Raw genomic sequence first — 51,045 nt, forward strand, 5'->3', positions numbered from 1 at the left:
ACGATCACCGGACCGGACGGCGAGGAACAGCAGATCCTGCGGGACAACATGCCCTTCGGCAGCCCCGGCGGCGGCGAGTTCGGCACCTACTTCATCGGATACGCCCGGACGCCGGACGTCATCGAGCAGATGCTGGGCAACATGTTCCTCGGCACCGAGGACGCCACCCATGACCGGATCCTCGACTTCTCCACCGCGGTCACCGGCACACTCTTCTTCGTGCCGTCCGACGACTTCCTGGACGACCTGCCCGCGCTCCCTGGAGCCGGCGAGAGAGGACGGTGAGACCGATGTCCACGCATGTGATCGTGCTGCCGGGCGGCGGCTACGTGCAGTACGCCGAGCACGAGGCCGAGCCGGTGGCCGAGTGGCTCACCGGGCTGGGGCTGGGCATCGAGGCGAGCGTCTTCCGGTACCCCCTCGGGGTCCGGCATCCGGTCCCCCTCGAAGCGCTGCGCGCCGAGATCCGGCGCCTGCGCGCCGCAGGGGCCGACCGGATCGGGCTCGTGGGGTTCTCGGCGGGCGGGCATCTCGCGGGTCTGGCGGCCCTGGCCGAGGACCACGACGTCCGGACGTCGGTGCAGTTCGCCGTGCTCGGTTACGCGATCACCTCGATGGAGACCGAGACCTACCGGCCGTCCCGGATCGTCCTGCTGGGCGAGGACGCCTCGCCGGAGCTGCGCCGGGCCACCTCGCTCGACGCGCTGGTGACCCCGTCGGCGCCCCCGTTCTTCCTCTGGCACACGGCCGAGGACCCGTACGTGTGGCCCGAGCACACCTACCGCCTGGCCACCGCCCTGGCCGCCCACGACGTGCCCCACACCGTGCACGTCTACCCGCACGGCCCGCACAGCCTGGGCCTCGCCCACGGCGCGGGAGAGGCCTCGACCTGGCCCCGTTCGGCGGCGTCCTGGCTGGCCGAACAGACCGCCCCCGCCACCTCACTCGGACGGCACTGACATGACGACGAGCCCGCATCTGGTCACGCTCGACCTCGCCGGGGTCACCGACAAGGCCGGCCTCATGGACCGGACCGCCTCCGCCCTGGACCTGCCCGACTGGTTCGGGCGCAACTGGGACGCCCTCACCGACAGCCTGCGCGACCCCTCGGTGTGGCCACCGGAGGCCGTCGACCGCGGGCTCCTGATCGTCGTCACCGGCTGGCAGGGTTACGCGCGGAGCAGACCGGACGAGTGGGAGACCGCCCGGCAGGTGTTCACCGACGCGTCCGCCGACGAACCCGCACTGACCGTCGCCCTTGCCCTTCGGTGACCTCACCGGTGCCCCTGTAGGTTCGTCCAAACGGGCTCTGACCTGCCTGGACGTTCGTCCCGGGCATGACGTGCCGGTCGGCATGGGAGAATGAAGTACGTGCTTTTCCCTCTGGCCGGCCGGTCCGGGGGTCACCTCTGATCGACTGGGATGTGCGGCACGTGCGTTTCCTCAATGACATCCAGCCCGCGTACGACCTGACGTACGACGACGTCTTCATGGTGCCGAGCCGTTCCGCGGTCGGCTCGCGTCAGGGCGTGGACCTCGGCTCGCCGGACGGCACGGGCACCACCATCCCGCTGGTCGTCGCCAACATGACCGCGATCGCGGGCCGGCGGATGGCCGAGACGGTGGCCCGGCGGGGCGGACTCGTCGTGATCCCGCAGGACATCCCGATCGACGTGGTCACCGATGTCATCACCTGGGTCAAGAGCCGCCACCTGGTGCTCGACACCCCGATCGTGCTCGCCCCGCACCAGACCGTCGCCGACGCGCTGGCCCTGCTGCCGAAGCGGGCGCACAACGCCGGTGTCGTCGTCGACGAGGACGGCCGCCCGGTGGGCGTCGTCACCGACCGGGACCTCACCGGCGTCGACCGCTTCACCCAGCTCGCCGAGGTCATGTCCCGCGACCTGCTGCTCCTCGACGCGGACATCGACCCCCGCGAGGCCTTCAACAAGCTGGACGGCGCCAACCGCCGGTACGCCCCCGCGGTCGACCGGGACGGCAAGCTCGCCGGCATCCTCACCCGCAAGGGCGCCCTGCGCGCCACCCTGTACACCCCGGCGACCGACGCGCACGGCAGGCTGCGGATCGCCGCCGCCGTCGGCATCAACGGCGACTTCGCGGACAAGGCGAAGCAGCTGCTCGACGCGGGCGTCGACACGCTCGTCATCGACACCGCGCACGGCCACCAGGAGTCGATGCTCAGCGCGATCAAGCTGGTCCGCGGCCTGGACCCGCAGGTCCCGATCGCGGCCGGCAACATCGTCTCCGCCGAGGGCGTCAAGGACCTCGTCGACGCAGGCGCGGACATCATCAAGGTCGGTGTGGGCCCCGGCGCCATGTGCACCACCCGCATGATGACCGGCGTCGGCCGGCCGCAGTTCTCGGCGGTCCTGGAGTGCGCCGCCGAGGCGCGGAAGTACGGCAAGCACGTCTGGGCCGACGGCGGTGTCCGGCACCCCCGTGACGTCGCCATGGCGCTGGCCGCCGGTGCGGCCAACGTGATGGTCGGCTCCTGGTTCGCGGGCACGTACGAGTCGCCTGGCGACCTCCAGCAGGACGCCGACGGGCGGCTGTACAAGGAGTCGTTCGGCATGGCCTCCGCGCGGGCGGTGCGCAACCGCACGTCGGAGGAGTCGGCCTACGACCGGGCCCGCAAGGCGCTCTTCGAGGAGGGCATCTCCACGTCCCGGATGTTCCTCGACCCGGCCCGGCCCGGGGTGGAGGACCTGATCGACTCGATCATCGCGGGGGTGCGGTCGTCCTGCACCTATGCCGGTGCCGGGTCGCTGGAGGAGTTCGCCGAGAAGGCGATCGTGGGGATCCAGAGTGCGGCCGGGTATGCGGAGGGGAAGCCGCTGCACGCCAGCTGGAGCTAGGCGCTTCGCCGGCGGCGCCGTTTTCGGATGCGGGTGCGTTGTGGCCGTCACCTGGGTGGTCTTCGGAGTCCGGACGGCCGTCGGGCTCGTGTTCTACTTCGTGTACGGCTACCGCCGGTCCCGTCTTGCACCACCTGAGAGCTGAACGACCCCTTGCTGAACGATCTCGACGAACGCATCGTGCACGCCCTCGCCGAGGACGCCCGCCGCTCCTACGCGGACATCGGGCAACTGGTCGGCCTGTCCGCGCCTGCCGTCAAACGGCGTGTGGACCGGCTGCGCGCCACCGGAGCGATCACCGGATTCACCGTACGGGTCGACCCGGCGGCCCTCGGCTGGGAGACCGAGGGATTCGTCGAGATCTACTGCCGGCGCAACACGTCCCCGGAGACCATCCAGCGGGGCCTGGAGCGCTATCAGGAGGTGGTGGCCGCGTCGACGGTCACCGGTGAGGCCGACGCGGTCGTGCAGGTCTTCGCCTCCGACATGCGGCACTTCGAGAGGGTCCTGGAGCGGATCGCGGGGGAGCCGTTCGTGGAGCGGACCAAGTCGGTGCTGGTGCTGTCCCCGCTGCTGCGGCGGTTCTCCTCGGGGGCGCCCGGGTAGGCCGTCAGACGGCACCGCGGCCGATCGCGGCCAGCATGCGGCGCATGAGGGCCGCGTGGGCACCGCTGTCGATCACCAGCAACCGGTACAGCCTTCCGGCGGGACCCGGAAACACGGCCCGGGTCTCGGCGCTCACGCGCGTGCGGCCCGGGCTGTCCGGCTCCAGACGGAACGTCAGGGTGTACGCCGAGAAGCGGTGGCGTCCCGTGAGGACCAGCTCCCGCTCCGGATCCGCCGACGTCACACGGAAACCGCGGACCGCCGCGCCCACCGTCAGCGGACGCGGACCGGACGCCGTGCGGTCGGCGACACCGACGAGCCGGGCGTAGGCGGCCCCGGGGCGTCCGGCGAAGGACCGGCCCACGACGTCGCCGACCGACTGCCAGACGGCGTCCGCGCCGGCCGGGACGACGGTCGTGTGCGTGTCCACGTACGGCAGCGGCACGCTCCGGACGTCACCCATGCGATCCCCCTCGGGAGCTTCGGCGCGCGTCAGTCCGCCGTCTTGCGGGCCAGGGCGTTGTTCCCGATCGAATTGTGCACACTAAAACTCACCGCGTCCGAGCGATAGCGGTCGTCCGACCACTCCACCGGCCGGCCCTCCCGCGTGGTCGTCACGCGCCGCACCCGCAGCAGCGGGCTCGTGCGGCGGATGCCGAGCAGCTCGGCGTCCTGTGCCCCCGCCGCCACCGCGTCTATGACGTGCTCGCCGTACGCGAAGACCAACCCCTTGTCCTCGTACAGGCGTTGCGTGACCGATGGGCAGTCAGGCTCTATCGCCTCGACCGCCGCGGAGATCCAGTCCGCGTACACCGTGCGCTCCAGCAACACCGGCTCGCCGTCCAGACCGCGGACCCGGAGCACGTGCAACACGGGCGTACCGAAGGGCAGTTGGAGGCGAACGGCGTCCTCCTGGGTAGCCGGCCGGTGCTCCTGGGACACCACGTGTCCCGTCGCCTCGCGGCCCATCGCCTTCGCCCACTGGGCGAAGCTGCGCAGCTCCGCGAAGCTCTGGCTGCGGCGGCTGGCGAGGACCACCCGGCGGGCGCCCTGGCGGGAGCCGATCAGCCCCTCGGCGGTGAGCGCGGCGACCGCCTGGCGGACCGTGCCGCGGGAGACGCCGTACTCCGCGGCGAGCTCCGTCTCCGGGGGCAGTCGACTGCCGACGGTGTACTCCTCGCGGTCGATGGCGCGCCGCAGCTCGTCGGCGATCTCCTCGTGTCGCGCCGTCATACTTCCCCTCTGAGTAGGCCGCTGTGCACAGCGTGACCAGCCTAATCGACGTTCCCAGGTGATTCGTGTCAGCCATGACTGTGCAGGGAATCAGGGGCTGGTGTTCTGTCGTCGTTCATGAACAGGTCATTCGCGCCGGGCGTACTAGGGCCAACTTGTTCAGACAAGTTTGCCCGGCGCCGCCCACAGCGCCACCCACCCTCGTGCGTACTCCCTGGAGAGACCGTGACCGTGTCCCTGCCGAGAACCGCCCTCCTCGGCGGCTCCCTCGCCGCCGTAGCCGCGCTTGCCCTCAGCGCCTGCGGCGCCGCCCCCGACAACGCGTCGTCCACCACCTCCGACGGCAAGAACGCCGCCACCGCCACCTCCGCCGCCGACCTCGGCGGCATGGACAAGCTGATCGCCGCCGCCAAGAAGGAGGGCACGCTGCACATCATCGCCGTGCCCCGCGACTGGGCGAACTACGGCGCCATCATCGACGGCTTCCAGAAGAAGTACGGCATCAAGATCGAGGACGAGAGCCCCGACGGCTCCAGCCAGGACGAGATCAACGCCGTGACCTCGCGCAAGGGTCAGGACCGGGCGCCCGACGTCCTCGACCTCGGCTCGTCGTTCGCGCTCAGCGCCGCCCAGCAGGGCCTGCTCGCGCCGTACAAGGTGACCTCGTACTCCGACATCCCCACGGGCCAGGCGGACCCGCAGGCCCGCTGGTACAACGACTACGGCGGCTACATCTCCATCGGCTGCGACGCGAAGCGGGTCAAGACCTGCCCGACCACCTTCGCCGACCTGCTCAAGCCGCAGTACAAGGGCCAGGTCGCCCTCAACGGCAACCCGACCAAGTCCGGTTCGGCCTTCGGCGGCGTGTACGCGGCCGCGCTCGCCAACAAGGGCTCCTTCGACGACATCCAGCCCGGCCTCGACTTCTTCGCCAAGCTGAAGAAGAACGGCAACTACACGCCGGTCGAGTCCACCCCGGCCACCGTCGAGAAGGGCGAGACGCCCATCTCCATCGACTGGGACTACCTGAACGCCGGTTACGCCGACGAGTTCAAGTCCAAGGGCGTGGACTGGAAGGTGTCCATCCCGACCGACGGCCAGTACGCCCAGTACTACTCCCAGGCCATCAACAAGGACGCCCCGCACCCGGCGGCCGCCCGCCTGTGGCAGGAGTACCTGTACAGCACCGAGGGCCAGAACCTGTGGCTCAAGGGGTACGCGCGTCCGGTCCTGATGAGCTCCATGGACAAGGCCGGCACGCTGGACAAGACCGCCGCCGCGAAGCTGCCCGCGGTCACCGGCACGCCCACCTTCCCGACCGAGGCCCAGCAGGACAAGGCCAAGACGGTCCTGTCGACGGGCTGGTCGAAGGCCGTCTCCGGATGACGGCCACGCTCACGCGGGCCGACGTGGCGTCCGCCGCTTCCCAGAAGCGGCGGCGCCGCGCCCCCGGCTGGCTCGCCGTCGTCCCGCTCCTCGCCTTCACGGCCGTCGCCTTCGGGCTGCCGGCCGTGGCCATGCTGAACGGCGCCTTCACGGTCAAGGACCCGGCGAGCGGGGTGTCCTCGTACACCGCGAGCAATCTCAGCGACTCGCTCCAGGGGCCGTACCTCACCGCCCTCGTCGGCAGCGTGAAGCTGTCCGCGCTCTCCGCCGTCATCGCCGCCGTCCTCGGGCTGCCGCTCGCGCAGGCCGTCGTCAGCTCGCGCTCCCGGGCGCTGCGCGAGGCCGTGCTCACCGCCTCCGGCGTGCTCGCCAACTTCGGCGGTGTGCCGCTGGCGTTCGCGTTCGTCGCGACCCTCGGCAACGCCGGTGTGCTCACCGTGCACCTGCATCTCGCGGACCACGGCTGGAACCTGTACAGCTTCTGGGGGCTCGTACTGGTCTATCTGTACTTCCTGATCCCGCTGATGGTCCTCACCATCACCCCGGCCCTGGACGGACTGCGGGCCCAGTGGCGGGAGGCCGCGCTCAACAACGGCGCCACCGGGGTGCAGTACTGGCGGTTCGTGGCCTTGCCGGTGCTCGCGCCCTCGCTGCTCGGCGGGTTCGTGCTGCTCTTCGGCAGCGCCTTCGCGGCCTACGCCACCGCCGCCGCGATGGTCGGCAGCGCGGTCCCGCTGGTCACCCTCCAGATCGCCGACGCCCTCTCCGGCAACGTCCTGGTCGGCCAGGAGAACGTGGCCCTCGCGCTGAGCCTGGACATGGTGCTGGTGGCGGGCGTGGTGATGGCCGTGTACCTGCCCCTGCAACGACGGAGCGCCCGATGGCTCGACGCCTGACCCCCTGGCGCTGGGCCGTCCTCGGCCTCGCCGCCCTCTACTTCCTGGTCCCGCTGGGCGCCTCCGTCGTCTTCACGGTCGACGTGCCCGGCCAGGGCGTCACCTTCGACGCCTACTCCCAGATCCTGTCCGCCGACGGGTTCGCGTCCAGCCTGCTGCTCTCGCTGGAACTGGCCGTCGCCACCATCGCCGTCGTGCTGCTGCTGATGGTGCCGGCCGTGGTCGCCCTGCGGCTCAGCGCGCCCAGGCTGCGCCCGGTCGTCGAGATCGTCTGCTCGCTGCCGCTGGTGGTGCCGCCGATCGCGTTCGTCGCCGGCATCGCGAGTGTGCTCAAGTGGGGGCCGGACTACCTTTCCCGGACCCCGCTGTTCGAGACGTTCGTCGCCATCCAGAACCCGACCTTCCCGGTCGTCCTGGTCCTCGCCTACGTCGTGATGGCGCTCCCCTTCGTGTACCGGGCGCTGGACGCCGGGCTGCGCGCGATCGACGTGCGCACCCTCGTCGAGGCCGCCCGCAGCTGCGGGGCTTCGTGGCCGCAGGCGCTGGTCCGGGCCGTGCTGCCCAACCTGCGCGGGGCGCTGCTCAACGCGGCCTTCCTCACGCTGGCGCTGGTGCTCGGCGAGTTCACCGTCGCCCGGCTGCTCGGCTTCGAGCCGTTCGCCGTGTGGATCTACAACGTCGGCGGCTCCCAGGCCCAGATGTCCGTCGCCGTCTCCGTGCTCAGTCTCCTGGTGACCTGGGCCCTGCTCCTCGCGCTCGCCGGTGCCGGCGGCCGTGACCGAACCGCTTCCTCCCGGGGATGACACACCATGACCACCGCCACCCTTGAGAAGGCCGCGACCGTCGAATTCCGGTCGCTGCGGCGCGAGTTCGGCGCCACCGTCGCCCTCGACGGACTCGACCTGACCGTACAGCCGGGGGAGTTCCTGGCTCTGCTCGGCCCGTCCGGCTGCGGCAAGACCACCGCGCTGCGCATGCTCGCCGGGTTCGAACACCCCGACTCCGGCGCCGTCCTGGTGGACGGCGAGGACGTCACCCACGTCCCGGCCCATCGCCGTGACGCCGGGATGGTCTTCCAGTCGTACAGCCTCTTCCCGCATCTCAACGCCGTCGACAACGTGGCCTTCGGGCTGCGGATGCGCAAGGTGCGCACGAGCGAACGGCGGGCGCGGGCCGCCGAGTTGCTGGACCTTGTCGGGCTCGGCGACAAGGGGGAGCGGTTCCCGCACCAGCTCTCCGGCGGCCAGCAGCAGCGCATCGCGCTCGCCCGGGCCCTCGCCCTTCGCCCCCGCGTGCTTCTGCTGGACGAACCGCTGTCCGCCCTTGACGCCAAGGTCCGGCTCAGCCTCCGCGAGGAGATCCGCCGGCTCCAGCAGGAACTCGGCATCACCACCCTGTTCGTGACGCACGATCAGGAGGAGGCGCTCTCCGTCGCTGACCGGGTCGCCGTGATGCGCGCCGGGCGGCTCGAACAGTGCGCCGAACCCGCCGAGCTGTACGGCCGTCCGGCCACCGCCTTCGTCGCCGAGTTCGTCGGCACGATGAGCCGGATTCCGGGGACGGTCGAGGACGACACCGTCGAGGTGCTCGGGCAGCGGCTGCCGGTCGACGGACAGGCGCCGGGCGCGGGCGAGGTCGACGTGCTCGTGCGTCCCGAGGCGGTCCAGGTGCGCGTGGACGGCGCCGGTACGGCCACCGTCGTCGCCACCGCCTTCCTGGGGGCGGTCGTCCGGGTCACCGTACGGCTCGCCGACGGCACCGAGGCCAAGGCCGACCTGCCCGCCCACGAGGCCGCCGAGCTGGGTGCCGGATCCGCGGTGAGCGTGTCCCTGCCCGAGCGGCCGGTGCTCGTGGCGGAACGCGCCCGGAAGTAACGCATCCACACGTCAGTAGTGCACCCACAAGCCGGTAGTGCATTCACCAGCCATCAGTGAGGAATGACAACAACGTGACCCCCCACCCACGACTCCCGCTCCAGGCCGTCCTGTTCGACATGGACGGCACGCTCGTCGACACCGAGCGACTGTGGTGGGAGGCGGTGGAACAGGTCGCCGGGCGGCCGCTCACCGAGGCCGACGAGCCGGAGGTGCTCGGCCGGCCGGTGGAGCACACCGCCGGCTGGCTCGCCGCCGGGACGGGCCGGCCGGCCGCGGCGCTCGCGGCCGGGCTGCACCGGGAGTTCGCGGACCGTGTCCGCACCGGCATCGTGCCCCGCCCCGGCGCCCTCGACCTGCTGGACGCGCTGGCCGCGGCCGACGTCCCCACCGCCCTGGTCACCGCGTCCCCACGCGCGGTCGCCGACCTCGTCCTCGACGCCCTCGGCCCCGGCCGGTTCGCCGCCTCCGTCACCGCCGACGACACCGGCCGCACCAAGCCCGCCCCCGACCCCTACCTGGCCGCCTGCCGCGCCCTCGGCGTCGACCCGGCCGCCTGCGTGGCCGTCGAGGACACCGAGACGGGGGTCGCCTCCGCCGAGGCCGCCGGATGCGCCGTCCTGGCCGTGCCTTCGCTCGCCCCGATCGGCGGCGCGCCCGGCCGGACCGTCCGTGACACGCTGGTCGGGGTCACCCCGAAGGAGCTGAGCGACATGGCCGTACCGGAACTGCGGGTGATGTCCTGGAACCTGTGGCTCGGCGGCAGCCCGGTCGACGACCACCGGGCCAAGCAGGTCAAGGCGATCATGGACGCGGGCGCGGACGTCGTCGGCCTCCAGGAGACCGCCGGGACCGGCGCGCGGGAACTCGCCGAGGCCCTCGGCTGGCACCACCACACGGCGGGCGAGAACCTCGGGATCATCAGCCGCTTCCCGGTCACCGCCCGCCTCGGCGACCCGGACGTCGGCTTCTACGGCGCCGCCGGGGTGCGGATCGCGGTCCGCCCCGGCCGCGAGGTCGAGATCTGGACCGCGCACCTGCACTACACGCCGTACGGGCCCTACGAGTTCCACTTCGACGGGCTCGGCGCCGACCAGCTGATCGCCCACGAGGAGGTGCGGCTCGGGCAGATGGGGGAGGCCCTGCGGCGGATCGGGGACCCGGACGTACCCGTGGTGCTCGTGGGGGACTTCAACTGCCCGTCCCACCTGGACTGGCCGGCGGTCGGGTGGCCGGTGACCAGGGCCGCCGAGGACGCGGGGTTCCGCGACTCCTACCGCGAGGCGCACCCGGACCCGGCCGCCGCGCCCGGCCACACCTGGTCGCCGATCCACCCCGTCCACGAGGACGGCAGCGGGCGGCCCGAACCGCAGGACCGGATCGACTACGTGCTGCACAGGGGGCTGCGCGTACTCGACTCCAGGACCTGGATCACCGGCACCCCGGCGCCCTGGCCCGAAGTGGCGGGCAACGACTGGCCGTCCGACCACGCGGCCGTCGTCACCACGTTCGCCGTCGAGCCGTAACCAGGGGTTACCCGGGGCAACCATTGCGGTCGGGGTGACGATCCCGTAAGTTGTGCGGGCCTCCCCCCTTACTGACAGGTAACACCGGTAGGTAACCCATGCGCTGGCCCGGCCGACCCACCACTGTCCGCACGCGGATCGTGGCGCTCGCGCTTGCCCCGGTCGTCGCGCTGACGGCCCTGTGGAGCTTCGCCATGGTGTCCGTCACCGGCGAGCTACGCGCGCTGATCCGGCTCCAGGGGGTGTACGACGACTTCGGCACCCCCGTCGACACCGCCGTCGGGCAGATCCAGATCGAACGGCGGCTGTCGGCGGCCTACCTGGGCGCCCGCCCGGACCCGGCGACCGCCGCCGGCCTGCTCGCCCAGCAACGGCGCACCGACCGGGCGGTGGACGCCATGCGGGACGCGATCCGGGACGGCGACCGCGGGCGCCTCAGCGACCGGCAGCGCCAGGCACTCGACGCGATGGTCACCGCCACCGGCAGGCTGGAGCAGCTGCGCGGGCAGGTGCTGTCCCGGAAGATCTCCTGGGACGGCGCCGTCGCCGGCTACAGCGCCCTGGTGGAGCCCGGTTTCGACGTCGAGTCCACCCTCACCGCGCTCCAGGCCGGACAGCTGGCCCGGGAGTCCCAGGTCGTCGTCGAGCTGGTGCGGGTACGCGAGTTCGTCTCGCGCGAGGACGCCCTGGTCGCCGGGGCGCGGGCCGCCGGACGGCTCACCGACGGGCAGTACGACACCCTCACCTCGACCATCGAGGACCGGCGGGTCTTCCAGCGGACCTACGTCCCCGACCTGCCGTCGGACTCGCGGGCACTGTTCGAGACGTTCCAGCGCGGCGCGCTGTACCGCTCGCTGGTGCGCGGCGAGGACGCGCTGCTGCGGGCGGGCGCGGACCGGGCCGGTGCCGCCGTCGCCGCGGACACCTGGCGGTCGACCACCGACCGGGCCGTCAAGCAGTACATGCTGCTGTGCACGCACTCCGCCGAGAACTCCGCCGCCCGTGGCCGGGCCTTCGCCTACCGGGAGCTGGCCAAGGCGGCCGTCGTCGGCGCGGCCGGGCTCGCGGCGGTGGGCCTGTCGCTGTGGTTCGCGGTCCGCGGGGCACGCCGCATCTCGCGCCGCCTGGAGATCCTGCGGGACGCGGCCGACCTGCTGACCGCACGCCAACTGCCCGCCCTCATGGAGCGGCTGAGCGCCGGTGAGGACGTGGACGCCGTCACCGAGGCGCCGCCGCTGGCCGCCCGGGAGGCCGGGGACGACGAGATCGGGGACGTCGGCCGGTCGTTCAACCGGGCGCGGCTGGCCGCCGTCGAGGCCGCGATCAAGCAGGCCACGCTGCGCCGGGGCCTGTTCGCGGTGCTCCTCAACATCGCCCGCCGCAACCAGGCGCTCGTCCACCGCCAGCTGAAACTCGTCGACACACTGGAACGGCGCACCGACGACCCCGCCGTCCTGGGCGAGCTGTTCCGCATCGACCACCTCACCACCCGGATGCGCCGGCACGCGGAGAGCCTGATCATCCTCTCCGGCGCGACCCCCGGACGGCGCTGGCGGCGGCCCGTGCCGATCGCCGACGTGGTGTCCTCGGCGGTCGGCGAGATCGAGGACTACCCGCGGGTCGTGGTGCCGCCGATGCCCGAGGTGGGCGTGGCGGCGGACGCCGTCGCCGATGTCGTGCACCTGCTCGCCGAGCTCCTGGAGAACGCCACGGTGTTCTCGCCGCCGCACACCCAGGTCACCCTGCGCACCGGCCGGGTCGGCCACGGTTTCACCCTGGAGATCGACGACCGGGGCCTCGGCCTCGACGCGGACCAGCTCTCCGAGGCCCGCCGCACCCTCACCGACCCCGACGCCTTCGACCCGACCCGCCACGACCGCCTCGGTCTCTACGTCGTGGGCCGCCTGGCCGCCCGGCACGGCATCGGGGTGACCCTGCGGGAGTCGCCGTACGGCGGGACGACGGCGGTGGTACTGCTGCCGGGGACGGTGCTGGCCGAGGTGGAGCCGGAGGGCGGCCGACGGGACGGCGAGCGAGGAGGACGGCCGTCGTCCGCCGAGGAACGAGGACGATCGTCGTCGGCGGAGGACCACGGTCACCGGCCCGCGTCGGCGGTCGGTGTGCTGTCGCCGTCCGGGCCGGGGCGGTCCGAGACCTCCGCTCCCGGCACGGAACCGCCCCCGCCCCCGACCCTGCCCACCCGCACCCGCCAGGCGTCCCTCGCCCCCGAGCTGCGCACGGAGCGGGCTTCCGGCGAGGCGCGTGACCTGGACGCCGACGAGATGCGGGCGGTCTTCGGAGCCTTCCAGCGCGGCCTGGACCGGGGGCGCAGAGGACTGCCGACCGGCCCCGAGGAGCCGGACCACACCGAGAAAGGGACCCGTGCCGACGATGACCAGTGACGACCAGCCCCAGCCGCCCGGCACCAAGGCCGCCCCGGGCTCCGGTTCCGCGGCCGCCCCCGGCTCCGGTCCCACCCCGGCCGTCGGCGCCGGGCCGTCCGCCCGGCCCGGCAGCGACCTCGGCTGGCTTCTCGACGACCTCGTCGCCCGGACCGATCACGTCCGGCAGGCCGTGCTGCTCACCGCCGACGGGCTGCCGCTCAGCCACTCCGAGGGGATGCGGCGGCGGGACATCGAGCACCTCGCGGCCGTCTGCTCCGGCTTCCACAGCCTGGCCCGCTCGGCGGGGGACCGGTTCGGCGCCGGGGAGGTGCGGCAGACCATGGTGATGCTCGACGACGCCTACCTCTTCGTCATGCCGGCCGGACACGGCAGCCGGCTCGCCGTGCTCAGCGACGTCCGCACCGACGTCGGCCAGCTGGCCCACGAGATGGCCCTGCTCGTCCGCCGCCTCGGCCGGCACCTCGACGCCGCCGCACGCTCGGCCCCCTGACCCTCCGGTGAGCGACGAGCACTGGTACGAGGACGAGACCGGCTCCCTGGTCCGCCCCTACACCGTCACCCGAGGCCGTACCGAGCCGTCCGGCAAGCACACCATCGATCTGATGTCCCGGGTCACGGCCCTGGAGGCGGAAGCGGGCCGGCCGGAGGTCGACCACGCCCGCGCCGCGCTGCTCGCCCTGCTGCGCCGCGGGGCGCGCCCCGTCGTCGAGCTCGCCGCGGACGCCGACCTGCCGCTCACGGTCGTACGCGTGCTGCTCGCCGATCTCGCCGAGGCCGGCCTGGTCGGCATCGAGGAGCCGCGCCGGGTGGAGCCGACGGGGCCCGCCGCCGACCCCGAGCTGCTGAAGGTGATCGTGGAGCGGCTGCGGGAGCTGTGACCCCGCGCAACGAATCGCCACCGGACCCCGGTCTCACGCAACGAACCGCGCGGCCACGCGCAACGGCTCCTCCTTGTCCGGTCCGGCCCGCCGACCGTACGGTCTAAGTGACCCCCAGACCTCCTTCCGTACCCGGTGAGGACCCGCATGCGCACCGCCCTGCTCCAGAGCTCCGGCCGTCCCGGCTCCACCGTCGAGAACCTCAAGGTGCTCGACGAGGCCGCCGGCCGGGCCGCCGCCGCGGGCGCCGCGCTGCTCGTCGCCCCCGAGATGTTTCTCACCGGCTACGCGATCGGCGACGACATCGTCCGCCTCGCCGAGCCCGCCGACGGCGACAGCGCGGACGCCGTCGCCGAGCTGGCCCACCGGCACGGCCTGGCGATCACCTACGGCTACCCGGAGCGCGACGGCGACCGCGTCCACAACTCCGCCCAGCTGATCTCCGCCGACGGCACCCGGCTCGCGAACTACCGCAAGTCCCACCTCTTCGGCGGCTTCGAACGGGACCACTTCACCCCGGGCGACCAGCCGGTAGTCCAGGCGGAGCTGAACGGCCTCACCGTCGGGATCATGATCTGCTACGACGTGGAGTTCCCGGAGCTGGTCCGCGCCCACGCCCTGGCCGGCACCGACCTGCTGCTCGTCCCGACGGCGAACATGCACCCGTTCGAGATCGTCGCCGAGTCCCTGGTCCCGGTGCGGGCCTGGGAGAACCAGATGTACGTGGCCTATGCCAACCGCGTCGGCCAGGAAGGCGAGTTCGAGTTCTTCGGGCTCTCCGCGCTGGCCGGACCCGACGGGGTCGCCCGCGCCCGCGCCGGCCGCGCCGAGGAACTCGTCCTCGGCGACCTCGACCCCGCCCTCCTCGCCGCCTCCCGCGAGGCGAACCCGTACCTGAAGGACCGCCGCCCCGGCCTCTACGGGTCCCTGGCCTGACCTTCCCCCGCTCTTCCTCACACTTTTCGCGTTTCGCAAGGAGTCCGTACCCCATGACGTCCACGGTGCCCAACGCCGTCGAGCACGCCGACGAGCAGCAGCCGCCGATCACCATGTTCGGCCCGGACTTCCCCTACGCCTACGACGACTTCCTCGCCCACCCGGCGGGCCTCGGCCAGATCCCGGCGACCGAGCACGGCACCGAGGTCGCCGTCATCGGCGGCGGCCTGTCCGGCATCGTGGCCGCGTACGAGCTGATGAAGATGGGCCTGAAGCCGGTCGTCTACGAGGCCGACAAGATCGGTGGACGGCTGCGGACCGTCGGCTTCGAGGGCTGCGACCCCTCGCTGACCGCCGAGATGGGCGCGATGCGCTTCCCGCCCTCCTCCACCGCCCTCCAGCACTACATCGACCTGGTGGACCTGGAGACCCGCCCGTTCCCCAACCCCCTTGCGGAGGCGACCCCTTCGACCGTCGTCGACCTCAAGGGCGAGTCGCACTACGCCGAGACGGCCGCCGACCTCCCGCAGGTCTACCGGGACGTCGCCGCCGCCTGGAACAAGTGCCTCGAAGAGGGCGCCGACTTCTCCGACATGAACCGCGCGATGCGCGAGCGGGACGTGCCGCGCATCCGCGAGATCTGGGCGAAGCTCGTCGAGAAGCTCGACAACCAGACCTTCTACGGCTTCCTCTGCGACTCCGAGGCCTTCAGGTCCTTCCGGCACCGCGAGATCTTCGGCCAGGTCGGCTTCGGGACGGGCGGCTGGGACACCGACTTCCCCAACTCCATCCTGGAGATCCTCCGGGTCGTCTACACCGAGGCCGACGACCACCACCGCGGCATCGTCGGCGGCTCCCAGCAGCTGCCGCTGCGGCTCTGGGAGCGCGAGCCGGAGAAGATCGTGCACTGGGCGTACGGGACGTCGCTCGCGACGCTGCACGAGAACGGCGAGCCCCGGCCGGCCGTGACCCGGCTGCACCGCACCACCGGCAACCGGATCACGGTGACGGACGCCGACGGCGACATCCGCACCTACCAGGCGGCGATCTTCACCGCCCAGTCCTGGATGCTGCTCTCCAAGATCGCCTGCGACGACTCGCTCTTCCCGATCGACCACTGGACCGCGATCGAGCGCACCCACTACATGGAGTCCTCGAAGCTGTTCGTGCCGGTCGACCGGCCGTTCTGGCTCGACAAGGCCGTCGACGACAGGGGAAATCCGACCGGGCGGGACGTGATGTCGATGACGCTCACCGACCGTATGACGCGCGGGACTTACCTCCTCGACGACGGCCCGGACAAGCCCGCCGTGATCTGCCTCTCCTACACCTGGTGCGACGACAGCCTGAAGTGGCTGCCGCTGTCCGCGCACGAGCGGATGGAGGTCATGCTGAAGTCGCTCGGCGAGATCTACCCGAAGGTCGACATCAGGAAGCACATCATCGGCAACCCGGTGACCGTCTCCTGGGAGAACGAGCCCTACTTCATGGGCGCGTTCAAGGCCAACCTGCCCGGCCACTACCGCTACCAGCGGCGCCTGTTCACGCACTTCATGCAGGACCGGCTGCCCGCGGACAAGCGGGGCATCTTCCTCGCGGGCGACGACATCTCCTGGACCGCCGGCTGGGCCGAGGGCGCCGTCCAGACCGCGCTGAACGCGGTCTGGGGCGTCATGCACCACTTCGGCGGAGCGACCGACGCGGCCAACCCCGGCCCCGGCGACGTCTACGACGAGATCGCGCCGGTCGAGCTGCCCGAGGACTGAGCGAGCCGGTCAGAAACCGGCCGCGCGGGCCGCCGAGTACATCTCGGCGGCCGCGGACTTCAGTTCCTCCGCGTCCCGTGCGGCCCACGAGAGGTCGACCAGGAATTCGTCGAGACCGATCTCGGCGTACCCCATCAGATCGGTGACGATCTGCTCGACATCGCCCTGGAAGGGCCGGCGGTCCGGCCCCTCGAACCGCTTCGCGGTGTACTCGGGGTTCACGCGCACGACCGTCCGCAGCGGCCTGGTGCGGCCCCGCTCGGCGGCCAGATCCTGCAACCGGCGCCAGCTTTCGGCCACCTGTTCGGGACCGTCGGCGGACGGCAGCCAGCCGTCGGCGTGGTCGACGAGTCGGCGCATCGCCCGGGGGGTGTTGGCGGGCACCAGGATCGGGATCTGCCGGGCCGGCTTCGGCCCGACGACGGCCGAGGCGATCTTGGTGATCCGGCCCTCGTAGACCACCGGGTCCGGGCCCCACACCGCCCGGCACACCTCGAACACCTCGTCCATGACCTTGCCGCGCTCCTCGAACGGGCGGACCCCTTGGGCCGCGTACTCGTCCAGGGACCAGCCGCTGCCGAGGCCCGCGACCACCCGGCCGCCGCTCGCCGCGTCCAGCGTGGCCAGGGACTTGGCCAGCTGGAAGGGGATGTGCAGCGGGGCCACCAGTACGGCGGTCCCCAGCTCGGCCCGTTCGGTGGCGGCCGCCGCCAGGGTCAGCGTGACCAGCGGCTCGGCCACGCCCCGGTAGGCGTCGGGCCAGGGCAGGCCCGGGACGTCGTACAGGGGCTGGGTCTGGGGCTCCGGGAACAGGGCCCGTTCGTACACCCAGAGGCTGTCGTATCCGATGTCTTCGGCGGCCCGTGCCACGTCGGGCACGTCCTTGCCGAGGTCGTACTGCCGATTCTGCGGAAGACCGATTCCGAGCCGGGTCGTCATGGCATGGGCTCCTTGGTAATTGATTGCGCAATCAAATTAACGTCAGGTCGGTGGAGTGGGGAACGGCTCCGCCGAGGTTGGCCGGATCGGATCCCTCAGTCGCGCAGCGGCGTGAGCAGCAGCCGGCCCGCCAGACCCACGGCCGCGTCCAGCCGCTCGGTGAACTCCTCGGCCAGGTCCCCGGACCCGCGCAGCGCCCACAGCGCCCGCGCCGCCGCCCAGGTCGCGTCCCGGGCCCGCTCCAGGCTCCAGGAACCGAGCAGATGGGTCAGCGGATCGGCGATCTGGAGCAGGTCGGGACCCGGCATCAGGTCCTCGCGGACGCGTTCCTCCAGCGAGACGAGCAGGTCGCCCACGCGGTCGAACTCGTCCTCCAGATCGGCCGGTTCGCAGCCGAGCGTGCGGCAGGCGTCCACCACGGCCAGCGCCAGGTCGTGCCCGATGTGGGCGTTGATGCCGGCCACCGCGAACTGCAGCGGGCGGACCCCGGGATGGCGGCGGAACTGGAACAACGGCCGCCAGCAGGCCGGGGGTCGGCGGCCCTCCGCCTCCGCGTCCACGGCGGTCAGATAGCGCTCGGCGAACCGCACGTCGAGGGCGGCCGCGGCCCCGGGGTCCGTGAACCGGCCCGCGTCCAGGCGCCGTTCGACCTCCTCCGTGACGGTGAGGTACACACGGTTGAAGACCGCGATGCCGTCCCGCTCGGGCAGGGCCGCGTCCAGGGCGCGCATCCGGGCGACGACAGTGCCGACCGGAGCGGTGAGGTGGTGCAACTGCGCCATGGGGGAAGGGTCCCAGCTCCGGCCCGGCGCGCGTGCCGACGTGCCCGGCGCTTCCCCGGAACGGGGGAACGGACCCGCTGCCCGGGAGGGCGGGACCGTGTGCCTACGGCCGGGTGTCGTCGTAGGAGCTGGTGCCCTCGTCGAGGAGCGGTTCCCGGCCCTTGAGGTGGGCCGGGGCCATGGCGCGCAGGGCGTGGTAGCCGGTGATGACGACCAGGGTGCCGAGGGCGATGCCGCTGAGGGAGAAGGTGTCGGTGAACTTCATGCTGACGTTGCCGACGCCGATGATGATGCCGGCCGCCGCCGGGACCAGGTTCAGCGGATTGCGCAGATCGACCTTGGCGTGCAGCCAGATCTGGGCGCCGAGCAGGCCGATCATGCCGTAGAGGATGACCGTGATGCCGCCGAGGACCCCGCCCGGGATCGCGGCCACGATCGCGCCGAACTTGGGGCAGACGCCGAAGAGCAGCGCGAAGCCGGCGGCGGCCCAGTAGGCGGCGGTGGAGTAGACGCGGGTCGCGGCCATCACGCCGATGTTCTCGGAGTAGGTGGTGTTGGGCGGGCCGCCCACGGCGGTGGAGAGCATCGAGGCGACGCCGTCGGCGGAGATCGCCGTGCCCAGCTTGTCGTCGAGCGGGTCGCCGGTCATCTCGCCGACCGCCTTGACGTGCCCGGTGTTCTCGGCGACCAGGGCGATCACGACGGGCAGGGCGACGAGGATCGCCGACCACTGGAAGGACGGGCCGTGGAAGGACGGCAGCCCGATCCAGTCGGCCTTGCCGACGCCGGAGAGGTCCAGGCGCCAGTGGTCGGTGACCTTGCCGCTCGGGCTCACGGAGTGGATCCTGCCGAAGATCCGGTCGAGGACCCAGGAGAGGGCGTACCCGAAGACCAGGCCCAGGAAGATCGCGATGCGGGACCAGAAACCACGCAGACAGACGACGGCCAGACCGGTGAACGCCATCACCAGCAGGGCGGTCCACTGGTCCTGCGGCCAGTAGGTGGAGGCGGTGACCGGCGCGAGGTTGAAGCCGATCAGCATCACGACCGCGCCGGTGACGATCGGCGGCATCGTGGCGTGGATGATCCGGGCGCCGAAGCGCTGGACGGCCAGCCCGATCAGGAACAGCACGGCGCCGACCACGAAGACCGCGCCGGTCACGGTGGCGCTGGTGCCGCCCTGGGCGCGGATGACGGCGGTGACCCCGACGAAGGACAGCGAACAGCCCAGGTAGCTGGGCACCCGGCCGCGCGTCGCCAGCAGGAAGAGCACGGTCGCGACGCCGGACATCATGATCGCGAGGTTGGGGTTCAGGCCCATCAGGACGGGCGCCACGAAGGAGGCGCCGAACATGGCCACCACGTGCTGGGCGCCGAGCCCGACCGTCCGCGGCCAGGAGAGCCGTTCGTCGGGGCGTACCACCGCTCCGGGCGCGGGCGTGCGCCCGTCGCCGTGCAGTTTCCAGCGCACGCCGAGATCCATGGTGGGCTTCGCTTTCTTTGTACGTGAATACGGTCCGAACCATTGTCACGGCTACCTCGCGGTTCTACGCTCACACGGTCCTACTCATGAACTGGGTTCATATATCTGATTTCAGGTTGATCGGAGTACTCGATGAGTGGAAGATCCCGCGCGGCCGTGCTGCTGACGACCCTGGTGGCGTTCGGAGCGGTCCTCGTCCCCTCCGCCCACGCCGCGACCAGGGCCCCGGACACCGCCGTCCTCGACGGCGCCCGGCTCCAGCACACCAGGGCCGAACTGCGCGACGGCGACCCGCAACTCCGGCGCGCGCTGCGCGACCTGACCACCCGCGCCGACACCTGGCTGGACCAGGGCCCGTGGACCGTCGTCGACAAGCCCAAGCCCGCCCCGGGCGGCGACGTCCACGACTACCTCAGCCAGGCCCCCTACTGGTGGCCCACCACCGCCCCCACCGCCGACAACCCCTGGGGCTGCCCCTACGTCCAGCGCGACGGCCAGCGCAATCCCGAGGTCGACAGCGGCACCGACCGCCAGGACGTCGAGAAGGTCTTCGACTCGACGTACGACCTCTCCCTGGCCTGGTACTACACCGGCAAGCGGGAGTACGCCGAGAAGGCCGGACAGGTCCTGCGCACCTGGTTCCTCGACCCGGCGACCCGGATGAACCCGAACCTGAACCACGCCCAGTTCATCCCGTGCAAGTACGACGGCCGGGCCATCGGCATCATCGACTTCTCCCAGTCGTACACCAGCGTGGTCGACGCGCTGGCGATCCTCGGCACCGGGGCCCCCGGCTGGAGCGCCGACGACCGGGCGGGGATGCGGAGCTGGAACACCGACTTCCTCGGCTGGCTCAAGAACAGCGCCTTCGGCAAGGAGGAGGGGGCCGCCGCCAACAACCACGGCACCTTCTACGACATGCAGCTCGCCGCCCTCGCCTACGCGACCGGCGACAAGGCGCTGGCCAGGCAGACCGTGCTGGACGCGCGGGCGAAGCGGATAGACCCGCAGGTCTCGGGCGACGGCAGCCAGCCGCAGGAACTGGCCCGCACCAGGAGCTGGCACTACTCGACCTTCGACCTGGTCGCCTACACCCGGCTCGCGGCCATCGGCCGGCACGTCGGCGTGAACCTCTGGAGCTACCGGGGGCCGGACGGGCAGAGCCTGTTCAAGGCCGTGGACTACCTGCTGCCGGCCGCGACCGGAGCGGCCGCCTGGGCGTACCCGGAGCTGGAGTTCCACCGGTACGCGGCGAGCGACGTCGTGCACGCGGCGGCCGACGCCGGCGACAAGGCGGCCCAGAAGGCGGTGCGGCGGCTGGAGACACCGCCCGGCGGTGACCTCTGGGCGCTGCGGCCGGCCGCCGAGCAGCTGGACTCGATCGCGGGCTGACCGGCCCCACCCCGGCCGGGGCTCCTGAGCGTCCGCTTAGGATGGAGTGTCCCCACCGCTTCGTCCAGTGCTCAGGAGCCCCACCCGTGACCGCCGAAGCTCTGCCCGCCCCCGCCCTCTCCTACGGCCGGCTGCTGCCGGTCAGCGTCCACTTCGACGACCTCGACGCGCTCGGGATGCTGCACAACGCCCGCTACCCGCTGCTGGTCGAGCGCGCCTGGACCGAGCTGTGGCAGGAGCACGGCATCCGCTTCGACGGCGACTGGGCCGCCGCCGGGGACGCCTGCAACGTGGTCAGGGAACTGCTGATCAGCTACGAGGCGCCGGTCACCAGGTCGGGCACCTACGCGGTCCACCTCTGGCTGGAAAGGCTCGGCACCACCGGCCTGACCTACGGCTTCCGCTTCTGCTCGCCGGACGGTGCGACCACCTACGCGCGGGGCACCCGGGTGCTCGTCCGGCTGGACGCCGCCACCCTGCGCCCCGCCCCCTGGAGCGAGACGTTCAGGGCCGTGGGCCGGGAACTGCTGCGGTCTCGGGGCTGACCTCCGCGCGCGAGCCCCGCGTGCCGGCGCGCAGCACGCCCGCGAACGCCACCAACCCCAGCGCCAGTACCGTGACCAGGCAGAACGACACCACCAGACTGGTCGCCTGGGCGATTCCGCCGATCAGGCTGGGCGCGATCAGGCCCGAGGTGTAGGTGATCGTCGCCACGCCCGCGATGGCCTGACTCGGGTTCGGCCCGGCGTGTCCGGCCGCCGCGAAGCACAGCGGTACGACGACCGCGATGCCGAGGCCCATCAGCCCGAACCCGGTCATCGCCACCGCCGGCTGCCCGGCGAGGACCACCAGCAGCCCGCCGAGCGCGGCCAGCACACCCCCGGCGCGCACGGTACGGACCGCGCCGAAACGGTTCACCACCGCGTCCCCGCTGATCCGGGCCACCGCCATGGCCAGCATGAACCCGGTGGTGGTGGCCGCCGCGAGCCCGGCCGAACTGTCCATCCGGTCCCGCAGGAACACCGCCGACCAGTCCAGGCTCGCCCCCTCCGCGAACACCGCGCAGAAGCCCACCGTGCCGATGAGCAGTGCCGACCGGGGCGGCAGCGTGAACCGCGGCGGCGGCTCCTCGTCCTCGCCGGGCCTGACGTCCAGGACGAAGCCGGCCGCCAGCGCGCCGAGCACGGTGAGAACGGCCGAGGCCAGGGCGAAGTGCACGCGCGCGTCCGTGCCCAGATGCGCGGCCAGGGTGCCCGCCGCCGAGCCGAGCAGGGTGCCCGCGCTCCACATGCCGTGCAGCCCGGACATGATCGACCTGTCGAGCACCCGCTCGATCTCCACGCCGAGCGCGTTCATCACCACGTCCGCCATGCCGGCGCTCGCGCCGTACGCGAACATCGCCAGACACAGCAGATACAGGTTCGTGGCGAGCGACGGCAGGATCAGCGACAGCGTCCACATCGCGATCAGCCCGCGCAGCGCCGTACGGCTCCCGAAGCGGTGGCTGATCCGGCCGGCCAGCGGCATCGAGCACGAGGCGCCGAACGCCGTGAACGCGAGCGCGAAGCCCAACTGCCCGGCGCTGAGCGAGGCATGGTCCTGGACCCACGGCACTCGGGTCGCGAACGAGCCGGTGACGGCACCGTGCACGGTGAACACGGCCGCGACGGCGTACCGCGCCCGCTTCACCCCGTGCTGCTCGTAACCCACGTCTTTCATGGTCCTGCCCCTCCCCGGGTGGGTGCCGCCCGCTGTCCGCCGTAAACTATCAGGGACCCTGCCTGATAGATAGAGAGTTATGTGGCCGTCCTGGGCCATACGGATCTGGGAGGATGCCCGTCATGCCCGCATCACCGAGTACCGCCCGGGCCATCAACGACCGGCTCGCGCTGAGCCTGCTCCAGCAGGAAGGCCCGCTGACGGCAGGGCAGTTGAAGCAGCTGACCGGACTGTCCCGGCCGACCGTCGCCGACCTCGTCGAACGGCTCACCGCGTCCGGCCTGATCACGGTGGTCGGCGAGTCGGGCGAGCAGCGCCGGGGGCCCAATGCCCGGCTGTACGGCATCGTCGCCGACCGCGCGTACCTGGCCGCCCTCGACGTGCGCACCGAGAGCGTCTCGGTGCTGGTCTCCGACCTGGTGGGGCGGGTGCTGGCGGACGGGTCGGTGCCGGTGGCCCCGGAGGAGGGGGAGGCGGCGGCCGTCGAGCAGGCGGTGGAGCTGGTGGAGCGCTCGGTCAAGGAGGCGGGGGTGTCCGGGGACGGGGGACAGCTGCACACCGTGGGCATCGGGGCGCCCGGGCTCGTCGATCCGGCCACCGGTGAGCTCCGCGACTCGGCCGGCCTGCCCGCCTGGCACCGCCGGCTCGTCGCGGCCCTCCAGGAACGCTTCCCGCAGGCCCGGGTCGGCGTCGAGAACGAGACCAACCTGGCCGCCCTCGCCGAACAGCGGGAGGGCGTCGCCCGGGACCGTGACACCTTCGTCCTGCTCTGGCTGGGCAACAGCTGCGGCGCCGCCGTCGTGCTCGACGGCAGCCTGCGCCGGGGCGCCTCCGGCGGCACGGGCGAGATCGGCTTCCTGCCGGTGCCGGGCACGGCCGGACTGCCGACGGCGACGGACTGCTCCGGCGGCTACCACTCGCTGGTGGGCGCGGCGGCGATCGCGGAGCTGGCGCGGGAGTACGGCGTGGGGTCGGCGGACCTGTCCGCCGACCGCGTGGTCGAGGAGGTGGTACGCCTGGCGGCCGGCGGCGCCCCGGTCGCGCCCCAAAGGGGCGCGGGCCGTATCGATATGCGGCTCCGCCGCGTGGGCGCGACCGGCCAGGACGGCGCCGCGCCCGACCCCCGACCGGACCCGGCACCCCCCGCCGAGCGTGCCGCCCGTTTCCTGGACGCCCTCGCCGACCGCATCGCCGTCGGCGTCGCCGCCGTCGTCGCCATCCTGGACCCCGGCTGCGTGGTCCTCGGCGGCGAGATCGGCCCCGCCGGCGGCGCGGCGCTCGCCACGCGGGTCGAGGCGCGGCTCCGCCGCATGTCCCCGCTGGCCACCGAGGTGCGCGCCGGCACCCTGGGTGGCGCGGCCGTCCTGCGCGGCGCCCTGCTCACCGCACGCGAGCGCGCCCAGGACGAACTCTTCGCGGCGCCGGACCGCTGACCCCGCTCGGCGTACCGGGCCCGGGCCGCCCGGATTGGGCGGGCCCGGCGACGGGCAAGGGCCGTCGTCACCGCCACCGGGTCCGTCCGAACCCTAAAAGGACTAGACCAGTAGGGTCAATAGATGTGAATCGGAGTCAAGAGTCCTGGTCCGCACGCCCGTTGGGCACACGACGGTCCGTCCGGGAAGTCCAGCGGCACGGGCTGTGAGGCACCCCACACGGTTCCCCTGTATGGACCGCAACAGGGCGTGGCACACTGGCCATGTACCAGAAGCAGCGCACTCCGGGGTCGGTGAAACTCCGAACCGGCGGTTACAGTCCGCGACCCGTCCGCTTCCAGCGGCCGGTTGACCAGGTGAAATTCCTGGACCGACGGTTAAAGTCCGGATGGGAGGCAGTGCGCGGCGGGCGAGCATGTACGTGTGCGCGCCGCCGTATCTGGTCTCGTCCCTCGTGGGCGGGGCCTTTTCGGCGTCGCCCTCGGTGTGATCGTCCGTCCATTCTGTCGTCCGTCGACAGGCCCCGGAGTCCGTGCCCCGTTGAGGCAGGAGGACCCGGGAAGTGTTCACCGGAATCGTCGAAGAGCTGGGTGAGGTCACCGCCGTCGAGAACCTCGGCGATGCGTCCCGTTTCCGGCTCCGTGGCCCCGTAGTGACCGAGGGCGCGCAGCACGGCGACTCCATCGCCGTGAACGGCGTCTGTCTGACCGTCGTGGAGCACGAGGGCGACGAGTTCACCGCCGACGTGATGGCGGAGACCCTCAAGCGTTCCTCCCTCGGTGCCCTGGACGTCGGCTCCCGCGTCAACCTGGAGCGCCCCACCGCGGTCGGCTCCCGTCTCGGCGGCCACATCGTGCAGGGCCATGTCGACGGCACCGGCCAGGTCCTGGCCCGCACGCCCTCCGAGCACTGGGAGATCGTCAAGGTCTCCCTCCCGGCCGACCTCGCCCGCTACGTCGTCGAGAAGGGCTCGATCACGGTCGACGGCATCAGCCTCACCGTCGTCGAGGCCGGCTCCGACTACTTCACGGTCAGCCTGATCCCCACCACCCTCGACCTCACCACCCTCGGCCACAAGCAGCCCGGCGACCCGGTCAACCTGGAGGTCGACGTCGTCGCCAAGTACGTGGAGCGCCTGCTCGCGAACACGCAGGGAGCGGACCGGTGAACTGGCTGAACTCCGAGGCCTTCACCCTCCTCGGCCAGCACATCATCTGGTCCGACATGATCGGGAACATCCTCGGCCTGATCACCCTCGCCCTCGGCTGGCGCCGTTCGCTGCTCACCTGGCCGGTGCAGTTCCTCTCCGGCCTGGTCCTGTTCACCGCCTTCTACGGCCACCTCGCCGGCAGTGCCGGCAAGCAGGTCGTCGTCATGGTCGTCGCCCTGTACGGCTGGTGGCAGTGGAACCGCAACAAGGGCCGGACCGAGGACGGCGGTGACGGACACATCGTCCCGCGCTTCGCCACCTGGCAGGAGCGCGGCGCGATGGTCGCCGCCGCGGCCGTCGGCACGGTCGCCGTCGCCCTGCTCTTCAAGGCCTACCCGTCCCTGTCCTGGGACCCCTGGCCGGACGCGTACATCTTCGTCGGCACCGTCGTCGCCATGTACGCCCAGGCGCGCGGCATGGTCGAGTTCTGGATCGCCTGGCTCCTGGTCGACGCGGTCGGAGTCCCCCTCAACTTCACCAACGGCTACGCCTTCTCCGGCTTCGTCTACGTCATCTACGGCGCGCTCGTCCTGTGGGGCCTGCGCGACTGGTGGCTGCGCTCCCGCCAGGGCACGCGGCCCGCTCTGGAAGGAGCACCCGCATGACTGCGGCACCCATCCTCTACAGCACCGAAGGCGCCGAGGACCTCACCCTCGACCCGGTCGAGCAGGCCATCGCCGACATCGCGGCCGGCCGCCCGATCGTGGTCGTCGACGACGAGGACCGCGAGAACGAGGGCGACCTCGTCATCGCCGCCGAGAAGATCACCCCCGAGATCGTCGCCTTCATGATGAGCGAGTGCCGCGGCCTGATCTGCGCCCCGATGGAGGGCGAGGAGCTGGAGCGGCTCGACCTGCCGCAGATGGTCGGTGACAACACCGAGTCCATGAAGACCGCGTTCACCGTCTCCGTGGACGCGTCCGCCGCGCACGGCGTCACCACCGGCATCTCGGCCGCCGACCGCGCCACCACACTCAGGCTGCTGGCGAGCGGCGACGCCGAACCGACCGACCTCGTCCGCCCCGGCCACGTCTTCCCGCTGCGCGCCCGCCCCGGTGGCGTCCTGGTCCGCAACGGCCACACCGAGGCCGCCGTCGACCTCGCCCGCCTCGCGGGCCTGCGCCCGGTCGGCGCCATCGTGGAGATCGCCGGCGAGGACGGCCGGATGCTCCGCCTCCCCGAGCTGATCCCGTTCGCCCGCAAGCACGGCCTGACGATCATCTCCATCGCTGACCTGATCATCTACCGCCGGGCCGCCGAACCCACCGTGCGCCGCGAGGCCGAGGTCAACCTGCCCACCAAGCACGGCACTTTCACCGCCTACGGGTACCGCTCCACCACCGACGGCGTCGAGCACGTCGCCCTCGTCCACGGCGAGATCGGCGACGGCGAGGACGTCCTGGTCCGGGTCCACTCCGAGTGCCTCACCGGCGACGTCTTCGGCTCCGCCCGCTGCGACTGCGGACCCCAGCTCGACGCCGCCCTGGACCGCATCCAGGACGAGGGCCGGGGCATCGTCGTCTACCTGCGCGGCCACGAGGGGCGCGGCATCGGCCTGCTGTCCAAGCTGCGCGCGTACGAACTCCAGGAGCGCGGCCGCGACACCCTCGACGCCAACCTCGAACTCGGCCTGCCCGCCGACGCCCGCGACTACGGCGCCGGCGCCCAGATCCTGACCGACCTCGGGGTGCGCAGCGTCCGCCTGATGACCAACAACCCCGACAAGAGCGACGCGCTGCTGAGCCACGGCCTCAAGCTCAGCGGGCGCGAGCCGATGCCCGTACAGGCGGGCGAGCACAACCTCCGTTACCTGCGCACCAAGCGGGACCGGATGGGCCACGACCTGCCCTGGCTGGACACGCCCCCGGCGCTGTCCACCTGCGGCAACCAGTAAAGAAACAGCACTGAGGAGAGACGTGAGCGGCAAGGGTGCACCTGAACTGTCGGTACGCAATGTCAGCGACCTGCGGGTCGCGGTCATCGCGTCCCAGTGGCACGCGAAGGTGATGGACGGACTGGTGGACGGCGCCCTGCGCGCCCTGCGCGACCTGGGGATCGACGAGCCGACCCTGCTCCGGGTCCCCGGCACCTGGGAGCTTTCGGTCGCCGCCAAGGTCCTCGCCGGCCGTGGCTACGACGCGGTGGTCGCCCTCGGCGTCGTCATCCGCGGCGGTACCCCGCACTTCGAGTATGTGTGCCAGGGCGTCACCCAGGGCCTCACCCAGGTCACCGTCGAGACCGGCGTCCCCGTCGGTTTCGGCGTACTCACCTGCGACAACGAGGAGCAGGCTCTGGACCGCGCCGGCCTTGCGGGCTCCAACGAGGACAAGGGCCACGAGGCGGTGACGGCGGCGGTGGCGACGGCGGCCACCCTCCGCTCAGTATCTGAACCCTGGCACTGAGCGACGCGGCGATTGGCGTAGTCTGGCGCTCACCATGTCCAACAAGACTTTCGAGGAGCTCTTCACCGAGCTCCAGCACAAGGCCGCCCACGGCGACCCCGCCACCTCCCGCACCGCCGAGCTGGTCGGCAAGGGGGTCCATGCCATCGGCAAGAAGGTCGTCGAGGAGGCCGCCGAGGTCTGGATGGCCGCCGAGTACGAGGGCAAGGAAGCGGCCGCCGAGGAGATCTCGCAGCTGCTCTACCACGTCCAGGTGATGATGGTCGCCCGCGGTATCTCGCTGGACGACGTCTACGCCCACCTGTAGAACCTTTTCCGACAAACCCGCCTTTTCGAGCAAAGGAAGCCGACCTCATGCTGCGCATCGCCGTCCCCAACAAGGGTTCCCTGTCAGGACCTGCGGCGGACATGCTGCATGAGGCCGGCTACCGGCAGCGCCGGGAGTCCAAGGAACTCCGCATCGTCGACCCGGTCAACGACGTCGAGTTCTTCTACCTCCGCCCCCGCGACATCGCGATCTACGTCTCCTCCGGCCGCCTCGACATCGGCATCACCGGCCGCGACCTGCTCGTGGACTCCGGCGCCAACGCCGAGGAGATCCTGCCGCTCGGCTTCGCCCGCTCCACCTTCCGCTTCGCCGCCAAGCCCGGCGAGGCGAACGGCCTGGCGGACCTGAAGGGCAAGACGGTCGCCACCTCCTACGAGGGCATCGTCGCGGGGCACCTCGCCGACAACGGCGTCGACGCCTCCGTCGTCCACCTCGACGGCGCCGTCGAGACCGCCATCGAGCTGGGCGTCGCCGAGGTCATCGCCGACGTCGTCGAGACCGGCACCTCGCTGCGCAACGCCGGCCTGGAGGTCTTCGGCGAGCCGATCATGAAGTCCGAGGCGATCGTGATCCGCCGCACCGGCGCCGACGCCGAGGAGGCCGCTGAGCCGAAGGTCCAGCAGTTCCTGCGCCGTCTCCAGGGCGTCCTGGTCGCCCGGACGTACGTGATGATGGACTACGACTGCCGGGTCGAGCAGCTGGAGAAGGCCGTCGCCCTCACCCCCGGCCTGGAGTCGCCGACCGTCTCCCCGCTGCACAACGAGGGCTGGGTCGCCGTCCGCGCCATGGTCCCCACCAAGGACGCCCAGCGGATCATGGACGACCTGTACGACATCGGCGCCCGCGCCATCCTGACCACGGCCATCCACGCCTGCCGCCTCTGATCCGGGGGGCACGCGAGAGATGTCCGAGCTTCCCGCCCTTCCCGTCACCTTCCGGCCGGGCCTCACCCGCGTGATCCTGCTCACCGCGGGTGTCGCGATCTTCGCCACCATCTCCGGGGTCGCACTGCTCCTGGAGCAGCTCGGCCCGGGGGAGAAGCTCAGCTTCGTCGTCACCGGCGCGCTGATCTTCTGGGTGCTGGCCCAGCTGGCCAGGGTGAAGGTGGTCGCCGACGAGTCCGGGGTCACCGTCGTCAACATCGCCGGCAAGCGGCGCCTGGAGTGGGCGGAGATCGTCCAGGTGAACCTCCGCCCGGGTGACCCGTGGGTGTTCCTCAACCTCAGCGACGGCACCAGCCTGCCCGCGCTCGGCATCCAGCCGGGCATCGCCAAGCAGCGCGCCATCGCCGACGCCACGGCCCTGCGCGCTCTCGCCGAGGCCCACGCGAGCCACGACCCCGAACAGCATCAGGGCTGAAATCACGCAACTTCGGGGCCGTCTCCGGGCCGTCGCCCCTGCCGCACCGGCCCCTGTCTTGATTAATCTGTTGGCGGAGGCTTTTCACGTCCCGCCTCCACCCCTGTCGCGCGCCCCGCGCACAGGGGTTCCTGCTACCCGAGGAGTGACCCTCTCCGGCGATGGACGGATCGTCCTGTAGTACCTGCGCCGCCCCCTCCCGACATACCGCGGACCGCCTTCCCGCAGTCCGCGAGGCTTCGGAGGCGGCGGCATCATGACCACCCCCCTGCTGCTCCTGGCAACCGCGTTCCTGCTCATCCTCGCCAACGGCTTCTTCGTGGCCGCCGAGTTCGGCCTGGTGACCGTGGAGCGGCCCGAGGCCGAGAAGGCCGCCGCCGACGGCGACAAGCGCGCCCGTACGGTCGTCGAATCGCTGAAGGAGCTCTCCTTCCAGCTCTCCGGCACCCAGCTGGGCATCACCATCACCTCCCTCGTCGTCGGCATGCTCGCCGAACCGGCACTGGCCGAGCTGCTGCGCGGCCCGCTCACCGCGATCGGCCTGCCCGACGGCGCGGTCTCCGGTATCGCCGTCGTGGTGGGCATGCTGCTCGCCTCGGCGATCCAGATGGTGATCGGCGAACTCGTACCCAAGAACTGGGCAGTCTCCAAGCCCCTCCAGGTCGCACGCTTCGTCGCCGGCCCGCAGGCCCGCTTCTCCCGCCTGTTCCGCCCGGTCATCGCCGCGCTGAACACGGTCGCCAACCGGCTCGTCCGCGCCCTCGGCGTCGAGCCGACCGAGGAGCTGGCGTCCGCCCGCACCCCCGGCGAACTGGTCTCGCTGGCCCGGCACTCCGCCCAGGCCGGCGCGCTGGAACAGGACACGGCCGACCTGTTCGTCCGCACCCTCTCCCTGGGCGAGCTGACCGCCCAGCACGTCATGACCCCCCGGGTGAAGGTCAGCGCCCTCCAGGACACGGCGACCGCCGAGGACGTCGTCAACCTCACCCGGGCCACCGGCCTGTCCCGCTTCCCCGTCTACCGGGAGAAGATCGACGAGATCGTCGGCATGGCCCACCTCAAGGACGCCCTGGCCGTCTCGGTCCACGACCGGCTGCGCACCCCGGTCGGCCGCATCGCCCGCAAGGCCCTGCTGGTCCCCGAGACCCTCCCGGTCCAGCCCCTCCTCGCCCGGCTCCGCTCCGAGCAGCCCATCGCGGTCGTCGTCGACGAGTACGGCGGCACGGCCGGCGTGGTCACCCTGGAGGACATCGTCGAGGAGCTCGTCGGCGAGGTCCGCGACGAGCACGACAGCCCGGACGCACCCGAACTCGCCGCCGCCCCCGCCCAGGACGGCAAGCCCGCCTGGGACGTCGACGGCAGCGTCCGCGTCGACATCCTCCAGCGGATAGGCCTCGACGTGCCCGAGGGCCCGTACGAGACGGTCGCCGGCCTGGTCGCCGACCTGCTCGGCCGGATCCCGGCGCCCGGCGACCGTGCCGAGCTGCCCGGCTGGCGGCTGTCCGTCCGCCGCGTCGGCCACTACCGCGCGGAACGGGTCCGCCTGGTCCGCACCGCCCCCGCCGTCGCGGAGGCCGCCCGATGAGCGTCCTCCAACTGGTCTTCGCCGGCCTGCTGGTCCTGGCCAACGGCTTCTTCGTCGGCGCCGAGTTCGCCCTCGTCTCCGTCCGCCGCAGCCAGATCGAACCCCTGGGCACCGCCCGGGCCCGCCAGGTCCTCTACGGCCTGGAACGGCTCCCGCAGATGATGGCCGCCGCCCAGTTCGGCATCACCGTCTGCTCGCTGACGCTGGGCGCGGTGGCCGAACCGACGGTGGCCCACCTGCTGGAGCCGCTGTTCGAGGCGGTGCATCTGCCGGAGGGCGTGATCCACCCCCTGGGCTATGTGATCGCGCTCGCCGGAGTGGTCTTCTTCCACCTGGTCATCGGCGAGATGGTGCCCAAGAACCTGGCGATGGCGGCGCCGGAGAAGGCGGCGCTGTGGCTGAGCCCGGGCCTGGTCGCCTTCGCCCGCGTGTGCCGGCCGATCACCGTCGCCCTCGGCGCCTGCGCCCACGGCATCCTGAAGCTGTTCCGGGTCGAGCCGAAGGACGAGGTCGAGGCCGTCGTCACCAGCGAGCAGCTCAACCGGCTCCTGGAGGACTCCGGCCAGGCGGGCCTCCTCGACCCCGAGGAGCAGGAGCGGCTGGAGGACGCGCTGGAACTGGGCTCCCGCCCGGTGACGGACGTGCTCCTGCGGCGCGAGTCCCTGATCACGGTCCCGCCGTCGGTCACCCCGGGCCAGATCGTCGAGCTCACCGCCCGCACCGGCTACTCCCGCTTCCCGGTCGCGGCCGAGTCGGGGGCCTTCATGGGCTACGTGCACGTGAAGGACGTACTCGACCTGGAGGACTCCGACCGGGCGGTACCGCAGCAGATATGGCGCCCGATGACGACCCTGCGGGCCGAGCTGCCCCTCGACGACGCGCTGACGGTGATGCGCCGGGCAGCGACCCACCTGGCCCAGGTGGCCGACGCGAACGGCAGGGTCCTCGGCCTGGCGGCGCTGGAGGACGTCCTCGAGCTGCTGGTGGGCGAGGTGACCGACCCGGCCCACCGGGACCGGCCGGCCGCCCCGCCGCGCACTCCGGAGCCGAGAGTGAGCGGGGAGCCGGAGGAGGTCATGGCCGGGTGAGGCCGTAGTCCGGCTGCGGGCGCGTGGGGGCTGGTGGCGCAGTTCCTCCCCCAGCCTTCGGCCGGGGGTACCCCCAGCGCCCCTTACGGGGCGCTGCCCAGCCGCTCCTCCCACAGCTACCCAGCTGCGGGCAGGCGTGCCTCCCCCAGTGCCTTAAGGGCCTGGGAGGTGCCCCCAGGCGGCACGGGTGGGCGATGGGGGTCCCCCGCTCGAGCGAAGCCGAGAGTGGGGGAGGCACCCTGCAAGCGCCGGTAAGCGTCCCGCCCCGGCCCCAGCCCCCCCCGCACCTACATCCCGGCCGCCGGATCCTGCGGCCCCCGCCCCGACAGCACCTCTCCGTACGCCTGCATCAGGTCCGGCAACCGCAGCGTCGCCAGGTCGTCCCGCGACAGCACCCCCGGATACGCCGACAACCGCAGATCCCGGTACGCACAGCTCTTCTCGTACAGCGTCCGCAGGAACCGCCCGTTGCCCAGTTCGTCGATCCAGCCCTGGTCCACCACGTGCCCGGCGATCGACCGCAGCTCCTCCAGCGCCTCCTCGTCCCACGCGTCCCCGTTCTCGGCGGCCAGGACCCCGCCGATCGACGTCAGTTCGAGGGGGCGGTAGGAGGGGAAGTCCACGCGGGTCGTGAAGCGGGAGGACAGGCCGGGGTTCGCGGCCAGCAGGCGGTCCATGCCCTCCGGGTAGCCGGCCAGGATCACCACCAGGTGGTCGCGGTTGTCCTCGGCCCGCTTCAGCAGCACCTGCAGCGCCTCGTCGCCGTACGCGTCCCCCTTGCCGTAACCGGAGTTGGAGAGGGAGTAGGCCTCGTCGACGAAGAGCACGCCGCCGATCGCGGAGTCGATCAGTTCGTTCGCCTTCACGGCGGTCTGGCCGAGGTACTCGCCGACCAGGTCGGCCCGCTGCGCCTCCACGAGGTGGTCCCCGCCGAGCAGGCCCAGCGCGTAGAACACCCGGCCGAGGATGCGGGCGACGGTGGTCTTCCCGGTGCCGGACGGCCCGGAGAAGACGAAGTGGCGTTTCGGCGGCTGCACCGGCAGCCCCTGCCCGGCCCGCAACCGGGCCATGTTCAACTGCGCGGACAGCGCTTTGACCTGTCGTTTCACGGGTTCGAGCCCGACCATGCGCTCCAGCTCGGCGAGCGCCTCCTCAAGTAACGCGGGGTCGGTCGGCCCGGCCGGCAGCGGGGGCGACGGCACGACCTTCTCGCGCACCGCCGGGTCGATCACCGACGGCATCGCCCCGGTCGGCGGCTCCGGGTCCCCGAGCCGCAGATCGCGCCCCTCGGTGCCGAAGAGCGGGTCGAGCATGTCCGGCCCGTCCACGACGTCCTGCCCGGCACCGGTGAGGGTGATCGACGCGAAGTCGGCCGTGTCGTCGTACCCGTCGCCCTCGGCTATCGCGGCCAGCCGCGCCGAGGTGTCCATGAAGGCGGGGTCGACGCGGTGCACGGCCCGGTAGAGGGGGAGCGCGGCGGCGCTGCGGCCGGTGCCCTCGTGGGCCCGCGCCAGCCAGTAGCGCAGCTCCTTGCGCTGCGGCTGCTCGCTGCGGCAGCGCATCAGCGCGGCGGAGAGCAGGGGTTCGGCCTGGCCGTACATTTCGAGGCGGACCCGGGCCATGCCGCCGAACAGGCCCGCCTCGATGCCGAGCATGGGGTCGTCGACGAGCGGGTCGGTGTGCCGCACCAGCTGCTCCCAGTCCTTGACCAGGTAGGCCCGGCAGGCGTGCAGGAAGCGGACCTGGGGGTCGGCGTCCACCGGCGGCAGTCCGGCGAGGGCCCGGTCGAGCTCCGGGACGTGCCGGCCGTCCAGCCAGTGGGAAGCATGGGCAAGGAGGAGATCGCGCGGGCTCTCGAGCACCGGCTGCACCCACCAGCCCAACCAGTACCAGGAGTTCAGCGTGCGGCGATGTCGGCCGCGCTGTTCGCCGAAGCGGTCCCGGTGCCGGAACATCCGCAGCAGCGCGGTCGTCGTGTCGACGCGCAGCGCGTGCAGCCCGAGCCAGGCGTCGGCCATCCCCGGATCCATCCGTACCGCGGCCCGGAACTCCTCCTCCGCCTGCGGATAGGCGCCCATCGTGTAGGCGTCCACGCCTCGTAGCCAGGCGAGGTCGGCCGGGGCCTCGGGGCCCTGCGTGCCGAAATCCATCACGTCCCCCACAAACCGTGCCCCCGTGGTTGGCCCCCGGGCTCCCCCCGATGGCCGCCGTTGGTCGAACCGCTGTGCCGCGGACCGGAGTTGCAGGTGCGCGAAGCAGCCGTTCGAAGGTCGCACCGAGGGCATCGTACCTGCGGTTCCACCGCCTGCCGAAGGGTGCCGCACAGGCCGTTTGGCGAGGTGGGGGCAGACGGGGCGCACACGGGTCGGTGACCGAGGGTGAGCACGGGGACGCGCGCCGCGCACGCAAAAGGGGTAAAGGGCAGAACGAAGCCCCCGATCACGGGGGAACAACCGGGGGCTTCGCGTCTGCGGGGCGGCCTGGAACGGCCGCTCATTGAGAACGTAAGTCCTGTACGACCCCCGGGTCAAGCCGAGTTGAGGTACTCGGGCAACTTCTTGGAGGCGTGTCTTCACGAGTTCAGCACACAGCCGACGGCCCGTCACGGTGGGTGATGGCCTGGTCCGGTCCAACTGTCTTCGCAGGCCCCGGCAGTACCTCATATCCCTTCTGTGACTGTGTCACCAGAAGGTCGGCGTACGGCCTCGAGGGGTCTTCGCTGAAGTGTTCGTGTTCCGCCCTGACCCACTCGACCCAGAAGTCCCGTTGTTCCGCGCCGTCCCGCGCCCTGCCCCGCGTCCAGGCCTCCTCGTGCGGCAGCTCCATCCACAGCAGCCGCGCCAGGAAGGGGCGCAGTGCCCGGCGGCCGGCGCCGACGCCCTCGACGAGGATCACCGGGGCCGGCGGCAGCGCGCGGGGCGGGCCGAAGCGGCGGGCGTGCCAGTCGTAGGGGGAGTAGTGCGCCGTCCCGCCGTGCCCGAGCGGCTCGATCACCTGGGCCAGCAGCCGGCCGGTCCAGGCGAACAGCTCCTCGTGGCTGGCGATGTCGTCGAGGTGCAGCACCGGCGCCCCGCCGAGGGCGGTGGCCAGCCGGCCGGCGAACGTGGTCTTCCCGGACCCGGCGTGCCCGTCGACGCCGACGAGGCGGACCGGGCCGCAGGAGGGCGGCAGGGCCCGGAGTGCGGAGGCGAGCTGGTGAATGGCCGTTCCCGAGGTGTGCTGCGGTGAGGGGGTGTTTTCCGGAAACATTCTAGTAGTGCGGCGCATAGCGGGTGTTTACGACCCCGGGAAAGTATCGGCTTGAACCAATTTCGAGCCGTTCTCCACCGCGGCCATTAATATTTCCGACCGGCTGACCGATATGTCGACCTCGTGCGTTTCCGGTGTGCCCGGCCCTGAGTAGGGTGCCTGGTGCACGCGTCGGACGGGGACGGACAGGGGAAGATGGCCGCGGAGTTATTCGAGGGGCACTACGTATGGCATCCGGCGGCCGACGACCGCTTGCTCGCGAGCGTATGCGTGGACGTGCGCGCCGGAAGATATCTGAGTGCCCGTGAGGCGCTGGCCGAGACGCGTGCCGACTTCGCCCTGCGCGCCCACCGCTCCCTGGTCCTCGCCTCCGAGGCGGCCGGCACCGATCTGGTGGAACGGTGGCTGGACGAGGAGCCGGGCCCCGAGTCCGCGCTCATGTGGGCCCGGGTGGCCGTACAGCGGGCGACCCGGGCGGCCGACGCCCGTGACGAGCGGGCCGAGGCGCTGGAGCGGATCGCCCTCGCCGCCTGCGAGCGGGCCAGCGCCCTGAACCCCGCCGACCCCACGCCCTGGGCGGCCAAGCTGGCCATGGCCCGGCTGCACCGCCCGCACGACCCCGCCCCCGGTGGCCTGCTGACCTCCCCGTCCGGTCCCTGGCGGCTGTTCGCGCACACCCTCGCCCTCGACCCCTGGCACCGCGAGGCCCACCACCGCTTCCTGTCCTTCTTCTTCACCCGGTACGGCGGCTCGGTCAACGCGGCCTGGGACGTCGCCGCCTTCCTCGCCCAGCGGGCCCCCGCCGACTCCGCACTGCGGCTGCTGCCGCTGGTCGCGCTGGTGGAGAGCCACAACCCCACCCAACTGCTCGCCGAGCGGGTCTGGGAACAGCCCCAGTGGCGCAGCACCGCGTTGTCGATCTACCAGAACTGGCTGCCCGCGGTCGCCGGATACCGCTTCACCCCGGTGCTCGACCTGGCCTACCTCGCGCACGCGCTGGTCATGGCCCAGTGCGAGTTCGAGGCCCGGGCGGTCTTCACGGTCATGGGGCCGTACGCCTCACGCATGCCCTGGAGCGTCTTCGGCGAACCGGCCGACCAGCTCTCCCGGGCCCGCCGCGCCTGCGGCCTGCCCACCCCCTCCTAGCGTCCCAGAGAAAGGCCGGCACGTGTCAGAACGCACAGCGGACCCCGTCACGCTCGACGACGACGCGACCCTGCACGCGATGGGTTATCCGCGGAAACTCACCCGCCGATTCCAGGCCTTCGACAATTTTGCCATCTCCTTCACCATCATCAACATTCTCTCCGGGATTTTCTCGTCCTTCGGATTCGGCATGAACGCGGGCGGCCCCCGCATTCTCGTGTTCGGCTGGATCGGCGTCTGCGTGATGGTGCTCTGCATCGGCGCCGCCATGGCGGAAGTCGCCTCCGCCTATCCGACGAGCGGCGCCCTGTATTTCTCCGCCGGTAAACTCGCCAAACGGCACAAGGGCGCCTGGTCCTGGTACACGGGCTGGCTGAACTTCGTGGGCCAGATCGGCGGCACCGCGGCCACCGGCTACGCGGCCGCCACCTTCATCCAGGCCTTCGTCGCCCTGCAGTGGCCCTCGTACACGCCGACCGCCCACCAGACGGTCCTGATCACGGCCCTGATCATCGTGGTGCAGGGGCTCGCCAACACCTACACCGTCCAGCTCGTCGCCCTGCTGAACCGGATTTCCGTCTGGTGGCTGCTGATCGGACTCGTGGTGATCGTGAGCACACTGATCGTGATGCCGGACCACCACCAGTCGGCGTCCTTCGTGACGCATTTCGTGAACAACACCGGCTTCACCAACGGCCTTTACGGTGGCCTGCTCGGGCTGCTGGTCACCAGTTGGACCTTCACCGGTTTCGACGGCAGCTTCCACATGTCCGAGGAAACCGTCCAGGCGACCGTCAACGCCCCCAGAGGGATCATCCGTTCCATCGGCTATTCGGCGATCACCGGCCTGATCCTGATGCTCGCGCTGGTGTACAGCATCGGCGACTACGACAAGGTGGCGAGCTCCTCCGCGCCGCCCGTCCAGATTCTCATCGACGGACTCGGCATGGGCTGGGCCAAGGCGATGCTCCTCGTCGTCATCGGCGCCATGCTCTTCTGCGGCCTCGCCAACCTCACCAGCAACACCCGGCAGATCTTCGCCTTCTCCCGGGACGGCGCGATGCCCGGCTCCCGCCTGTGGCACTCGGTCTCGCCCCGCACCCGGACCCCCGTCAAGGCCGTCTGGCTCGCGGTGGCCTGCTCGGTCGCCCTGGTGGTGCCGGGCTGGTGGTCGCACACGGCGTTCACCGCGATCGTCAGCGTCAACGTCGTCGGCCTGTTCCTCGCCTACGCCGTGCCGGTGTTCCTGCGGCTGCGCCTGGGCGACGACTTCCAGCCGGGGCCGTGGAACCTGGGCCGCTGGAGCAGGCCGGTCGGCTGGCTGGCGGTGGTCTGGATCCTGCTCAGCAGCATCCTGTTCATGCTGCCGCAGGCCTCGCCGATCACCGTCGACTCCTTCAACTACGCGCCGATCGCGCTGGCCGTCGTCCTCGCCGTGGCCACGGCCTGGTGGTTCACCACCGCCCGCCGCCGCTTCCAGGGTCCGGTCAGCTACGGCCGCCCCGACGAGGTCGCCGCGATGGATCTCATCTGACCGACGAGGCCCCGTATGCCCGCATGAAGGAGGCCCCGGCGACCGCGCCGGGGCCCTTTCAGCGGACGAGACCAATATTGGTGGGCGTGGCATGGGCGGAAGTGCTGGCAGGGGCATGGCGCCTGCTCCATAGTTGGCGCACAGCCCTTGCTCCGGATCAGCCGTGACGCGCACACCTGGGGGTCCCCCACCCATGAGCAGAGCCGAACAGCCGTCCCGCAGAACCGTTCTGGCAGCCGCCGCCTCCGTCGCGGCGGCGGCCGTGGCCCAGAGCGTGGTCCCCGCGGTGCCGGCGGTCGCCGCGCCGGAGACCGACGCCGACGAGACCGCCAGGACCGAGACCCGCCGGGCCGGCCACGGCCGTCCGGGCCACGGCCGGGACGGGACCCGCCCGATCGACTACCGCTCCTGGACGACCCACAGCGACTGGAAGACCGGTACCGCCAAGGGCGCCGGCGCCGTCGCCGGGGACCGCCCCGGCGTGGTGATCGGCACCCCGGCCGGCACCACCTCCTACACCGACCCCCACACCGGCACCAACGCCACCTGGGAGTACGCCACCTGGACCGGCCCGGTGCACCAGCTCGCCGTCCCCGCCACCGAGACCATCGCCTCCTGGAACGCGGACACCCCGGCCGGCACCTGGATCCAGGTCGAACTGCACGGCACCTACTCCGACGGCACCGCAACCCCCTGGTACGTGATGGGCCGCTGGGCGGCCGGCGACCAGGACATCAAGCGGACCTCGGTGGACGGCCAGACGGACGGCAGGAGCACCATCTGGACCGACACCTTCGCCGTCGACGACGCCACCACCGGCCTGCGCCTCACCTCGTACCAGCTGCGCCTGACCCTCTACCGCAAGCCGGGCACCAAGCTCACCCCGACCGTCTGGCGGCTCGGCGCCATGGGCTCCGACATTCCGGACCGCTTCACCGTCCCGGCCTCCACCCCGGGCCTGGCCCAGGAACTCAAGGTCCCGCGCTACTCGCAGGAGATCCACAAGGGCCAGTACCCCGAGTACGACAACGGCGGCGAGGCCTGGTGCAGCCCCACCTCCTCGCAGATGATCGTCGAGTACTGGGGCGGCCGGCCCACCGCCGCGCAGCTGGCCTGGGTCGACCCCTCCTACACCGACCCGCAGGTCTGCTACGCGGCCCGCTACACCTACGACTACCAGTACGCGGGCTGCGGCAACTGGCCGTTCAACGCCGCCTACGCGTCGACGTACCAGGACCTCCAGGGCGTGATAACGCGACTGGCCTCGCTCACCGACCTGGAGACCCTGATCGCGGCCGGCATCCCGGCCATAACGTCACAGTCGTTCCTCGCCTCCGAGCTGACCGGCGCCGGTTACGGCACCTCCGGGCACCTGATGACCGTGATCGGCTTCACCGCGGACGGCGACGTGATCGCCAACGACCCGTGCTCGGCCGACGACGACGCGGTCCGGCGGGTCTACCTGCGGCGGGAGTTCGAGAACATCTGGCTGCGGACCAAGCGGTACAACGCCAGTGGCAAGGTCGTCTCCGGCACCGGGGGCGTCTGCTACCTGTACTTCCCGGCCAGTCCGACCGCGGCCCAGCTCAAGGCGCTCGCCGCGGTCGGCGTGCGCTGACCGGGTACGACAGCGGCGGCCCCCGGGCATCCCGGGGGCCGCTTCTGCTGTGACCAAGCTCTCCGCCGCAAAAGCCGCAATCGGTGGCATGGTGGACGTCATGACCACACACTCCGCCACCGCCGCCCGCGCCCGTACCGGCGGCCCCAAGGACGACGGCCCGAAGGTTCTGGAACATGTCATGGGCTGGACTCTTGTCGTGGTCATCGCCATGTTGGTAACTCAACTCGGTCTGCTGTGACCTGAACTGACATACTGCGGATGTCCCGCAGCCCGTTGAGACCAGGGTCGAAATTGAATATCAGTCAACAACGTGCCGCCGCCCGTCCACGGGCGCGCGGCACCGAGCGTTCCGTGGCTCGTCGTGCCGAACTCATCGCCATCGGGCGGAAGTTGTTCGCCGACACCTCGTACGACGCGCTCTCCATGGACGACATCGCCAAGCAGGCGCATGTCGCCAAAGGGCTGATCTACTACTACTTCCAGTCAAAGCGCGGCTACTACCTGGCGATCATCCAGGACTCCGTCGCCGACCTGGTCACCTATGCGGCGAGCGGCATGGAGCTGCCCCAGGTGGACCGCGTCCACCGGACCATCGACAGCTACCTGCGCTACGCCGAGCACCACCAGGCCGCGTACCGCACGATCGTCAGCGGCGGTGTCGGCTTCGACACCGAGGTGCACGCCATCCGGGACGGGGTGCGCGAGGCGATCGTCGCGACCATCGCCGAGGGCGCCTACGGCCGCACCGACATCGCCCCGCTCGCCAGGGTCGGCCTGCTCGCCTGGCTGTGCAGCGTGGAGGGCGCCGCCCTCGACTGGATCGACCGGCCCGAACTCTCCCGCGAGACCATGTGCGAGCTGCTGGTCAAGACGCTCGGCGGCACCCTGCGCGCCATCGAGGAACTGGACCCGTCCTACCGCGCCCCGACCCCGGCCCGCCGGGACACCTGACGCACCGGGGCCGGTCCGCCCGCGGTGTCCCGCCGGACCGGCCGCTGGGGCGGAGGGCTCGTGGTTCCCCCGCCCCAGGCCCCCGTGACCGGGGTCAGTTGATGGCCTTGATCAGCTCACCGTTGGTGGTGTCGCCGCTCAGCTCCCAGAAGAAGGTGCCGCCCAGGCCCTGCTGGTTCTTGTAGGTCATCTTGGTCGCGATGGTCGCCGGGGTGTCGTAGCTCCACCAGTCGCTGCCGCACTTGGCGTACGCCGTGCCGCCCACCGTGCCGGTCGCCGGGCACTTGGTCTTGAGCACCTTGTAGTCGTCGATGCCCTGCTCGTACGTCCCCGCCGCGGGTCCGGTCGCCGAGCCGCCGGGCGCCGCCTGGGTGACGCCGGTCCAGCCGCGGCCGTAGAAGCCGATGCCGAGCAGCAGCTTGGCGGCGGGGATGCCGAGACCCCTGAGCTTGGCGATGGTCGCCGAGGTGTAGAAGTTCGCCGTCGGGATGCCCGAGTAGGAGTTCAGCGGCGAGTGCGGGGCTGTCGGGCCGGTCGTGGCCCAGGCGCCGAAGTAGTCGTACGTCATCGGGTTGTACCAGTCGACGTACTGTGCCGCGCCCGCGTAGTCGGCCGCGTCGATCTTGCCGCCGCTGGTGGCGTCGGCGGTGATCGCCGCCGTGACGAGCGAGCTGCTGCCGAACTTCGAGCGCAGCGCCGCCATCACGTTCCGGAACGCGTCCCGGCCGCTGGTGTCGCAGGTGTTGCCGCAGGCGTTCGGGTACTCCCAGTCGATGTCGATGCCGTCGAAGACCCCGGCCCACTTGGAGTTCTTGACCAGGTCGTAGCAGGACTGGGCGAAGGCGGTGGGGTTCTTGGCGGCCTCGCCGAAGCCGCTCGACCAGGTCCAGCCGCCGAAGGACCAGAGGATCTTGAGGTTCGGGTGCTTCTTCTTCAGCTTCAGCAGCTGGTTGAAGTTGCCGCGCAGCGGCTGGTCCCAGGTGTCCGCCACGCCGTCCACGGACTCGGCGGCCGTGTAGGTCCGGTCGGTCGCGGCGTACGAGTCGCCCATCGCGCACTTGCCGCCGGTGACGTTGCCGAAGGCGTAGTTGATGTGGGTGAGCTTCGCGGCCGAGCCGGAGGTCTCGACGTTCTTGACCAGGTACTTGCGGTCGTAGGTGCCCCATTCCGTGAAGTAGCCGACGACCTTGGAGCCGGCCTGCACCTGGGGAGCGGACGGGGTGGACGGGGCGGCCGCGGACGCGGTGCCCGCGCCGGCCAGCAGCCCGGCGCCGAGCACGGCGCAACAGGCCGCGGAGAGCAGCGCCCGGAACCGGGAGCGGTGAGTGTTGTGCATCGGGTGTCTCCTCCTGGGGGAGAGGGGAACGCGCGCCGATTGGCATGAACGCGGTAAAGCGTTGGTCATGAACCCTAGGAGGACTAGACCAGTCGGGTCAATGGTTCGGACCAATTTCGCGGGTTTCGAATGTTGGCCTGGAAATCCTGAAGTAAGCGGTCGTTAACTGGTGACGGGAGGTCCCCGATCGGGCATACTCACTGCGCAGCCGCAGGTCAGCAGCTTCCGAGACCCGGAACGCCGACCTCGGCCGCACCCGCACGACAGGCGGAGCCGCCCCTATCCCACGGGCCGTGACCGCTGCTGCCCGACAGGGAGGAGACCGACGCCATGTCCGACCGCGACCCGCAGCCGGTGGAGCGTCAACTGCCCACGGACGAGGCGAGGGACCTGCTCGCGCTGGTCCGGGAGATCGCCCGGCGTGAGATCGCGCCGAAGGCGGCCGAGGAGGAGGACGCCGGGCGCTTCCCGCGCGAGGTCTTCACCCTGCTCTCCGAGTCAGGCCTGCTCGGCCTCCCCTACGACGCCGAGTACGGCGGCGGCGACCAGCCCTACGAGGTCTACCTCCAGGTCCTGGAGGAACTGGCCGCGGCCCGCCTCACCGTCGGCCTCGGTGTCAGCGTGCACACCCTCGCGAGCTACGCGCTCGCCGCCTACGGCACCAAGCAGCAGCAGGTCGAGCACCTGCCCGGGATACTCGGCGGCGGCCTGCTCGGCGCCTACTGCCTCTCGGAGCCGGCCTCCGGTTCGGACGCCGCATCCCTGCGCACCAGGGCCGTCCGGGACGGCGACTTCTGGGTGATCAACGGCACCAAGGCCTGGATCACGCACGGCGGCATCGCCGACTTCTACACGGTCATGGCCCGCACCGGCGCCGAGGGCTCGCACGGGATCACCGCCTTCCTGGTCCCCGGCGACGCCGAGGGCCTCAGCGGCGCGGTGCCCGAGAAGAAGATGGGCATGAAGGGCTCACCGACCGCCCAGGTCCACTTCGACGACGTCCGGGTCCCCGACGGCCGCCGCCTCGGCGAGGAGGGCCAGGGCTTCGCCATCGCCCTCTCCGCGCTGGACTCCGGGCGGCTCGGCATCGCGGCCTGCGCGATCGGCCTGGCCCAGGCGGCCCTGGACGAGGCGGTCGGCTATGCCACCGGACGCCGGCAGTTCGGCCACCCCATCGCCGACTTCCAGGGCCTGCGCTTCATGATCGCCGACATGGCCACCCAGATCGAGGCCGGCCGGGCCCTCTACCTCACGGCGGCCCGGCTGCGCGACGCGGGCCGGCCGTTCGCCAAGCAGGCCGCCATGGCCAAGCTGCACTGCACCGACACCGCGATGAAGGTCACCACCGACGCCGTCCAGATACTCGGCGGCTACGGCTACACCGCGGACTTCCCGGTCGAGCGCTACATGCGCGAGGCCAAGGTCCTGCAGATCGTCGAGGGCACCAACCAGATCCAGCGGATGGTCATCGCCCGTCACGTGGCGGGGCCGGAAAGTCGCTGAACTCGCTGAACTGCCCGCGGGTGACCGTCGGTGCCGCCAGCCTGACCCACTCCGGGTCGTGGCGGCCCGGCAGGGCGCGGCCCCGGTCGGCCCAGGTCTGCATCAGATCTCGGTAGATGGGCGGATCCTGCGGCGCGGGCGGCGGCAGCGATGCCGCGGGCGGGGGTACGAAGATCCGGCGCTGACGGCCGAGGGCGGTGTAGGTGGTCGTCATGCCCGGCCAACGCGGGGGCGGCCGTCCTGGTCACCGATCCCCCGAATCGTGCGTGAGTTCGTGGACGTCCGCTCCCGGATCTGGTCTCCGTCCATTTCCTGACGTACCGTCAGCCGGACCGTCTCCAGCTTCCGGGGAGGCCTGCCATGGCCGACGACCGTCCCGTACCGCTCGACGAGTACCCCGTGCACCAGGTCCCGCTCTCCATGAAGCACGTCGCCACCGGGGACCGGAACGCCTACGACCGCTGCATCTTCCACGTCCTCGACCACGACGGCCGCGCCCTGCTCATCCTCGGCCTCGGCGTCTACCCGAACGTCGGGGTGATCGACGCCTACGCCACCCTGCGCACCGGTGACACCCTGCACGCGGTCCGCGCCTCGGACGCCCTGGGCGACGACCGGATGCGGCTGGCGGTCGGCCCGCTGCGCATCGAGGTCGAGGAGCCGCTCCGGCGCTTCCGCCTGACCTGTGACGACGACGCCCTCTCCTACGACCTCGTCTGGGCGGCCGGCTTCCCGGCCCTGTGGGAACCGCACCACCTCCAGCGCCGGGGCGGCCGGCTGACGCTGGAGGGGCGCAGGTTCGTGCAGGCCGGGGGAGTGTCCGGGGTGATACGAGCCGGCGGCGAGGAGTTCCGGGTCGACCCGGCCGGCTGGACCGGCACCCGGGACCGCAGCTGGGGCGTCCGCCCGATCCCGGGGGAGGAGGCCGGGCGGCTCGCCGAGGAGAACCCGACCGAGGGCTTCCACTGGGTTTGGTGCCCGGTGCGCTTCGACGACAGCTTCCTGATGGTCATCACCCAGGAGGACGCGGACGGATACCGCACCCTGAACGACGCCACCCTGGTCCGCCCCGGCGACCGTGACCGCCAACTCGGCTGGCCGCAGACCGAGATCGCCTACCGCTCCGGCACCCGCCATCCCGAGCGTGCCGTCGTCCACCTCGGCGACCCGCGCAAACCCCAGGAACTGGAGGTGGAGATCCTTGCCTCGTCGCCGCTCGCGGTCGGCGCCGGCTACCCGCCGGCGGACGACTGGCAGCACGGCACCTGGCAGGGCCGTGGATGGGTGGACCGGCGAACCTACGACCTGACCGCGCCGCATCCCCGCGCGGCCTACGGCGTCACCGACCACTCCGCCCGCTTCCGCCTGGACGGGCGGACCGGCCACGGCATCTTCGAGCACGGCTCGTTCGGCAGACACGATCCCAGCGGCTTCACCGGCTTCGACTCGGTGGCGCCCTGAAGGAGGAGGCCGGAGTGACGACGACACCGCGCCCGCGCACCACCACCCGCGACCCGGAGGACCTCACGCGCCGGCTGACCGCCTGGCTGGACACCCGGCTCCCCGGCGCCAAGGCCGTCGGCGTCACGGTCCCCGCCTCCAACGGCATGTCCAGCGAGACCCTGCTCTTCGAGATCGAGCACCCGGAACCGCCCTCCCCCACTCTCGGCTTCGCTCGAGCGGGCGGTACCCCCAGCGGCTGCGCGTTGAGACTGGCGGCGGATCCGTCGGCGTACACGGTCTTCCCGTCGTACGACCTCACCCGCCAGTACCGCACCATGCGGCTGGTCGCCGACCGCACGGACCTGCCCGTACCCCGCGTCCTGTGGCTGGAGGAGGATCCGGGACCGCTCGGCGCGCCCTTCTTCGTGATGGAGCGCGTCGAGGGGCGCGTCCCGCCCGACGTCATGCCCTACACGTACGAGGGAAACTGGCTGCACGCGGCGACCGACGCCCAGCGCGAGCACCTCGAAGCCGTCTCGGTGAGCCTGTTGGCCCGGCTGCACGACCAAGTGCCCCCGGCCGAGGTGGAGTTCCTCGCCCTGCCCGGGGACGGCGACGCCCTGCACCGGCATGTCGAGTCCCAACGGAGCTACTACGACTGGGTGGTGGACGGACTCGCCCGCTCACCCCTGATCGAGGCCGCCTTCGACCGGCTGGCGGACCTGTGGCCGCGCGACCCCGGTACGCCGGTGCTCAACTGGGGCGACGCCCGGATCGGGAACGTCGTCTACGACGGATTCGACCCCGTCGCCGTCCTCGACTGGGAGATGGCGGCCCCGGCCCCACGCGAGGTGGACCTCGGCTGGACCGTCTACCTGCACCGCTTCTTCCAGGACCTCACGGCCGCCTCCGGACAGCGGGGACTGCCCGCGTTCCTGCGCCGCGACCGCGTCGAGGCCCGCTACGCCCGTCTGACCGGCCACACCCCGCGGGACATGGACTTCTACACCCTGTACGCCGCCCTGCGGCACGCGATCGTCATGCTGCGCATCGCCTACCGGCAGGTGTACTTCGGCGAGGTCGCCGTCCCCGCGGATCCGGACACACTGATCCTGCACCACGGCAGTCTGCGCGCCATGGTGCAGGGCAGGTACTGGGACGCGGTGCGGTGAGTCAGGCAGCCTGACGATCGACGGAGTAGCCGCCGGGGCGCATCGCCGGTACGGGCATCGGGCGCGAGCCCGGGCCGCCGACGTGCGAGAAGGGCTGCGTCCGCCAGTTCAGACCCTGCGGGAGGGTGAGCAGGAGGGCGGTGTCCTGCTCCTGCGGCTCGGCCGACTCGTCCGCGGACGAGGCGTCGTCCGCCGCGCGGCCCGTGCCGGCACAGACCGTGAGGCCGAACGGGTTCCACGGCGAGGCGCACAGCGCGTGCTCGGGGAGGAACTCCTCGTCCGCCAGCAGCGCGATGGACTGCGCGCAGTCCGGGCAGATCACCCGGAACATCTCGAAGGTGTCGTAGGCGTCCAGTTCCTCGGCCTCGTAGAGGTCGGATTCGACGCCCTCCGGCTCGGGCTCGACGACCAACTGCGGGCGCTTGGACACGGAACGACCAGGGCGCTTAAGACTCTGCATGGGTAACTCCCCCTCGGGCTGGGCCGTTACGGCGCTGCGGCCTCGACCACAGCAAGCACTTCCCGTCCGCTCTCGGCGGTAATCACGAGAACATCACGGAGCCCGTTCAAGGGCTGTGGCGTTCGTCACATGCCGCATGCAGGTGCCCACTGCGGTGGATTTGTCCGTCGGACCGCTCGCAGCCGACGCCCCGTGACATCACAAACCGGCCATGACCTGGGCCGCTGAGCTATCCGTGGAGATCAGGCGCACTGTAGCTTTTGCGCCATGGAGGAGCTGGACCGTCAAATCGTGCAGCTGCTCGTCAAGGACGGGCGGATGAGCTACACGGACCTGGGCAAGGCCACGGGTCTGTCCACGTCGGCCGTGCACCAGCGGGTGCGCCGGCTGGAGCAGCGTGGCGTGATCCGCGGCTACGCCGCGGTCGTCGACCCGGAGGCCGTCGGGCTGCCGATGACGGCGTTCATCTCGGTGAAACCGTTCGACCCCAGCGCCCCCGACGACATCGCGGACCGCCTGGCCGGCGTCCCCGAGATCGAGGCGTGCCACAGCGTGGCGGGCGACGAGAACTACATCCTCAAGGTGCGGGTGGCGACCCCGCACGAACTGGAGGAGCTGCTGGCCAGGCTGCGCAGCCTGGCGGGGGTGTCGACGCGGACGACGGTGGTGCTGTCCACGCCGTACGAGGCTCGGCCGCCGAAGATCTGAGACGGGCGAGCAACTGTCGACTGCGGGTACGTCGTGGCTGGTCGCGTAGTTCGCCGCGCCCCTGAAGAGGCGCGTTCGAGGGGCCCTCGTGCAGAGTGATCGGGGTGAGGGGCGAGACTGGTCCCCATGAGTGAGCGCGCCCCCGAGCCCAAGACCGTTCTCCTCCGTCGCGGAGAGGTCCACAGTCCCGCCGATCCGTTCGCGACCGCGATGGTCGTGGAGCGGGGGCAGGTCGCCTGGGTCGGGTCGGAGGGGGCCGCCGACGCGTTCGCGGACGGGGTCGACGAGGTCGTCGACCTGGACGGGGCTCTCGTCACCCCGGCCTTCACGGACGCCCATGTCCACACCACGTCCACCGGGCTCGCCCTGACCGGCCTCGACCTGTCCGGGGCCGGTTCCCTGGACGCGGCCCTGGTGCTGGTCAGGGACTTCGCCGCCGCCCGCCCGGACGACCGGGTGCTGCTCGGGCACGGCTGGGACGCCGCCCGCTGGGCCGGCGGCCGCCCGCCGACCCGCGCCGAGCTGGACGCGGCCACCGGCGGCCGCCCGCTCTATCTCTCCCGTATCGACGTCCACTCGGCGGTCGTCACCACGGCCCTGCTGGACCTGGTCCCGGGCGCGGTCCCGCGCCAGGACGCCCCGCTCACCGGCGACGCCCACCACGCCGTCCGCGCCGCGGCGTTCGCGGCCGTGACGCCCGCCCAGCGTGCGGCGGCCCAGCGCACCGCCCTGGCGCACGCGGCGTCCCTCGGTATCGGCACCGTGCACGAGTGCGGCGGGCCGAAGATCTCCTCCGAGGACGACTTCACCGGACTGCTGCGGCTCGCCGCCGAACTGCCCGGACCGCGGGTCGTCGGCTACTGGGCCGAGGAGGACGTGGAGAAGGCCCGCCGGCTGGGCGCGCTCGGGGCCGCCGGAGACCTGTTCGTCGACGGCGCCCTCGGCTCCCACACCGCCTGCCTGCACGAGCCGTACGCCGACGCGGGCCACACCGGCGCCGCCTACCTGGACGCGCAGGCCGTCGCCGCCCATGTCGCCGCCTGCACCGAGGCCGGTCTGCAGGCCGGCTTCCACGCCATCGGCGACGCCGCCGTGACCGCTGTCGTGGAGGGCGCGCGCGCCGCCGCCGAGAAGGTCGGCCTGACCCGGGTACGGGCTGCCCGGCACCGCGTCGAGCACGCCGAGATGCTCACGGCCGAGCACATCGCCGGCTTCGCCGAACTCGGCCTGATCGCCTCTGTGCAGCCCGCCTTCGACGCGCTGTGGGGCGGCACGGACGGCATGTACGCCCAGCGGCTCGGCGCCGAGCGGGCCCGCACCCTCAACCCGTTCGCCGCCCTCCTCAAGGCCGGGGTCCCGCTCGCCTTCGGCTCCGACAGTCCCGTCACCCCGCTCGACCCCTGGGGGACCGTCCGGGCCGCCGCCTTCCACCACACGCCCGAGCACCAGGTCTCCGTACGCGCCGCGTTCACCGCGCACACTCGTGGCGGCTGGCGCGCGATCGGCCGGGACGACGCGGGCGTCCTGGTGCCGGGCGCGCCCGCCGACTACGCGGTCTGGCGCACCGACGAACTGGTGGTGCAGGCGCCGGACGACCGGGTCGCCCGCTGGTCCACCGACCCGCGCTCCGGCACCCCCGGCCTGCCCGACCTGACCCCCGGCCGCGAGCTGCCGGTCTGTCTGCGCACCGTGGTGGGCGGCCGGAGCGTGTTCGTACGACCGGGCGAGTGACCCGCCGCATTCGTACGGCCGGGCGAGTGATCTCCCGGGGTGGCGCGGCCGTGATCGACGGCCGCCGCCCCGTCGCGCGACCTGCGCATCCTCTGCGCTGACCAGGGGTTTGGGGCTGTTTCCGCAGGTCAAACGGCTGTTGACAGCCAGCGGCAGCGGGCCGGTAGGTTCGGCGGAGTCCACCACCGGACGCCCGACCATGGAGCAGTTCGCGCACTCGTCGCAGCGCCGCTGGGTCAGGGACGGTGTGCCGCACCGGGGCACCGTCACTGGGAGCCAGGCTCAGCGCCCGCGCCGACGAGGGAACGTTCCGGCCGGTCGGGAGGTGTGACCCGGGTGGGGCCCGGAGCTCAGTAGACAACGGCTTTCGGTCGACCCGCAGCCAGCGGGTCCCAGGTCGGCCCGAAGGGCGCCGGGCCCCCATCCGCAGGGGAACAGAGTGGCGAAAGCGCGTATGGCCGCCACCCGAAACGGGCATCCTTACCCCGTTCTTGCGGAATCGACACCACCATACGAATGAGCTGTCGCGTCAGCGCAGGCCGCGGCCACTATGGTGGTCCCCTGCGTACGACATGAAGGGGCAGCAGTGAACGACGGCGACGGGACCCTTGCGGCCAAGGCCCAGGGGCGGCGGTTCGGCCCGCTCGGCACGGCCTTGGTGATCATTCCCACGTACAACGAGGCGGAGAACATCAAGTCCATCGTCGGCCGGGTGCGCCAGGCCGTCCCCGACGCGCACGTGCTGGTGGCGGACGACAACAGCCCCGACGGCACGGGCAAGCTCGCCGACGAACTGGCCGCCGAGGACGACCACGTCCAGGTGCTGCACCGCAAGGGCAAGGAAGGCCTCGGCGCCGCCTACCTCGCGGGCTTCCGCTGGGGCATGGACAACGGCTACGGCGTGCTCGTCGAGATGGACGCGGACGGCTCCCACCAGCCGGAGGAGCTGCCCCGGCTGCTGACCGCGCTGAAGGGCGCCGACCTGGTGCTCGGCTCCCGCTGGGTGGCCGGTGGCCGGGTGGTCAACTGGCCGAAGTCCCGTGAGTTCATCTCCCGGGGCGGCTCCCTGTACTCCCGGCTCGCCCTCGATCTTCCCCTCCGGGACATCACCGGCGGGTACCGCGCCTTCCGCCGCGAGACCCTGGAGGGCCTGGGGCTCGACGAGGTCGCCTCGCAGGGCTACTGCTTCCAGGTGGACCTGGCCCGTCGAGCGGTCAAGGCCGGCTACCAGGTCGTCGAGGTGCCCATCACCTTCGTCGAGCGGGAGTTCGGCGACTCCAAGATGAGCCGCGACATCCTGGTCGAGGCGCTGTGGCGGGTCACCTCGTGGGGCGTCACCGAGCGGGTGGGCAGGATGACCGGCAAGGGCAAGCCGTCCTAGCGGACGCCCGGGAAGCTCACAGTTCCGGTTGATCATCCCCTTATGCCGCACTGAGCCGGGCCCAGGCACACTGGGTGCATGACGACTGGCGCGCAGACCCCTCCGTACACCACCCGGCCTCGGCGCTCCCGGCTCGGCAGATACCTGCCGCTGGGTCTCGCGGTGTGGCTGGTGCTGGAGATCTGGCTGCTGACGGTGGTCGCGGGCGCGGCGGGCGGCATGACCGTGTTCCTGCTGCTGGTGGCGGGCTTCCTCGCCGGCTCCGTGGTCATCAAGCGGGCCGGCCGACGCGCCTTCCAGAGCCTGAACGAGGCGATCCAGCGCGGCGGCTCCCCGGAGCGCGGCGGTGGCAACGGCCTGATGATGCTGGGCGGCCTGCTCCTCATGATCCCCGGCCTGGTCTCCGACGCCCTCGGCCTGCTGCTCCTGCTGCCCCCGGTCCAGAAGGCGGTCTCGCGTCTCGCCGAGCGCACCCTCGACAGCAAGCTCCGCGCCGCCGCCCCCGGCACCCTGGGCAACGCCTTCCAGCAGGCCCGCATGCACCGCCCGGACGGAAAGGTCGTCCAGGGCGAGGTGATCCGGAACGACGGCCCCTGGCCGGGGGACGAGCCGACGGGGGAGCGGCCGCCGCTGACGCGGTGAGTGCACCCACAACAACCGAGGGCGCCGTACGTTCACGGAACGTACGGCGCGCGGGGGGGGGGTGTC

The 51,045-nt window shown here is 71.7% G+C and carries 50 protein-coding genes and 1 riboswitch (1 of these 51 cut by a window edge); of the genes, 39 read left to right on the plus strand and 11 right to left on the minus strand.

Annotation, left to right across the window (positions count from 1 at the left end; translation table 11 throughout):
- From ABT137_RS08685 to ABT137_RS08705, 5 genes are all read left to right on the plus strand, one after another.
- Positions 1–285 carry the 3' end of a Dyp-type peroxidase gene (locus ABT137_RS08685; protein WP_351704574.1) on the plus strand. 681 nt of this gene lie to the left of the window's left edge, so only the last 285 of its 966 coding nucleotides appear in the window; its start codon lies beyond the left edge, outside the window; it ends in the stop codon at positions 283–285.
- Between the two features lie 5 nt (positions 286–290).
- Positions 291–959, plus strand: coding sequence for an alpha/beta hydrolase (locus ABT137_RS08690; RefSeq protein WP_351704577.1), 669 nt, complete (start codon positions 291–293; stop codon positions 957–959).
- A gap of 1 nt (position 960) precedes the next feature.
- A complete protein-coding gene (locus tag ABT137_RS08695; RefSeq protein ID WP_351704580.1) occupies positions 961–1,272 on the plus strand; it encodes a barstar family protein in 312 nt (103 codons plus the stop codon).
- Positions 1,273–1,433: 161 nt separating this feature from the next.
- Positions 1,434–2,876 (plus strand): GuaB1 family IMP dehydrogenase-related protein, encoded by a 1,443-nt coding sequence (locus tag ABT137_RS08700; protein ID WP_351704583.1) that lies wholly within the window; start codon positions 1,434–1,436, stop codon positions 2,874–2,876.
- Positions 2,877–3,029: 153 nt separating this feature from the next.
- The gene (locus ABT137_RS08705) at positions 3,030–3,482 is read left to right on the plus strand and encodes an Lrp/AsnC family transcriptional regulator (RefSeq protein WP_046726552.1); all 453 of its coding nucleotides are present in this window, start codon (positions 3,030–3,032) and stop codon (positions 3,480–3,482) included.
- 4 nt (positions 3,483–3,486) lie between these two features.
- Here ABT137_RS08705 and ABT137_RS08710 read toward each other — a convergent pair whose 3' ends face one another.
- Both ABT137_RS08710 and ABT137_RS08715 read right to left on the minus strand, forming a co-directional pair.
- A complete protein-coding gene (locus ABT137_RS08710; RefSeq protein WP_351704586.1) occupies positions 3,487–3,945 on the minus strand; it encodes an SRPBCC family protein in 459 nt (152 codons plus the stop codon).
- A 29-nt stretch (positions 3,946–3,974) separates the two neighbouring features.
- Positions 3,975–4,715, minus strand: a complete 741-nt coding sequence (locus tag ABT137_RS08715; protein WP_351704589.1) for a GntR family transcriptional regulator — start codon at positions 4,713–4,715, stop codon at positions 3,975–3,977.
- A 225-nt stretch (positions 4,716–4,940) separates the two neighbouring features.
- Here ABT137_RS08715 and ABT137_RS08720 point away from each other — a divergent pair, with 225 nt between their 5' ends.
- The 10 genes from ABT137_RS08720 to ABT137_RS08765 all read left to right on the plus strand — a co-directional run bounded on the left by ABT137_RS08720 (position 4,941) and on the right by ABT137_RS08765 (position 16,382).
- Positions 4,941–6,101, plus strand: coding sequence for an ABC transporter substrate-binding protein (locus ABT137_RS08720; RefSeq protein WP_351704592.1), 1,161 nt, complete (start codon positions 4,941–4,943; stop codon positions 6,099–6,101).
- Entirely contained in the window at positions 6,098–6,997 is a 900-nt protein-coding gene (locus ABT137_RS08725; RefSeq protein WP_351704595.1) for an ABC transporter permease, read from the plus strand. Before ABT137_RS08720 ends, ABT137_RS08725 begins: the two co-directional genes overlap by 4 nt.
- Entirely contained in the window at positions 6,982–7,800 is an 819-nt protein-coding gene (locus ABT137_RS08730) for an ABC transporter permease (protein ID WP_351704598.1), read from the plus strand. Before ABT137_RS08725 ends, ABT137_RS08730 begins: the two co-directional genes overlap by 16 nt.
- Before the next feature lie 6 nt (positions 7,801–7,806).
- Complete coding sequence (locus tag ABT137_RS08735) at positions 7,807–8,871, plus strand: ABC transporter ATP-binding protein (RefSeq protein WP_351704601.1); 1,065 nt, start codon at positions 7,807–7,809, stop codon at positions 8,869–8,871.
- 74 nt (positions 8,872–8,945) lie between these two features.
- A complete protein-coding gene (locus tag ABT137_RS08740; RefSeq protein WP_351704604.1) occupies positions 8,946–10,397 on the plus strand; it encodes an HAD-IA family hydrolase in 1,452 nt (483 codons plus the stop codon).
- A 140-nt stretch (positions 10,398–10,537) separates the two neighbouring features.
- Complete coding sequence (locus tag ABT137_RS08745) at positions 10,538–12,799, plus strand: sensor histidine kinase (RefSeq protein WP_351704607.1); 2,262 nt, start codon at positions 10,538–10,540, stop codon at positions 12,797–12,799.
- Positions 12,789–13,292 (plus strand): roadblock/LC7 domain-containing protein, encoded by a 504-nt coding sequence (locus tag ABT137_RS08750; protein WP_351704610.1) that lies wholly within the window; start codon positions 12,789–12,791, stop codon positions 13,290–13,292. Before ABT137_RS08745 ends, ABT137_RS08750 begins: the two co-directional genes overlap by 11 nt.
- A 7-nt stretch (positions 13,293–13,299) precedes the next feature.
- Positions 13,300–13,680, plus strand: a complete 381-nt coding sequence (locus tag ABT137_RS08755; RefSeq protein WP_351704613.1) for a DUF742 domain-containing protein — start codon at positions 13,300–13,302, stop codon at positions 13,678–13,680.
- Positions 13,681–13,827: 147 nt separating this feature from the next.
- A complete protein-coding gene (locus ABT137_RS08760; RefSeq protein ID WP_351704616.1) occupies positions 13,828–14,616 on the plus strand; it encodes a carbon-nitrogen hydrolase family protein in 789 nt (262 codons plus the stop codon).
- Positions 14,617–14,669: 53 nt separating this feature from the next.
- Complete coding sequence (locus ABT137_RS08765) at positions 14,670–16,382, plus strand: flavin monoamine oxidase family protein (RefSeq protein ID WP_351704619.1); 1,713 nt, start codon at positions 14,670–14,672, stop codon at positions 16,380–16,382.
- 9 nt (positions 16,383–16,391) lie between these two features.
- Here ABT137_RS08765 and ABT137_RS08770 read toward each other — a convergent pair whose 3' ends face one another.
- From ABT137_RS08770 to ABT137_RS08780, 3 genes are all read right to left on the minus strand, one after another.
- Positions 16,392–17,321, minus strand: coding sequence for an LLM class F420-dependent oxidoreductase (locus ABT137_RS08770; RefSeq protein ID WP_351704622.1), 930 nt, complete (start codon positions 17,319–17,321; stop codon positions 16,392–16,394).
- A gap of 95 nt (positions 17,322–17,416) precedes the next feature.
- The gene (locus tag ABT137_RS08775; protein WP_351704625.1) at positions 17,417–18,103 is read right to left on the minus strand and encodes a DUF5995 family protein; all 687 of its coding nucleotides are present in this window, start codon (positions 18,101–18,103) and stop codon (positions 17,417–17,419) included.
- A gap of 103 nt (positions 18,104–18,206) precedes the next feature.
- Positions 18,207–19,586, minus strand: coding sequence for a uracil-xanthine permease family protein (locus ABT137_RS08780; protein ID WP_351704628.1), 1,380 nt, complete (start codon positions 19,584–19,586; stop codon positions 18,207–18,209).
- A gap of 132 nt (positions 19,587–19,718) precedes the next feature.
- Between ABT137_RS08780 and ABT137_RS08785 the strand changes: the two genes are divergently transcribed.
- Positions 19,719–20,978: an alginate lyase family protein gene (locus tag ABT137_RS08785; protein WP_351704631.1), complete on the plus strand. Its 1,260-nt coding sequence runs from the start codon at positions 19,719–19,721 to the stop codon at positions 20,976–20,978.
- A gap of 86 nt (positions 20,979–21,064) precedes the next feature.
- A complete protein-coding gene (locus ABT137_RS08790; protein ID WP_351704634.1) occupies positions 21,065–21,523 on the plus strand; it encodes an acyl-CoA thioesterase in 459 nt (152 codons plus the stop codon).
- Here ABT137_RS08790 and ABT137_RS08795 read toward each other — a convergent pair.
- Positions 21,483–22,697 (minus strand): MFS transporter, encoded by a 1,215-nt coding sequence (locus ABT137_RS08795; RefSeq protein ID WP_351704637.1) that lies wholly within the window; start codon positions 22,695–22,697, stop codon positions 21,483–21,485. The two genes, ABT137_RS08790 and ABT137_RS08795, sit on opposite strands and share 41 nt — an antisense overlap.
- 122 nt (positions 22,698–22,819) lie before the next feature.
- Between ABT137_RS08795 and ABT137_RS08800 the strand changes: the two genes are divergently transcribed.
- The 10 genes from ABT137_RS08800 (at position 22,820) to ABT137_RS08845 (ending at position 32,102) form a co-directional block, all read left to right on the plus strand.
- Positions 22,820–24,130: an ROK family transcriptional regulator gene (locus tag ABT137_RS08800; RefSeq protein WP_351704640.1), complete on the plus strand. Its 1,311-nt coding sequence runs from the start codon at positions 22,820–22,822 to the stop codon at positions 24,128–24,130.
- Between the two features lie 275 nt (positions 24,131–24,405).
- A riboswitch (FMN riboswitch) is annotated at positions 24,406–24,536 on the plus strand.
- Positions 24,537–24,692: 156 nt separating this feature from the next.
- Entirely contained in the window at positions 24,693–25,298 is a 606-nt protein-coding gene (locus ABT137_RS08805; protein ID WP_351704643.1) for a riboflavin synthase, read from the plus strand.
- Positions 25,295–25,945, plus strand: coding sequence for a nicotinamide riboside transporter PnuC (gene pnuC / locus ABT137_RS08810; RefSeq protein ID WP_351704646.1), 651 nt, complete (start codon positions 25,295–25,297; stop codon positions 25,943–25,945). Before ABT137_RS08805 ends, pnuC begins: the two co-directional genes overlap by 4 nt.
- Positions 25,942–27,234, plus strand: a complete 1,293-nt coding sequence (locus tag ABT137_RS08815) for a bifunctional 3,4-dihydroxy-2-butanone-4-phosphate synthase/GTP cyclohydrolase II (RefSeq protein WP_351704649.1) — start codon at positions 25,942–25,944, stop codon at positions 27,232–27,234. The genes pnuC and ABT137_RS08815 overlap by 4 nt, the downstream gene beginning before the upstream one ends.
- A gap of 22 nt (positions 27,235–27,256) precedes the next feature.
- The gene (gene ribH / locus ABT137_RS08820; protein WP_351704651.1) at positions 27,257–27,742 is read left to right on the plus strand and encodes a 6,7-dimethyl-8-ribityllumazine synthase; all 486 of its coding nucleotides are present in this window, start codon (positions 27,257–27,259) and stop codon (positions 27,740–27,742) included.
- A gap of 34 nt (positions 27,743–27,776) precedes the next feature.
- A complete protein-coding gene (locus ABT137_RS08825) occupies positions 27,777–28,049 on the plus strand; it encodes a phosphoribosyl-ATP diphosphatase (protein ID WP_030946750.1) in 273 nt (90 codons plus the stop codon).
- A 47-nt stretch (positions 28,050–28,096) separates the two neighbouring features.
- Positions 28,097–28,954, plus strand: coding sequence for an ATP phosphoribosyltransferase (hisG, locus tag ABT137_RS08830; RefSeq protein ID WP_351704654.1), 858 nt, complete (start codon positions 28,097–28,099; stop codon positions 28,952–28,954).
- Positions 28,955–28,973: 19 nt separating this feature from the next.
- Positions 28,974–29,429 (plus strand): PH domain-containing protein, encoded by a 456-nt coding sequence (locus ABT137_RS08835; RefSeq protein WP_351704657.1) that lies wholly within the window; start codon positions 28,974–28,976, stop codon positions 29,427–29,429.
- A 256-nt stretch (positions 29,430–29,685) separates the two neighbouring features.
- Positions 29,686–31,014 (plus strand): hemolysin family protein, encoded by a 1,329-nt coding sequence (locus tag ABT137_RS08840; protein WP_351704660.1) that lies wholly within the window; start codon positions 29,686–29,688, stop codon positions 31,012–31,014.
- Positions 31,011–32,102, plus strand: a complete 1,092-nt coding sequence (locus ABT137_RS08845) for a hemolysin family protein (protein WP_351704663.1) — start codon at positions 31,011–31,013, stop codon at positions 32,100–32,102. Before ABT137_RS08840 ends, ABT137_RS08845 begins: the two co-directional genes overlap by 4 nt.
- Positions 32,103–32,389: 287 nt before the next feature.
- Here ABT137_RS08845 and ABT137_RS08850 read toward each other — a convergent pair whose 3' ends face one another.
- Together ABT137_RS08850 and ABT137_RS08855 are read right to left on the minus strand one after the other, a co-directional pair.
- The gene (locus ABT137_RS08850) at positions 32,390–34,252 is read right to left on the minus strand and encodes an AAA family ATPase (RefSeq protein WP_351704666.1); all 1,863 of its coding nucleotides are present in this window, start codon (positions 34,250–34,252) and stop codon (positions 32,390–32,392) included.
- Positions 34,253–34,682: 430 nt separating this feature from the next.
- Positions 34,683–35,351 (minus strand): uridine kinase family protein, encoded by a 669-nt coding sequence (locus ABT137_RS08855; RefSeq protein WP_351704669.1) that lies wholly within the window; start codon positions 35,349–35,351, stop codon positions 34,683–34,685.
- Between the two features lie 195 nt (positions 35,352–35,546).
- Here ABT137_RS08855 and ABT137_RS08860 point away from each other — a divergent pair, with 195 nt between their 5' ends.
- From ABT137_RS08860 to ABT137_RS08880, 5 genes are all read left to right on the plus strand, one after another.
- Positions 35,547–36,497 carry a hypothetical protein gene (locus ABT137_RS08860; protein WP_351704672.1) on the plus strand — a complete coding sequence of 317 codons (951 nt, stop codon included), beginning with the start codon at positions 35,547–35,549 and terminating at the stop codon, positions 36,495–36,497.
- Positions 36,498–36,576: 79 nt separating this feature from the next.
- Entirely contained in the window at positions 36,577–38,031 is a 1,455-nt protein-coding gene (locus tag ABT137_RS08865; protein ID WP_351704741.1) for an amino acid permease, read from the plus strand.
- 193 nt (positions 38,032–38,224) lie between these two features.
- The gene (locus ABT137_RS08870; RefSeq protein ID WP_351704675.1) at positions 38,225–39,649 is read left to right on the plus strand and encodes a C39 family peptidase; all 1,425 of its coding nucleotides are present in this window, start codon (positions 38,225–38,227) and stop codon (positions 39,647–39,649) included.
- A 49-nt stretch (positions 39,650–39,698) separates the two neighbouring features.
- On the plus strand, positions 39,699–39,890 hold the full coding sequence (locus ABT137_RS08875; protein WP_502984490.1) for an SCO1431 family membrane protein: 192 nt from the start codon (positions 39,699–39,701) through the stop codon (positions 39,888–39,890).
- Between the two features lie 53 nt (positions 39,891–39,943).
- Positions 39,944–40,603 (plus strand): TetR/AcrR family transcriptional regulator, encoded by a 660-nt coding sequence (locus tag ABT137_RS08880; RefSeq protein ID WP_351704678.1) that lies wholly within the window; start codon positions 39,944–39,946, stop codon positions 40,601–40,603.
- 94 nt (positions 40,604–40,697) lie between these two features.
- On the opposite strand, the gene ABT137_RS08885 is transcribed toward ABT137_RS08880, so the two are convergent.
- Positions 40,698–41,939, minus strand: coding sequence for a glycoside hydrolase family 18 protein (locus ABT137_RS08885; RefSeq protein WP_351704681.1), 1,242 nt, complete (start codon positions 41,937–41,939; stop codon positions 40,698–40,700).
- Positions 41,940–42,269: 330 nt separating this feature from the next.
- Between ABT137_RS08885 and ABT137_RS08890 the strand changes: the two genes are divergently transcribed.
- Positions 42,270–43,442, plus strand: a complete 1,173-nt coding sequence (locus tag ABT137_RS08890) for an acyl-CoA dehydrogenase family protein (RefSeq protein WP_351704684.1) — start codon at positions 42,270–42,272, stop codon at positions 43,440–43,442.
- Here the strand turns inward: ABT137_RS08890 and ABT137_RS08895 are convergent.
- A complete protein-coding gene (locus ABT137_RS08895) occupies positions 43,405–43,656 on the minus strand; it encodes a hypothetical protein (protein WP_351704687.1) in 252 nt (83 codons plus the stop codon). The two genes, ABT137_RS08890 and ABT137_RS08895, sit on opposite strands and share 38 nt — an antisense overlap.
- Before the next feature lie 146 nt (positions 43,657–43,802).
- On the opposite strand from ABT137_RS08895, the gene ABT137_RS08900 reads away from it, so the two are divergent.
- Positions 43,803–44,903, plus strand: coding sequence for an Rv3169 family protein (locus tag ABT137_RS08900; protein WP_351704690.1), 1,101 nt, complete (start codon positions 43,803–43,805; stop codon positions 44,901–44,903).
- Positions 44,904–44,917: 14 nt separating this feature from the next.
- Positions 44,918–46,057: a phosphotransferase family protein gene (locus tag ABT137_RS08905; RefSeq protein WP_351704693.1), complete on the plus strand. Its 1,140-nt coding sequence runs from the start codon at positions 44,918–44,920 to the stop codon at positions 46,055–46,057.
- A 1-nt stretch (position 46,058) separates the two neighbouring features.
- On the opposite strand, the gene ABT137_RS08910 is transcribed toward ABT137_RS08905, so the two are convergent.
- The gene (locus tag ABT137_RS08910; protein ID WP_351704696.1) at positions 46,059–46,517 is read right to left on the minus strand and encodes a hypothetical protein; all 459 of its coding nucleotides are present in this window, start codon (positions 46,515–46,517) and stop codon (positions 46,059–46,061) included.
- A 267-nt stretch (positions 46,518–46,784) separates the two neighbouring features.
- On the opposite strand from ABT137_RS08910, the gene ABT137_RS08915 reads away from it, so the two are divergent.
- The 4 genes from ABT137_RS08915 to fxsA all read left to right on the plus strand — a co-directional run bounded on the left by ABT137_RS08915 (position 46,785) and on the right by fxsA (position 50,979).
- Positions 46,785–47,225, plus strand: a complete 441-nt coding sequence (locus ABT137_RS08915) for an Lrp/AsnC family transcriptional regulator (protein ID WP_066997022.1) — start codon at positions 46,785–46,787, stop codon at positions 47,223–47,225.
- 126 nt (positions 47,226–47,351) lie between these two features.
- Positions 47,352–48,956 (plus strand): amidohydrolase, encoded by a 1,605-nt coding sequence (locus ABT137_RS08920; RefSeq protein WP_351704699.1) that lies wholly within the window; start codon positions 47,352–47,354, stop codon positions 48,954–48,956.
- Between the two features lie 586 nt (positions 48,957–49,542).
- Complete coding sequence (locus tag ABT137_RS08925) at positions 49,543–50,337, plus strand: polyprenol monophosphomannose synthase (protein ID WP_351704702.1); 795 nt, start codon at positions 49,543–49,545, stop codon at positions 50,335–50,337.
- Positions 50,338–50,415: 78 nt separating this feature from the next.
- Positions 50,416–50,979, plus strand: a complete 564-nt coding sequence (gene fxsA, locus ABT137_RS08930) for an FxsA family membrane protein (RefSeq protein WP_351704705.1) — start codon at positions 50,416–50,418, stop codon at positions 50,977–50,979.
- Positions 50,980–51,045: the final 66 nt, after the last annotated feature.

The sequence above is a fragment of the Streptomyces sp. NPDC001980 genome (assembly GCF_040296885.1).
Taxonomy (GTDB): domain Bacteria; phylum Actinomycetota; class Actinomycetes; order Streptomycetales; family Streptomycetaceae; genus Streptomyces.

What these genes read in the sequence shown, in the direction of transcription:
- ABT137_RS08690 (WP_351704577.1), top strand. Translation starts at nt 291, where the DNA reads ATGTCCACGCATGTGATCGTGCTGCCGGGCGGCGGCTACGTGCAGTAC.
- ABT137_RS08695 (WP_351704580.1), top strand. Translation starts at nt 961, where the DNA reads ATGACGACGAGCCCGCATCTGGTCACGCTCGACCTCGCCGGGGTCACC.
- ABT137_RS08710 (WP_351704586.1), bottom strand. Translation starts at nt 3,945, where the DNA reads ATGGGTGACGTCCGGAGCGTGCCGCTGCCGTACGTGGACACGCACACG.
- ABT137_RS08715 (WP_351704589.1), bottom strand. Translation starts at nt 4,715, where the DNA reads ATGACGGCGCGACACGAGGAGATCGCCGACGAGCTGCGGCGCGCCATC.
- ABT137_RS08725 (WP_351704595.1), top strand. Translation starts at nt 6,098, where the DNA reads ATGACGGCCACGCTCACGCGGGCCGACGTGGCGTCCGCCGCTTCCCAG.
- ABT137_RS08730 (WP_351704598.1), top strand. Translation starts at nt 6,982, where the DNA reads ATGGCTCGACGCCTGACCCCCTGGCGCTGGGCCGTCCTCGGCCTCGCC.
- ABT137_RS08735 (WP_351704601.1), top strand. Translation starts at nt 7,807, where the DNA reads ATGACCACCGCCACCCTTGAGAAGGCCGCGACCGTCGAATTCCGGTCG.
- ABT137_RS08750 (WP_351704610.1), top strand. Translation starts at nt 12,789, where the DNA reads ATGACCAGTGACGACCAGCCCCAGCCGCCCGGCACCAAGGCCGCCCCG.
- ABT137_RS08760 (WP_351704616.1), top strand. Translation starts at nt 13,828, where the DNA reads ATGCGCACCGCCCTGCTCCAGAGCTCCGGCCGTCCCGGCTCCACCGTC.
- ABT137_RS08765 (WP_351704619.1), top strand. Translation starts at nt 14,670, where the DNA reads ATGACGTCCACGGTGCCCAACGCCGTCGAGCACGCCGACGAGCAGCAG.
- ABT137_RS08770 (WP_351704622.1), bottom strand. Translation starts at nt 17,321, where the DNA reads ATGACGACCCGGCTCGGAATCGGTCTTCCGCAGAATCGGCAGTACGAC.
- ABT137_RS08775 (WP_351704625.1), bottom strand. Translation starts at nt 18,103, where the DNA reads ATGGCGCAGTTGCACCACCTCACCGCTCCGGTCGGCACTGTCGTCGCC.
- ABT137_RS08780 (WP_351704628.1), bottom strand. Translation starts at nt 19,586, where the DNA reads ATGGATCTCGGCGTGCGCTGGAAACTGCACGGCGACGGGCGCACGCCC.
- ABT137_RS08785 (WP_351704631.1), top strand. Translation starts at nt 19,719, where the DNA reads ATGAGTGGAAGATCCCGCGCGGCCGTGCTGCTGACGACCCTGGTGGCG.
- ABT137_RS08795 (WP_351704637.1), bottom strand. Translation starts at nt 22,697, where the DNA reads ATGAAAGACGTGGGTTACGAGCAGCACGGGGTGAAGCGGGCGCGGTAC.
- ABT137_RS08800 (WP_351704640.1), top strand. Translation starts at nt 22,820, where the DNA reads ATGCCCGCATCACCGAGTACCGCCCGGGCCATCAACGACCGGCTCGCG.
- ABT137_RS08815 (WP_351704649.1), top strand. Translation starts at nt 25,942, where the DNA reads ATGACTGCGGCACCCATCCTCTACAGCACCGAAGGCGCCGAGGACCTC.
- ABT137_RS08825 (WP_030946750.1), top strand. Translation starts at nt 27,777, where the DNA reads ATGTCCAACAAGACTTTCGAGGAGCTCTTCACCGAGCTCCAGCACAAG.
- hisG (WP_351704654.1), top strand. Translation starts at nt 28,097, where the DNA reads ATGCTGCGCATCGCCGTCCCCAACAAGGGTTCCCTGTCAGGACCTGCG.
- ABT137_RS08835 (WP_351704657.1), top strand. Translation starts at nt 28,974, where the DNA reads ATGTCCGAGCTTCCCGCCCTTCCCGTCACCTTCCGGCCGGGCCTCACC.
- ABT137_RS08840 (WP_351704660.1), top strand. Translation starts at nt 29,686, where the DNA reads ATGACCACCCCCCTGCTGCTCCTGGCAACCGCGTTCCTGCTCATCCTC.
- ABT137_RS08845 (WP_351704663.1), top strand. Translation starts at nt 31,011, where the DNA reads ATGAGCGTCCTCCAACTGGTCTTCGCCGGCCTGCTGGTCCTGGCCAAC.
- ABT137_RS08850 (WP_351704666.1), bottom strand. Translation starts at nt 34,252, where the DNA reads ATGGATTTCGGCACGCAGGGCCCCGAGGCCCCGGCCGACCTCGCCTGG.
- ABT137_RS08855 (WP_351704669.1), bottom strand. Translation starts at nt 35,351, where the DNA reads ATGTTTCCGGAAAACACCCCCTCACCGCAGCACACCTCGGGAACGGCC.
- ABT137_RS08860 (WP_351704672.1), top strand. Translation starts at nt 35,547, where the DNA reads ATGGCCGCGGAGTTATTCGAGGGGCACTACGTATGGCATCCGGCGGCC.
- ABT137_RS08865 (WP_351704741.1), top strand. Translation starts at nt 36,577, where the DNA reads ATGGGTTATCCGCGGAAACTCACCCGCCGATTCCAGGCCTTCGACAAT.
- ABT137_RS08870 (WP_351704675.1), top strand. Translation starts at nt 38,225, where the DNA reads ATGAGCAGAGCCGAACAGCCGTCCCGCAGAACCGTTCTGGCAGCCGCC.
- ABT137_RS08885 (WP_351704681.1), bottom strand. Translation starts at nt 41,939, where the DNA reads ATGCACAACACTCACCGCTCCCGGTTCCGGGCGCTGCTCTCCGCGGCC.
- ABT137_RS08890 (WP_351704684.1), top strand. Translation starts at nt 42,270, where the DNA reads ATGTCCGACCGCGACCCGCAGCCGGTGGAGCGTCAACTGCCCACGGAC.
- ABT137_RS08895 (WP_351704687.1), bottom strand. Translation starts at nt 43,656, where the DNA reads ATGACGACCACCTACACCGCCCTCGGCCGTCAGCGCCGGATCTTCGTA.
- ABT137_RS08900 (WP_351704690.1), top strand. Translation starts at nt 43,803, where the DNA reads ATGGCCGACGACCGTCCCGTACCGCTCGACGAGTACCCCGTGCACCAG.
- ABT137_RS08910 (WP_351704696.1), bottom strand. Translation starts at nt 46,517, where the DNA reads ATGCAGAGTCTTAAGCGCCCTGGTCGTTCCGTGTCCAAGCGCCCGCAG.
- ABT137_RS08915 (WP_066997022.1), top strand. Translation starts at nt 46,785, where the DNA reads ATGGAGGAGCTGGACCGTCAAATCGTGCAGCTGCTCGTCAAGGACGGG.
- ABT137_RS08920 (WP_351704699.1), top strand. Translation starts at nt 47,352, where the DNA reads ATGAGTGAGCGCGCCCCCGAGCCCAAGACCGTTCTCCTCCGTCGCGGA.
- fxsA (WP_351704705.1), top strand. Translation starts at nt 50,416, where the DNA reads ATGACGACTGGCGCGCAGACCCCTCCGTACACCACCCGGCCTCGGCGC.